This window comes from Azospirillum sp. FG154 (assembly GCF_057809575.1).
Genome location: NZ_JBMDKF010000013.1, coordinates 115,344 through 166,174 on the forward strand (window position 1 = coordinate 115,344; position 50,831 = coordinate 166,174).

The following is a 50,831-nucleotide window of genomic DNA, read 5'->3' on the forward strand; positions in this document are numbered from 1 at the left end:
AAATGTTGGGCCATCAGCCGGTGCTGACGGACATAGTCATGCGCGTTGGCCGCGATTCCCGCCCGCCATTCGGTGTCATCGACCAACCGGGTCAAGCGTTCGGCAAACTCACCGGGAGAGTGGAACAAGACGCCGGTTTCCCCATCGCGCACCGACTCGTCATAAATCACCGGGCTGGACAGGGCCACAACGCCATGGGCGGCGCATTCGACGAATTTCAGGTCGGATTTGCTGCGGTTGAACAGGGTGTCGTTCAGAGGCAGCAAACCAATGTCGCAGCGGCGCAACGCCCTGATGTAGGTTTCATAGTCGCAGGTTGGCAGAAACGCCTTGTTGTCCGTGTCCAAAGCGTCAAAAAAAGCGCGATCATGGATCACCTGGACGCCAATCCGTTGCCGGTTGGCCGACAGAATGTGGTTGAGCGGCCCGATCAGAGGCCGCCAGTCCTTGCCCCGGTTGAAGGCCCCGAAAAACAGCACGACCCGGCCATCCGTGCGGGGTTGACGCGGTGGAGGCAGAAGGGCGATCTGGTTCGGGAACACCGCGATTTCGGGGTTGTGGCCGCGCAACTCGTCTGCAAGAAACTGGGTCGAAGTTTGAACCGCATGCACCCCACGAAAGGTCAGATAACGGTTCTGCACCATGTTCGGCCAATGATTCGGATGGTCATCAAACTCCGACACCAATAGATACCCTTCCCGCAGCAGGGCCTTCAGATCCGGCAGATCCGCCGGTCCCGTGATGCGGCGCTGCAAAAGGGCAATCCGCTGTTCACCGGGCAAGCGGATCGGGCTGGAGACATACTCCACCGCCGCGTGACACCGCACGCCGGGAATTGTTTCCAGGAACGCGTTGGGCAGATCAATGCGTGTGTCGTTGCACGCCCCCGCTGGTCGCAGCGTCATCGCACCGATGTAGAGACGTCGAATCCGCCCGTCTTGCCGACGAACCGCGCGCATGACCAGTTGTGCGCTTCCATTGGTTTCATCCACCAACCGGGCGGCGCAATCGACCAACAGACCGCCGTCTTGAACAGGGAGGGGGGCGAAAGTGGCTTCAAAGGCCGCAATGACGGATGTCATCCCCAGCGCGGCGCGGCGCTCCTCGCACCATGCCAGTGGAACCGCCGCCAGCAGCGTTCCGCCGGGCTGCATGTGGGGAAGCAGCGTCGCCACCAGCGCCACCGGATCGGCAGACAGCGTCCAAACATCCGCGTGGAGCAAAACGGCATCGAAACGAAGGCCGAGACTGTCAAGCTGTTGCCGCAAGCCTTCCGGTTCAGACAGGTCAACCATCGGCAGCGTGGTGAAGACAGTGGCTGGATTGCGCAACCCGAACCAAGCCGCCACCGTTTCGCCTGGACGGCACAATTCCAAGACAGCACGGGCGTCCCCCGGTATCTGGCGTGCAAGCTTGGCGGCGACCGGGGACATCACCGGCGTCCCCGAACCATGGAGTGGATGAGCGCCATCTGCTGTTTCAAGCAATGGGCCAGATCGTATTTGCGCAAAACAGTTCGGCGACCGGCGCGGGCGATCTCGGCGTAATCTTCCCGATTCTTCAGCACCGACACGACTTGATCGGCCACGCTCTCCGGCGAAAAGAAATCGACCAGCAGCCCATTCTCACCATGGGTGATGACCTCCTCAACCGGCTTGCTGCGTGAGCCAATCACCAACGCGCCGAGCGCCATGGCTTCCAGCATCGACCAGGACAGCACAAAGGGATAGGTCAGATAGACGTGGGCCGTTGTCACCCGGAACATCTGGTTGAATTGGTCATAGGGCAGATAGCCCAGGAAATGGACCCGAGCCGGGTCCACCGGAACCTCCGCCAGCATCTTTTCCCGCCAGTTCGCCGCATCGGTCGGCGCCCCGCCATAGCTGGTTCCATCCCCCCCGACGATCAGGATTTTGGCGTTGGGCCGTTGTTCGCAAATGCGCGGGATGGCCCGCATGAAAGTCGGAAAACCACGGTAGGGTTCAAGATTCCGGGCCGCGTACGTCACCACCTCGTCCTGGCGGGTCAGGACCGTGCCGTCTGGCAGGGCAAAGGTGGCGTTCGGATCAGGTTGCAGGGCGGCGGTGTCCACGCCCTCATGGATGACCGAAATCTTGGAATGGTATGGTTTGGGGTGAACGCTGCGTTGCCATTGGGTTGGCGACAGCCCACGGTCGCAGGATTCCAACGACAACAGCAAATGGGTGCTGCGGATCCGTGATCGCAGAACACTGTCCAGTTCCGGAGGTTTTGTTGGGTCGAAATCCAGATCCTGCCCACGGGACTGATAATAAAACTCGCAATGGTTCAACAGCGGCGATTCCGGATAAATATCCTTTACAAACAAGGCCTCTCCCCATCCCGGGTGGGTGATGACGATGTCGGGAATGAAGCCTTCCTTGCGCATTTGGATCATCACACGGGCCACCGCCTGTCCGTGCAGAACCGCGTCTTCGGTCCGGTACAGATATTGATGGATCGTCTTGCTCGGTTCGCGCGCCACGTCATACGCAACACGTTTGACGTTCGGCAGGCTGCGATCCTTGCGTTTGGTGATGAACACCACCTGATTTTCAGGATTCTGCGCAAGCCGTGCGGCCAGATGCTTGTATTGCCCTGGCATGTTCTGATGGATGAAGAGGATTTTCATTGCGCGCCGACAGGAGGTGTCATCAACGAAAGGCGATCATGGGTGATCGCCATGGTGGAGCGAAGCGTGACGAGATGATTGGCCACGGCGTGGAGCACGCCGCTCCAGTCCCCCGGAGCGGATTGGCGGAACAGCCGAGCGGAAGGATACCACGGACTGTCCGGTCGGTCCAAAAGCCATCGCCAATCCGGGGAGTAGGGCAGCATGACGCAGACCGGGCAGCCCAGCGCCCCGGCCAGATGGGCCACCGACGTATCAACCGTCACCACGACATCCAGACAGCGCAGAGCCGCCGCCGTGTCGGTGAAATCGGCGATGGTCGGGCCAAGGTCAATCACACGGCCATTCGGATCCGCCGCCGCCAATTCATGAGCACGGGCGCCCTTTTGCAGGCTGTACAGGGTCAGGTCGGGCAAAGCCAGCAACGCGGCCAGAGTGTGGGGATCGAGCGAACGCCGCTGGTCGTTGGCGTGGGCGGGGTCCCCACCCCAAACCACCCCCACGGCCAAGGCGCCTGGATGGCGCGACGGCAGGGTGGCGCCGTCCGGCGCGCGCAGATAAGGGACGGTCGCTGGAATCGTGTTCAGGTCAGTCCCGAAAATCCGGGGAAGACTGAGCAAAGGCAAATGTCGGTCGAATCTGGGCAGTGGCTCACCCGATGGCGCCACCGTGACCGACGGGAAACTGGCTGCGATCAGACGGCGAAGCGGCGGCTGGCATTCCAAAATCACGCGTTCCACCCGCGCCGCCACCAGCGGCAGATACCGCGCCAGGTGCAGGGTGTCTCCCAACCCTTGTTCCGCGTGCAGCAACAGCGTTTCCGTGGTCAGCGTTTCGCCCGTCCACAGCGGTTGAGCGAACGGACGGGGGGTGGATTCCGCCAGACGCCACCGCCATTCATACTCGTCCCAGCCTTCGGCCAACCGCCCTGTCACCAACAGAGCCAAGGCGCGGTTCCAGTGTGCCGCCACATTGTCGGGGTTGAGGGCCAGGGCGCGCTCATAGCGTTGCAGCGCCTCATCCAACCGATTCAGGCGCTGCAACGCCATTCCCTGATTGACGGCGCTGTCGTCCACCGGGTTGCCCGTCACCGCTTCAACATGGGCGTAAGCGCGCAGCGCGTCTGTTTCCCGCCTTTGGCGCACCCGCAGGTCGCCGAGGTTGCTCCAATATTTGCCCCGGCTGGGTTGAAGGGCGATGGCCAGCCGATACAGGCGATCCGCCTCGCCCGTCCGCCCACCCAACGCCAGCAGCTTGGCAAGGTTGAACGCTGTTTCCGCCTGATCCGGGGCCAAACGCAAGGCCCGGCGATAGCTGCGTTCCGCAGGAACGATCTGACCGCAGCCTTGCTGGGCGGTGCCCAGATTGGTGTTGAAATGGGCGACGCCAGGCGCCAAGGCCACCGCACGACACAGCCATGGCTCCGCATCATCCGCCCGCTTTTCGGTCAGGGCGATCAATCCAAGCAGATGATGCGCGTCCGGCTCTTCGGGGTGTCGCGCCACCAATGGGCGGCACAAGGCCTCTCCCTCCGTCACGCGTCCCGTGCGGATCAGGGCAAGCGCCTGTTCCAGCCGTGCCCGCACCGTTGCTGGTGCGGGGACTGGCGGGATCACTGGGTTTGGGTTTTGCACCAATGGGTCCACATGTCGCGATAGGCGGCTTCCATGGCGCGGGCGAAATCAGCGCCATCGCACAGCGGCGATTGGGCCATCCGCTGCCGCAACCCTCCCCGCAACGCGGCCAGCGCCTCCAAATCTCCGGCCAGCCGCGCGGCGATCTCGCCAAACTGGTCGGGCGTGGTGGCGACAAGGTCGCCCAAGCCAACGGCGTTCAGCACGCTGTTGCCGTAACGGGCGCTGGTCCGGTCGCCTGCCATGGTCACGACCGGGACCCCCATCCACAGCGCTTCGCAGGTGGTGGTCATGCCGCCATAAGGGAAGCTGTCCAGGCCGATGTCGATCTTGTGGTATTCGGCCAAATGGGCATCCTGCTTTTCCGTCCCGCTCATCAGATCGATCCGCGACAGATCGGCGTCAGCGCGGCGGAAGCGGTCGAGCAGGGATTCGCGGGTTTCGTCGCTTTGGATGTAGCGAGATTTCAAGAGCAATCTTGCGGATGGGACCCGATTTAGGGCTGCCGTCCACAGCCGGGCGGCGCTGTCCGACACTTTGGCAAAGCTGTTGAACGAGCCAAAGGTGATGTGGCCGTTGGTCAGGGCGGGCAGCGTGTTGGCGTCCGGCGCTTCGGGCGGTCTGAAGCAATGGGACACGCGCGGCAGGTTGTAGACCTGTTCGGAAAAAATCTCCGGCGTCCCATCCGGCGTCAGCCAAGGATCCGACAAGCGGTAGTCGATGGCCTGCAAGCCCGTGGTGCCAGGATAGCCCAGCCACGTCACTTGAACCGGAGCGGGTTTGCAGGCGAAGGTGAGCAGGTTGTTGCGAGCGGTGTGACCGGCCAGATCGACCAGGATGTCGATCTGGTCCTGGTGAATTTTTCGCGCGAGATCCGCGTCGCTCATACCCTCGACATCATGCCAATGCTCGATGCGCTCTTTCAACAGGTCCGTCACCCTGTCGGCGCGATCAAGGTTGGCGTAAGCGTGAATCTCGAAGGCCTCGCGGTCGTGATGCGCGAGCAAATCCATCAAGAACCAAGCGCAGGAATGATGCTTCAGATCAGGTGAGACATAGCCAATGCGCAAACGCCGCTCTGGCGATGGGTCATTGCGATGCTTGGGCCAAGAACGACGCTGTGATTCAGCGTGGCGAATGTCCCACTCGTGATGAAGCTCGTACAGCTTGCGGGGCGTCGTTGTGTCCAAATACTGGCTGTAGAAGACAAAATTGCTGCGGGTTCGGTGATTGCCCGGTTGGGCGGCGCAAACACGCGCAAACGCCTCTACTGCCTCTTGACTTTTTCCAAGCGACGCCAAAGCCAATCCATAATTATTATAAGCTGGAATGTAATTTTTGTTTATTTTCAGAAGTTCACGCGAAACATTTGCCGCCAATTGCGCGTTGGCATGCTTATGCGCCACCGCCGCCAAATTCATATAGGCGACGTATTTTTTAGGATTATAGCGAATGGCTTTGCGATAGGCCGCAATGGCGTCCTTTGCGCCACGGAATGAATAAAGGCTCATGCCAAGGGTGAACCATGCTTCGCTATTCTCCGGTTCCATCCGAAGAAATTCTTCAATGAGGCTCACAGCCTCAGCGTCACGTTTGAGATGATGCAGGCTCAGCGCGTGCGGAAGCCAATCCTTCGGGGCCTTTTTGTTCTGCGCGTGGATCTGTCGGAAGACCGCCTCCGCTTTTGTCCAATCCTGCCGTCCAGCCTGGGCATGAGCCAGATTTCTCAGAACCTCGATGCGACCGGGTGCAACCGCCAAAGCGGTTTCGAATTGCTTGCAAGCCGCGTCATACTCATGAAGCGCGTGATGCGCCAACCCCAAAGCGTTCAAGGCCGAGAGATTGTTGCGGTCCAACGACAGGGCAAGCTGCAACAGCGGAATCACCGATTTCGCGGATTTCGTCAGGGTTCCAATCGATCCCAGCAGGATCAACGCATCGACAACAGCCTGACCATTGCGCAAAGCGTCACGACAGCAGGCCACCGCCTCCTCGTAACGGCCAGCGGCAAAAAACGCTTTGGCGCTCGCAATTGCGGACGCCGGGGCCATGCTCTGGGAAGAGGAGGAAGATGCGTGCATTGTTGGCAAAACCCAGAAAGAAACGCGCCGCACACCTTATGGGCAGCCGGACGGGGAGGCAACCGAAAGGAACAAGGAGGTTTAGGGGAGACGCCCCCGAAAACATCACGCGTCACAGAATGTAGGTCGCATGGTACGGGCAAAAAAAAGGGGCAGGCGAAAGCCTGCCCCTCTTCTCAAACGACAGCCGCGAACTTAGGCGACGATGATGAAATCAGACGAGCTGATCTGCGTCACGCCGTCCAGAGTGGCGATCCCAACACGCCCGGAGGTGTCCGTCGGGGTGGTGTCGTAGTACAGGATGCTGCTGGTGGTGTCGAACAGCAGATACATGCCAGCCAAAGCGGCATTGCTGCCCTGACCCGCCGACGAATAGATTTGGCTGGACAGGCTGGCCGAGTCAAGAGCCGCAAAGTTGCCCGCAGCGGTCGACAAAGCAATCTTGTCGGTGCCACGTTCAAAGCTAGCGACAAAGTCAACGCCGGTGCCGGCCCCAACAGTGCCCGTAGCGCTAACGGTAAAGGCCGACAGGTTGTCAAACACCAGAACGTCAGCGCCAGCGCCACCCTCCAGACGATCAGTGCCCCAACCACCATTCAGGGTGTCAGCGCCTGCGCCACCATACAGCGTGTCGGCACCCGAACCGCCATAAATGATGTCGTTGCCGTTGTCACCATACAGCAGATCGGCGCCGCCGGTGCCGTTCGTGCCGGCGGGGGTGCCAACGAAGTCACCGAAGATGGTGTCGTTGTCAGCGCCGCCATAGATGGTGTCGTTGCCGTTGATCGAACCGAACACAGTGTCGGCGCCAGCGTTGCCAAACAGCAGCGCGCCAGCCGAATTGCTGCTCACCAGAGCGCTGTCGGTGAAGCCATAGATGAGGTCGTTGCCAGCGCCACCGAGCAGGGTGTCAGCAGCGGCGCCCGAAGTCGCGCCAGCGGCCGAGCCCACGCCATAGAGGGTGTCGGCGCCGACGTCACCGGACAGGAGATCCGCGCCGCTGCCGCCAGAAATGACGTCGTTGTCAGCGCCGCCATAAACGGTGTCGGCGCCCAGACCGCCGAGGACGACGTCGTTGCCGGCATTGCCGAACAGCAGGCTGCCGGTGGTGTCGGCCGAATAGGAGATCGAATCGTTGCCAGCGCCGCCATAGACGGTGTCGGCGCCGCCGCCAGCGCCACCAACGACGGTGTCGTTGCCAGCGTCGCCGAAGATCAGATCGCTGCCGCCGCCGCCATCGACCGAATCGTTGCCCTGGCCACCGTAAATGGTGTCCGCAACCGAACCGCCAATGACGGTGTCGTTGCCGGCGTTGCCGAACAGCAGGTTGCCCGAGGTGTCGGCCGTATCGGTGGCGGTGAGGCCGCCGAGGATCGAATCGTTGCCCTCGCCACCGTAAATGGTGTCGGCGCCATTGCCGCCGATCAGGGTGTCGCTGCCAGCGTCGCCGGAGATGCGATCCGCACCGCCGCTGCCGCTGATGACGTCGGAGTCAGCGCCACCGAACAGGGTGTCAGCGCCTTCACCACTCAACAGGCTGTCGGTGCCGGTGTTGCCGAAGAACAACTGGCCAACCGTCGAGGACGGGGTGTTGACCGAAATGGTGTCTTCGCCCGTGCCGCCGTAAATGGTGTCGGCGCCCAGAGCGGTCAGGCTGTCCGCCCCGCCCAGACCGAACACGACATCGGAATCAGACGACGACGTCAGGGTATCAGAAGAATCCGTGAGAGTAAGCGTTGCCATTTTAGCCCCTCTAACCAATAAACCGGTTCGTTTGGATCCAAGGGGGGCAGTGCCATAGACACAGCCCTGGCGAGCCAGGCCGATAATCCCTTGAACTGTGGATACGCATAAGGGCTGTTGCACAAAAAGGCAAGCGCATCGGATGCAGTGATCCGGATTTGGCGGTCGCCTCCACATCGGATCGCATGACTGTGGCGCGCAAGCCACATTTCTGGTTGCCGCTCCCGGCTCATCCAGCGTCTCGATTCAGGATGGTGACGTCGAGGTTCGCCTCCGTCAGTCCAGGCGCCCGTGTTCGGCAAGGCTCTGGATGTGACGGTCGCGCTGGATGGGGGCCGTCTCGGCAGCGTCGCTCAGAACCGCCACGGCTGCGTGTCCGCTGTGCAGTCGGCCATCGCGTCGAGCGCAGGCGGGGAACCCGGCGCCCGGCTTGTCCACCCGGCTCCCATGCCGGTCAGCGGCGACACGCTGTTGCGTCTGATCCGGGCGGAACCAGTGACGCCGATCATCGCGCTGCCGCGCCTTTGAGGAACGCCGCCATTTCGTGCCGCATGACGCGGCGTGGCTGAAGGGCCGGGATGATCGGCCACAGTTGGCGCGGTGGCGCTGGTCGAAGCCAACGTCGAGAGTGCGGGCACGCTCAACCAGTCGCGTCGCCGCTCTCTCCGTTCGCGACCGCTCGCCGCCGCCTTCGGCGCTGTGGTCCGTGGTCGCTGGGGCATCGAGAACGCCCTGCGCTGGGTGCTCGACGTGGTGGTCGGCGACGATCACGCCCGCGTGCGCAACCGCTTGGGCCCTAGGAATACGGCCCTGGTCAAGCGGATGGCCATCAACCTCCTCAAGGTCCCCCAGGATCGCCATTCCCTCAAGGCGCGTTGGAAAATGGCTTCTTGCTCAAGCGATTCCCGTGACGCCGCCAGCGGCGTCGTCAACGCCGGAAAGACAGCCCGCCCTTGGAGGATGATGCAGGAACAAGCCCTGCGCGATCAGCACGATCCAGCAGCGCCTTCACCGACGACGCTGACCACGTGGCGCCGCCACGTGGCGTGCGGATGCGTAAATCCTCTAGGCTGGAGGCAATTGCGCGCAAGCTGAGATTTGGATCAGCACTCTTGATTCCGGCGATGACCAGCAGGATGTCATCCTTGGGCGGCTTGCGTGGGGCTGGCTTAATCAGCTCAGGCTCGGCCAATCCCTCCGCGACGAGGCGACGCACCGCCCGCGACAACCGGTCGGCCGTCCATGGCTGTTCGGGCGAGCCTAACCGTCCGAGGGACTTAGCCACGCTACCCCAGGATTTTGCCGGGCGCAGCGCCCGCACCTTGGGCAACCACGCCTCCATGCTCGCCAACAGGTTCGCCATGTACTGCCGATCCCGGATGGCCGAGAGCTGGGCGATTGCCTCTGGATCCCGCCGCTTGAGCGCCGGGTTGCCGCCCACCCGACCACGGGCCTTGGCCGCTTGCAGCCCAGATATTGTCCTTTCGCGGATCAAGGCGCGCTCCAGTTCGGCGGCGGCTCCGAGCACCTGGAGGGCGAATCTCCCCTGTGGCGTCGAGGTGTCGATCGGGTCGCGCAACGATTTGAAGTGCGCGCCGATGGCTTCCAATCGTTCGATCACATCCAGCAAGTGGGAGAGGGAGCGGGCCAAACGATCGATGCGGGTCACCACCAGAATGTCGCCACGCCGCACGCGGGCGATGGCCTTGGCCAGTTCCGGCCGCGCCCGGCTGGCCCCCGACGCCTTCTCCTCGAAGATCACCCCGCAACGGGCGGCCTTCAACTCGTCGAGCTGGCTGATGGTCTCCTGCTCCTCGGTGGACACGCGGGCGTAGCCGATCAAAGCCATGTGGCGACTCCCGGACGGAGAGGAAAGCGCCTCTTTGTACAATTTAATCAGTGTTGAGAAAATGATCGTTTGGACGCCTGTACAGACTGTTTGAACAGGTTGGAGCCCGCGCCCGCATCGCCTTACGGTGGGGTGAGGGCGGCTGCGATGAGCAGCGAAAAGCGTTGGTCGGCGTGATCGCGCGCCTTCCAACCAGGGGGCGACAAGACGCCAAGCCGCTTGGAGCGCAAGGAGGCGGCGAGGCGCCTGCGTCGTGGGAGCGCCGCCCGGCCAGGGATTGGGCGCCAGCAAAGGTTATTTCGCCAACCGACACCGGCTTCCAAACCGATCCACCAGACAACGACACGTGCGCCTTGGTGAATCGACCTTGCCGAACCCACTATTGGGCCGAGACCAGCCCCGCCACGGACGTCGATCTGTGTGCAGTTAATTTGTTTTCACTGCAACGATGATCTAAAATCGTAGAACTCCACCCCTTCGACCGGTCGTGCGCATGTTCAGCCACCCTGTCGCCCTGCCTGATCTCTTGGCCGCCGAGCGCAACGTTGCCCGGTTCGACGAGCGCCTGCTGGCCGATCCAGAGCGCCGCCACCGGTGGCGTCATGACCACGCTCGCCGCGCCGCGCTCGCCGCCGCCACGCTGGGTGGTCAGATCGCCGATCCTGACGCGTTTCTTCTGATGCTGGCCGACCCGTCACGGTGGGACCCTGACGCCGCCTGGGTGTATGCCGCCTGGACGCTGGCCACCACGTTGCAGGGGCCGGTCTACCGGCTCGACCACTCCATCAAACGCCAGGAGCCGCCGAAGTTTGATCCACGGATTGGGCGCGAGCGTCGCCGCCGGTTGCTCGCCGGTCTCGACCAGGGGGCGACGGACGCTGTTCCGCCCGTCACGCCACGATCATCGCTCGAACCGAGAGGGCTGGCCCACTCGGCGGCGGCCCTGATGGAGCAAACACGCGCGCTTCTGGCCAACGCTGAGGATCTTCTTGGCCAGAAAGATGAGACCAGCGCCCCTGACGGTGAGGACCAGCACGCGCCGGAAACGCCACTCTCAGCATGGACGGTTGACTGGTGCGACGAACTCCAGCAGCGGTGGGTCGAAGGGTTGGGGGGCCGGGCGCATCCGCTCACCCACCCCCAACGCGAAGCCGTCGAGGCGACGCTTCACGAGGTCGAAGCGGCGTTGATGGACGCGCCGGGCTTGCTTGGCGTGGCGCGGGCTGTGCGTGCGCTGCTCACCGCGCCAGAAGTCGCCCGCCCAAGGCGACGCGCGGCTCCGACCGATGACAAAAGCGCGGTGGCGCGGGCGTTGGTGGAGCGTGACCGAGGAGAACCTGGGCTGTGGACGCTTCTGGCGTGGCTTGGGAGCGGTGCCCTTGTGGAGCGCGCCTGCGGTCTACAAGCGGGCGTCGCGCCCAGCCTGGCTCCGGCTTTGGCGCGGGATCGGACCGGCTTTCGCTTGGCGCTTGAAAGAGAGGTTCAGGGATGGGAACGCTGGCTGCTGCCCGTGATCGGCAGTCTAGTCTCGGCAGAGATGGAGCGTTGCATGATTCTGGACCGTGCGCACAGAGGTTGGGAACAACAGCTTGGCCTTGCCGGACGGCGTGGCACGTCGCGTTTGCCCGCTGTTCTCCACTGGCTGCACCAGCAACCCGCCTACACGACCGCTGTGATGGAGCGCACCTTGGGCAGGACGGCAAACTTGAGCCGCCGAGGCGTCTACCTGCTCGCCGCCGAGCTGCGCGATGCTGCTGTGGTGCGCGAAGCTCCAACAAGTGGGCGCAACGGAAGCGCTCGGGATGTGGAAAAGCTGTGGATCGCTTCAGCGCTGACGCCACAACGTCGGTGATCGGGCGCGGTCATGAACGATCCCCATCATGCTAAATCGATGTGGAAATAGCCGATTGGGTGGGGCTTGAATTTCTTCTTCGGTTCCTTGTCTCCCGCCACTTCGGACAGTCGGCATGACGCCATGCCGTTGCAGACAGCGACGCAAGGAGGAGCGGGTCAGATGCGAGACCGCCGCCTGAAGGGCGTAGAGGCAATCATCCAACGGCAATAGGGTATGTTTGCGGAAAGCGGCGATGATTGCCTTGACCTCTCTGCGTTTTTTCCATTTCGCGACGGTCTTTTGGTTGATGCCGTAACGCTTGGCCAGAGCCCGCAAATTCCCTTCACTGTGTTGTATCGCTCGACGCGTCGCCTCTGTCGTGCGGGCGCTCCCGTGTCATATCTGTCCCATAGCGCATCCCTCCGGGCCTGCGCCAAAATGCACCATCAAATGCCGGGACCAAACATCGACGCGCGAACCGACCACGACCGGATGGTCGGTTGGACTGAAGCGTTGAATCGATCCGATGTTTCGGCATCTGATCTTGTTGCTCTTGCCAACCACTCGTGAAAAAGGGCGGCCTCCGCGCGTCATCTACGCTCAATGAAGCTTCGCTCCTCCAACAGCGCCAGAACCCGTTCGGCCAAACGCTGCGGTGGCTCCTCGCCAGCCAGAAGGTGCAGTTCTGGGGCATCCGGCGCTTCGTAAGGGCTGTCGATGCCGGTGAAGTGTGGCAGTTGCCCCGCACGCGCCTTGCGGTAAAGCCCTTTGGGATCGCGTCGCTCGCAGAGCGCCAAAGGGGCATCCACAAAAATTTCCAGAAATTCCCCTGCGTCCAACAAGTCACGAGCCATCCGTCGCTCGCTGCGGAAAGGTGAGATGAAACTGACCAACACGATCAGGCCAGCCTGAACCATCAACCGGGACATCTCCGCAACCCGCCGGATGTTTTCCACCCGATCTTCGTCGGTGAAGCCCAAATCCCGATTCAAGCCCAAGCGAACATTGTCGCCGTCCAAATTCATGGTGTGATGACCCCGATGGTGCAGGGCCTGTTCAACCAGATCGGCGACAGTGGATTTGCCTGCCCCGGACAGGCCGGTGAACCACAGCGCACAGGGCTTTTGTCCCAAAGCAGCGGCTCGGGCCGTCTTGTCCACCTTCATACGGCGGTGATGGATGTTCGACGCGCGCCGCAATGGAAAGTCGATCATACCGCAACCGACCGTAGCGTTCGACATGCGGTCGATCAACACAAAGCCGCCCATCGTCCGATTGTTGGCATAGGCATCGAAGGGCACGGGGCGATCCAGGGCCAAATTGCACACGGCCACCCCATTCAGCTCCAAATGCTTGGCGGCGAGATGCTCCAGAGTGTTGACGTCGATGGCGTGCTTCAGTTCCGTCACCTGGGCGCTGACCGTGCTGGCGCCCAGGCGCAGGATGTAGGAACGACCAGGCAAAAGCGGCTGTTCGCTCATCCACACCAGATGAGCCGAAAATTGGTCAGAGACTGTTGGAGCGTGATCTGGATCGACCAGAACGTCTCCACGCGACACATCGATCTCATCGGCCAGCACCAGGGTGACAGCCTGATTGGCCGTGGCCTGATCCAGATCGCCATTCATCGTGACGATCCGCGTCACTGTGGAACTTCGTCCGCCGGGCAAGGTCATCACCCGGTCGCCCGGTCGCACATTGCCGCTGGCGATGGTTCCGGAGAATCCCCGGAAATCCTGGTTGGGCCGATTCACCCACTGAACGGGAAAGCGGAACGGTGTCTCCGAAACCCCGGTGTTGGCCGGAGTCGTTTCCAGATGGCCGAGCAGAGTTGGCCCGGTGAACCAGGGCATCGCCGATGATGGAGTCGTTACATTGTCACCGGTCAACGCCGAAACCGGAATGCAGACGATGTCCGCAAGGCCTACGCGGGCGGCAAAGGCACGGTAGTCGGCGGCGATCCGCTCGAACACCGTCTGATCCCAGCCGACCGCATCCATCTTGTTGACCGCCAACACGACATGCCGGATGCCCAGCAACGCCACGATGGCGCTGTGTCGCCGGGTTTGCGTCAGAACGCCTTTGCGTGCGTCCACCAACAGGATCGCAACGTCAGCGGTCGAAGCTCCCGTCGCCATGTTGCGGGTGTACTGCTCGTGCCCTGGCGTGTCGGCGACGATAAATTTTCTCTTGTCAGTGGTGAAAAAACGATAGGCGACATCAATGGTGATGCCCTGCTCGCGCTCCGCTGCCAGCCCATCGACCAGCAGCGCCAAATCCAATTGGCCACTGCCGGTGGTGCCAAAGCGGCTCGAGTCCTTCTCCAGACTGGCCAGTTGATCTTCAAAAAGCAGCTTGCAATCGTAAAGAAGCCGTCCAATCAGGGTGGATTTCCCATCATCCACTGAACCACAGGTGATGAAGCGGAGCAGATCCTTACGCTCCTGAGTGCGCAGATAGTCGTCCACCTCGGAGGCCGCCTGAAGGGCGTTCGCATCTTGAGAAGACGGATCCGGTGTGATTGGGTTCGGGAGAACGGCCATTAGAAATAGCCTTCCTGCTTCTTGATCTCCATCGAAGCGGCGGCGTCCTGGTCGATGACCCGCCCCTGACGTTCCGAGGTCGTTGCCAGCAGCATTTCGCGTATCACCTCGGGCAGAGTGGCTGCACGGCTTTCAACCGCGCCGGTCAACGGATAACAGCCCAACGTGCGGAAACGGACCCATCGGGTGTCTGGGGCTTCATCAGAACGCAACGGCAGACGCTCGTCGTCCACCATGATGAGAGCGCCATCCCGCTCGACCACCGGACGGGGCTTCGCGAAATAGAGCGGAACCACCGGTATGTTTTCCTGATGGATGTACTGCCAGATATCCAGTTCGGTCCAGTTGGACAGCGGGAAGGCCCGAATGCTCTCCCCCTTGCCAATCCGACCGTTGTAGAGATTCCACAGCTCTGGCCGTTGATTCTTCGGATCCCAGCGATGCGCAGCGGTTCGGAACGAAAACACGCGCTCCTTGGCGCGGGATTTCTCCTCATCCCGGCGCGCGCCACCAAAGGCCGCGTCGAAGCCATAACGATCCAACGCCTGTTTGAGCGCCTGGGTCTTCATCACGTCGGTGTGGACCGCAGACCCGTGGCTGAACGGTCCGATGCCTTGCCGAACCCCGTCCTCGTTGATGTGGACGATCAGGTCCAAACCCAAATCGGCAACGCGGCTGTCGCGGAAAGCGATCATCTCGCGGAATTTCCAGGTCGTGTCCACATGCAACAGCGGAAAAGGCGGTTTGGAAGGGTAAAACGCCTTCATGGCCAGATGCAGCATCACCGAGCTGTCCTTGCCGATCGAATACAGCATCACAGGATTGCGGAATTGGGCCGCAACCTCGCGCATGATGTGAATGCTTTCAGCTTCGAGACGCTGGAGATGCGTAAGGCGAGGAAACGATGTGGACACGGGTGAAAAGACCTTGAGCAGGCAGCGGAACGGCAGAAAGCCGAGCTAAGGCACGCCAGGGAGCAAACTCTTGATATACATCCATGCTGTAGCGTTCGGCAACGGCTTCGCTCACGGGGTGCAGACCGAACGCCGGTGCAACGCGATAGTGCGTGACAGCCATCGCCGTCTAGAGTAGGACAGCGGCGTATGGCTTCACGCCTGTCACCGATGAGGAAGGGGGCTTTGTTGGATTGCCCTCCCATGCCTTGCCTTCGCGTCGCGTCCACCCCCATATGATCCGCCGATGACCCTTCTGTTCGATTCCGCCGACCGCAGCCAAACCGCGCGCGCTTGCGAAGACCTGCGGCTCGGGGTCACGAGCTGGTCGCTGTGGGGCATGCTTGGTTGGCATGACATCCGCAAACGCTACCGCCGATCGGTGCTGGGACCGTTCTGGTTGACGATCAGCATGGCGGTTCTGGTGGCCAGTTTGGGATTCATATACGGCTCCCTGTTCAACTTCCATTTGTCAGACTATTTGCCGTTCCTGGCGCTGGGGTTGGCTATTTGGAACTTCATGGCAGCCGTGCTGAATGAGGGGTGTCACAGCTTTCTTGAGTTTGAGAGCCTCATAAAGCACGTCCGAATGCCGTTATCCGTCCATGCGCTGCGCATCGTGTGGCGAAATCTGATCATCCTGGGGCACAATGCCGTCATCTTTCTAATTATGGCCCTGTGGCTTGGCCTATGGCCGGGTTTTGGCTTGTTGCAGGCTTTGTTCGGCCTGTTTCTACTGGCGGTGAACGCTGTGTGGATCGCGCTGCTGCTTGGCATCGCCTGCGCGCGCTTCCGCGACATCCAGCCAATCACCGGCAGCGTGGTCCAGTTGCTGTTTTTCATCACCCCGGTGATGTGGAAACCCGAACTGATGGCCGAACGCCAGCTTCTGATCCTGCTGAACCCGATCTATTATCTTATGGAGGTGGTGCGCGGCCCTCTGTTGGGCGATGCGCTGCCGTTGTACATCTGGGCGGGCGCGCTGCTCATCACCGCGCTGGGGTGGGGGGTGACCTTCGCCATTTATGTCCGGTTCCGCAAACGCATCGCATATTGGCTGTAAGCCCGTGGCTCAAATCCATCTTGATCAGGTATCCGTGGATTTCGTCATCTACCAGGGCAGCGGCCGCTCCCTGAAGAAGACGCTTCTGCATTCCTCCACCAGCGGAATCATCCGGCACGACGCGCAGCACCGTATTCAGGTCCAGGCGCTTGACAAGGTGTCGATCCAGTTGGAGCATGGCGACCGGTTGGGGTTGATTGGCGGGAACGGAGCGGGCAAGACCACATTGCTGCGCACGATCGCCGGGGTGTATGAACCGACCGCCGGGCGCATCCGGGTCGCTGGTAAAATCACCCCGCTGTTTGATCTGTCCATTGGTTTCGACGGCGACGCTTCTGGCTATGACAACATCCGCATGCGCGCAGCCTATCTGGGCGTGTCGCGTGAGGAAATCGAACGCAAGATGGATGACATCGCCGCTTTCACTGAGTTGGGAGGGCATCTGGATCTGCCGGTGCGGACCTATTCAGCAGGGATGATGCTGCGGCTGGCGTTCGGCGCCGCCACCGCTGTGGACGCAGAAATCCTGCTGATGGACGAGTGGATTGCGGTCAGCGACGCCCAGTTCCTGGAAAAGGCGGAGCGCCGGGCTGCAGAGTTTGCAAACCGCGCCAGCATTCTGGTTGTTGCCTCGCATGTCGAAAGCGTGCTGCGCCGCCTGTGCAACAAGGTGCTGTGGCTGGAGAATGGGCGCGTCGTGAAGCTTGGACCGGTGGAGGAGGTCTTGGCCGAATACCGGCACGAGCCGACAGAGGAACCCGCCGCGCCGGCCAACCGGGACGAACCCACCACACCCGGCGCCCTGACCATGTAACTGACCCCTGCGGTCGCATGGGGCGTGTCCGCACGCTCTGTTTTCTTCAACACAGAACGTCAAGAAAGCCCATGCCGAACAGCGCAGTGGTTCTTGCGTCGGAGCCGGATCGGATGGAGCGGCGACCGCCGCTGTCCGACTTTCGCCTTGACGCCCCACCGCCCGCGCGTGTGGACGCTGGGCGGGATTTGACTTGGGTGTTTTCCGGTTGGGCACGCCGCCCAGACGCACGCGTGCGTGCGGCCACCTTGTGGCTGGGCGGGCGGAGCTTTGCCGCCCGAACCCCTGCGGTGCGATTGGACGCGGAGGACACGCCGGGCCGTACCGGGGCCAATGTCGTGTGTGGCTTCGTCGGGGTCGCTGAATTGTCTGGGGACCTGCCCGTTGGAGAATTGGACGCGGTGTTGCGGCTGGATTGGGACGACGGGGCAACGGAAAGCCGCTCGCTCGGCACACTTGCCGTTGTCGCTGACGCCGCTGAAGCGGAATCCCGCCCGGCCGCCCAGCCAGGGCGGCGGTTGGTGGCGGTCTGCATGGCCACCTACAACCCCGACCCCGTGCTGTTCCGGGCGCAGATCGCCTCTCTGATCGCCCAGACCCATCAGGATTGGATCTGCCTGATTCAGGATGATGGATCGAGTGAGATTCGTTGGCGTGAGATCGTCGAGGCCACAGCCGGAGACGTCCGTTTCCAGCTTGATCGCAACCCGGCCAATCTTGGTTTCTATCGGAACTTCGAGCGCAGCCTGACCCGTGTTCCACCGGAAGCCGCCTTTGTCGCTTTCGCTGACCAAGATGATTCCTGGCACCCGGACAAGCTGAGCGCCCTGATCGAACCGCTGGAGGCGGGGGCGGTTCTGGCCTTTTGCGACATGCGGGTGGTGGATCGCCGGGGGAACGTATTGTCCGATGTGTTCTGGCCCGGTCGTCAAGGCCGCCACGATGAGCCGGGAGCTGTGCTGATGGCCAACGTCGTGACTGGTTGCGCCTGCCTGTTCCGGGCGGAACTGTTGAAACGGGCCTTGCCCTTTCCACAGGTTGGCCGTCACGCCTACCATGATCATTGGATTGCCTGTTGTGCCGCCGGATCGGGGCGGGTGGCCTATGTTGCCCAACCGCTCAGTGACTATGTCCAGCATGGCGGCAACACGCTGGGTTATCGGCGCGCCGGGTTTCGGTTGATCGCCAAGGCGGCAACCGCCCTGGCCCTGGCCCCTCTCGTTGCTCTTGCCTTGTGCGCGCGAGGGGTGCGCCAACGCTGGTCGGGGGTCTTCAACCTGCTGATCGGTTCGGCCTTGCAAGAGTATCTGGTGCGGGCGGCCTTTGCCGAAACCCTGCGGCGGCGCGGCCTGATGTCGGATGGGGCAAACGCTGTTCCCGCCGACTTCCCGTTGGACCATGGCGCACAGCGTTTCCTGATCCGGGCCGGGTTGGCTCCGGGCCGTCGAGGGATTGCTTACCGCGCCACCGCCCTACGGCTGCTGGCGGGCCTGAAGATCGAACGGCTTCTGGTCGCGCTTGCCGATTGGCGCTTTCCCGGTTCGAACTGACCGTTTCCCACAGCCCTGTCCGGCGGTCGCCCATGCGCGTTCTTCTGCTGTCCCGTTACGGCTCCCTTGGCTCCAGCAGCCGCTTGCGTCATTACCAGTTTCTGCCCTTTCTGAAGGCGCAGGGCATCACGGTGGACGTCGCGCCCCTGTTGTCTGACGCGTATCTCGCCACCCTCTACAGCCAGAGACGGCGATCGCCGGGTGCGATCCTGTCCGCTTACGCCACCCGAATCCCACGGCTGCTCACCGCGCATCGCTATGATCTGCTGTGGGTGGAAAAGGAGGTCCTGCCCTGGCTTCCTCCAGCGTTGGAGCGGCTGTTGCTGGCCACGGCGCCGCCCTATGTCGTCGATTATGACGACGCTTGGTTTCATCAATATGACCGGCACCGGCTGGGTCTGGTCCGCCGTCTGCTGGGCGACAAACTGGATCGGTTGATGCGTGGGGCTGCGGTGGTGACGGTCGGGAACCCCTATCTGGAAGAACGCGCCTACGCCGCTGGCGCGGCGGATGTCCGCATCCTGCCCACCGTGGTCGATCTCTCCCGCTATCCGGCCACCCTGCCCACGGAGGGCAAGGGCCGGACAACGATCGGCTGGATCGGTTCGCCCAGCACATCACCGTATCTGGAACGGCTGCGCGGCCCCTTGGAGACGCTCGACGACCGTGGTTTGGCGGATGTGGCGCTGATCGGAGCGGCTCCAGAGGCGCTTGACGGGTTGCCGGTGCGGCGTTTGGCCTGGACCGAAGACAGCGAAGCGGCGAACATCCTGGAGTTTGACATCGGCGTCATGCCGCTGGCCGATACGCCGTGGGAACGGGGAAAATGCGGGTACAAGCTGATTCAATACATGGCCTGCGCCCGCCCGGTGGTGGCCAGCCCGGTTGGTGTGAACCAAACCATCGTTGAGCATGGTGTAAACGGCTTTCTGGCCGACACAGCGGAGGAGTGGCGCAACGCCTTCGAGCGGCTGTGCGCCGATGCCGATCTGCGCCGCCGGATGGGCGCCGCCGGGCGCGCCAAGGTTGAGCGTCTCTACTCCGTCGAGCGGGTCGGGCCAGCCCTGGCCGAGGCCCTCCGCCACGCCGCTGCATAGAAACACGCGCGCAAGAGCGCGAAAAGCTGACCGTCAGCAGCTTGGGCGTGGGCGAAGCCCACGGCGGACGTGGCGGCCAAGCTCCTGGCCACCGTTCTGGGCTGGCCGAAGGTCAAGGCGCTGCTGTCGGACGAGCCTTTCTCGGTGGACGGCACGCTGATCGGTGAGCCATCAAGGCGCCGCCGGTTCAAGCCCGATGGCGAACGGGGCCAGCGTGAAGAGCTTCCGGCCCAAAGACGGCGGTGGCGAACCGCCGGAGTGAAGATTTCGAGCCTCAGCGGAGAAAAGGGGACAGCCAGCCCCGTTTTCCCGCGTTCTATTAGGTCAAGGGCGCGGGTGATGAAGGTGAAGATACTGTTCCATTTCCTCTTGTCCAAGAAACGCCAACGCTTCTTGAATCAGAGCCGCATGCCCCTGTCCACTGAGATTGGACACGAAATCGGGAGCAACCACCCAGGTCAATCGGATCTGACGGGTTAACAAGGGCATGGCTTCCGCGTCGATATGGGACAACAAGGAAAAGGCCAACTCCAGACGTGGCGCCATCAGTTCAGGAACCATTGCCCCCGCGAGAAACGACAAACGCAAGGCGGCAACAGCCCCATCATCATTTCCGGTCAACCGTCGCAATTGGGCCAACCTGTACCAGGCGCTGGGATCGCCAGGGGCTCGGGTCAGACCGGCTTCTGTTGCTCGGCTTGCTTCTTGGTAGAGTTGATCCCGCTCCGAACCAGGCGGGTAGCGGTTGGCTTTGAGCGTCAGCAGAAGCCCCCGCTGGATGTCCATCGTGCCGTCGTCGCTCCAGCGTCGCGCCGAGACCAAGCCATCAATCGCCGCAGTCAATGTCTTGTCGGCAATGGCGACGTTGTCGTAGGCGTTCCACAGAGTTCCACGGGCTTCCAGCGACAAGCCGGCGCCGATCAGACGGGGCAAGCCAAGAGACAGCAGAGAGACGGCGACCGCTGCTCCCAGAAAGGCAGTCCTCCGGTTCTGGGGGGGCTTAATCGTGGTGGTTGAGTCATTCACCATAATATTCACGATATCGGCCATAATAATGCCCGTAGTCGCCATACCCATAGCGGCCATGCTTGCGTTGGTTCACCTGCGACAGCACGAGACCACAGACATTGACGCCAACCCCACGCAGCAGCTTGATGCCATTGTGCACGGCGTCGCGCGGCGTCGCGTTCCACTTCACCAGATAAATCACTCGGTCAGCGAGACGCGCCAACACCCGCGCATCGGCAACGGCCAAAACCGGCGGGGAGTCGATGACAATGCGGTCGTAACTTTTGGACAATTCGGCGATCAGCGTTTCAATGCGTGGTCCTTTGATGAGTTCGGCCACGTCGGAAGTTCGCCCTGCTGGCAGAAAATCAAGAGCAGTCCCGGAGACCGACCGCAAAACCAGTTCGTCGAACGTGGCTTCGCCGGAAATCAATTGAGCAAAACCACGTTCACCCTCCACCCCAATGGCAGAATGCAGCCGGGGGCGATGAACGTCACCATCGATCAGCAGCACCCGCTCATCCTGTTTGGAGAACATCAGCGCCAAACACAGGGATACGAAGGTTTTGCCCTCCTTGGGAACGGAGGAGGTGGTCAACACCACGCGTGGTCGCTGTTCCCCGCCCAGATCCAACGCGGTCCGCAAGCTGCGCACACCATCGGCCAAGGGTGAACGCGGGCGTTGCAGCATCTCTTCGATCGGTCGGGCCGCACCACGCCGTTGCAGGGGAACCATTGCCAGCGTTGGCAGGCCGGTCAACTCTTCCGCCTCATCAACGGAACGAATCGCGTTGTCGAGTCGGTCAAGAACGAACACGGCGCCGATGCCGAACAGAGCCGCCATCAGCATGGATGTCGCCAGGATCGAGCGCGTTGCCGGATAGGATGGGGAAACAGGGATATCGGCGGTCGCGACGATGCGGGCGTTGGTGCGCTGCATGCGCTCCTGTTCGGCCTCACGCTTGAAGCGGGTGAGAAACGCCTCATACAACCCCCGGCTGGCGGCAGCCTGCCGCTCCAACTCCTGAAGCCGGACATCGGCTTCGCCGGCGACGTCAACCTGACGGCGCAAGGCCGCCACTTGTCGTTCCAGCGATTGCAAACCCGCCGCCGCGACCTCCACGTCGTTGGCTATCGAGACCGCGACCTTCTCGATTTCGGCGGCGATTTTGCCGCGCAGATCGTTGAGGTCGGCTCGAAATCCCAACATACGGGGATGGCGCTCGCCATACACCTTCAGCGCGTCGGACATTTCGCGCGATTTCAGCGCTTCCTGCTCACGCAGGCGCTGAATCAGGGGGGATTGCAAAACGTCGGTGGCGGTTTCCAAATTGCCCCGTGAGCGCAGCAAGGTGCGGATTTGGTCGCTGCGCGCCTGTTTTTGCGCCAGTTCCGTCCGAGCGATGACCAGGCGGGAGTTCAACTCGGACAATTGCTGATCGCTGATGGTCGCTTGCCGTTCATTCTTCCGACGCAGGCCATTTTGAGCGCGGAACTCTTCGGCGGCGGTCTCGGCGGCGACGACGTCATGCTGGAGCGATTCCAACCGTTCGCCCAGCCAGCCGGTGATGCGCCGCGCCTCCTCGAAGCTCGCCTCCAGTCGGTCCACCATATAAATCTCGGCGACCGTGTTGACGATGCGCGCCGCCTTTTCCCGGCTTTCCGATGTGAACTGGACCGCAATGATGTAGGAGCGCCGTTGTGGGCGAGCGGTCAGACGGTTGGAAAAAGCGCGCACGATTCGTGCCTTGGCGATTTCAGCCCGTGCGCTGGGTTGCAACGGCGCGCTTTCGTCTACTTTCGTTGTCCAGGAATGGGGGATCCAGGACAGCGGATTCAACGAGGCCAAAAACATCGCAATTGGCTTCGGGGTTTGCAAGGTTCCATTGAATTCCGGGTCTTCATCGAGATGAAGCTTGTCGATCACCCGCCGGGCCAACATGTTCGACGTGATCAAATCCGCTTCCGTTTGGACCGTCACTTCGCTCAAACGCTGCCGATTGGCCGTGCGATCCGACAACACGTCGTTGGTGTCAGGGGCCTCGATCAGCAGGCGGGCTTCCGCCGTGTAGCGTGGGGTTTCCTGTTGCAGGAACAGAATGGCCGGCACCATGACCAGCACCATGCAGGCAAGCACCATGTACTTGCCGCGCCAGAACACCCGCCATGCCCAGCGGGCGCGTTGGCGGAACTCGTTCGTGGTGGCCAGAAAGGACGGAGAAAACGGTGGGCGTTCGGTCATAGGTTGGTCAAGCACCTTGGCGCCGGATTTATCGGAAGAAATGGATGGAAAGCTCCGCTGGGCATTGCCCTGCGGAGCTTTCCGTGTTTTCCGACTGCTTGGCAAGCGGTCCGATCCAATGGTCGGCCACCGGCCGCCGTTGCGATTTTACAGCTGCGTTCCCAGACGGAACATCACAAGCGTTTGACTGTAGCTGGAATCCGTCGCCTCCGAGCGCTTGATCTTTTGACCGACTTCGCCACCAACGAACAGTTCGGGAGTGAAGGCGTAAGTGCCGCGCGCACGCACTTCATATGTCCAGGCGTCGTTGTTGGACACCCCACGCGTGTCGTCATAACCGGCGCTGGTGTAGCCAGTCAGGATGATGTTGCGCTCCAACTCATGACGGACGGTCAGTGACGCTGTGGTGCGCACAATCGACGAAGCGCCCGACAGCGTGGTTTCCGCCACGGTGCGTTCCAGCGAAGGAACGATGATGGTCAGCTTGTCGGGCGTCCAGTTGAAGGTTGCCCGGACGGACAACCCCTTGGGATCCGAAAGGCGTGGATCGCGGTAATTCTGTCCGAAATAGCCAACCAGGAAATCGCCTCGCACGAGTTGGCTGATGTCCACACCAATACCAGCCTCAGCGCGATAGCCATGGCTGTCGCGGTCGTAGCCGTTGCGGTCGCGCGCGTCGTCATAGCGCCGGACATTGGTCGACAGCTCGGTAACGGCGGCGTAGCCGGGGAAAATCTCATAGCCCAACCGGCCACGCGCCGTGGTTTCCCAACGATCACGATCCTGGTTGGGAATCCGGCTGTTGGTCGAACTGCTCACCGGATCGAACGTGCGACGATCCACCCCGATTTCACCGAGAATGGTGTAGGGACCGGCTTGATGCTTCACGCTGGTCCGGTTGCTCAGACCTTGCGTCGGCGTCGGTTTGACGCCGCGCGCGTCATCCGGGCTGCCCCGGTCTTCATGCCGCGCGTAAAATTGTTGGAAGACATTGGCCTGGGTGTCGCTGGAGAAATCATACCGACCATCGATGTTGATTTCGCCATCAAGCCGGTTGTCCTGCTTGTATTGGCTGTTGAGCGCCTTCTCCATCATGAAGCCGACGTTCAGCGCATGCTCTTTGAAGCGCGAGCGCAGCTTGAATTCAGGGCGGACGATCGTGGTGAACTCGCTCTTCGCGTTCCGTTGGGTCGCGAAGAAATTGGAGTTGTAGCTTTCGTCGACTTCCAGTTTTGGCAGCAGCAGAAACAGCCCCAGATCAACCCCCTTGGGTTGGTAGCTGTCGTGCAGCCGTTCTTCGTCGGGTTTTCCGCTCGTCTCTTCCGGAGTGGTGTCCGCAGTCAGTTTCGCGCCTGAGTTGACGCGACGCTGATCTTCGCTGGGCGCGGTGTTGCCACGAACCTGCGCCATGGCCGGGTCGCTCCAAAGCGCGCTGGCTCCGCCTAAAGCGACAATCGAGCAGACGCAGCCCAAAAGGGCATGAAACGAGTGCTGGGAGAGTTTCGTGCCCGTCATCGCAGCCTTGAGAGTGTAGGTGAACATCGCCGTCATCTTACTACCATCCAGATGGACAAATATCCACCCCGAGCAACATGTTGTTACTTTTTGCTTCAATCCGGGGCTCCCTCCCCGCTTTGCAGGATGCGTTGCGATGTCCCATGCAGGGCGACCGCCGTGAGCACGCCAGTGGCGTAAGCCCCGGTGTCAATTCCCAACCGGTTCGACAAAAGTTCCGGCGCATCGACCACTGTGTGGCCGTGCACCACGATCTTTTCATGGGGGCGGGGCCAGGACAGGAAAGGCTCCCGAATCCACAGCAAATCCTCAAGCTTCTGATTGGCCAAGGCACGACCAGGGCGAATCCCGGCATGGACAAACACATAGTCGCCTTGGACGATCATTGGTTCCAAACCATCGAGAAACTGCCGATGCTCGTCAGGCAGAGCCTGTTCCAGGGCGTCGCGCATCGCCCGGCGCCGACCCGGATCCGTTGTGCCAACGACCGCGCGCACGCCATAGCTGTGCAACGTCTCTGCGCCGCCATAAGCCAACCATTCGACGCCCGTTGCGGGGTTTTCCAGAAAGTCCATCATGGCCCGCTCATGATTTCCCAAGAGAAACCGACAAGCCATGCCTTGACCGCGCTCGCCCCTGGTTTGGAGGTGGCGCAGACGATTAAGCACACCCCGGCTGTCCGGGCCACGATCAATATAGTCTCCCAGAAAAACGAGCTCGCTGGTCAGGCCATCTTGTTCGCGCAACCGGACCGCGTCTGATTCGATCCGGCTAATCAACCGGTCAAGCGCGCCGCATTGCCCATGAATGTCGCCAATGGCGTAAACGCACAATCCGGATGGCATGCGGGCAATGGATGGCGGGTTGTCTGCCGTCCTGGTCAGGCCGAACAGGCGCTGTAGGGCAATGCTCCAGGCGTTGGACTTGGGCGTCGTCGTCAGGGGGGACATGGCTGCGTTGCGGATGGAGCGTTGGCGTGTTTTTTAGCACGCTTTCTCAGGATCACCACGGATTTGACGGTTTTGACAACGATCAACCGCCGGCGGGCGATTGTATTTTGCTGAAAACACAAGGCTGGGAGTTGGAAAGTTTCCAGTCACACCCTGTCGCAAAACATGCGGCAGAACTCGCTCGCGCAAGATCGACTGGCCAGCAAACACCCAATCATGCTAACGAATGTTCCCGCTGGGGATGAAATATGTTAAACATGTTAGCGCCTCCAGAAGTGATGGAAATTCATGGATCGCCTTGGGAATCGGCCATGCCTGCCCAGGCGGCGGTCTGAGCGCAAGGGGCGGTTGTTGGATTGGTCGGACGAAGTGGAAGTTGCGACGCTTCCACTTAAACCGAAAGCAACCCCAATGACCGTATGGCAAGGGCCAAATGGTTCCAGCAGACCAGAATCGGTGGCGTCCTGCGCAACGTTGCGGAAACGGTGTCGCGGATTCTTGATGGGACTCAACAAGCCAACCGCGATCACGTCCCCAAGGGCGCCGGAAAGAATATCCACCATCATGCGCATCCCGATTTCCAACATCTTGACAGACGCCGCCAACAGCCATGCGGTTTTTTCCGTCGGTTTGAGGCTTCGGCGTCGTCACCTTTGCGTTGTCACTGAAATTCCGGTGAAACCGACATGAGCTTTGCCGCCGCCAACCCAGCGACAGCGGCCCCCGCACGACGCTTTCGCCAACAACTGTTGCGTCTGACGGTGTTGCGCGCGCTGTTGTTGCTGGGGGCTGACACCCTGGCTTTGGTGGGAGCGACTCTGCTGGCCGCCTTGGTTCCGGCAACGGTCAACGCTGAGTTGGCTGGAAGCTATGGGACGCTGTTGGCCAACAGCGGGCAGACACGCGTCTCTCTGGTGCTTGGCTTTGGCGCGCTTTTGATGATTTGGTTCTACAGTCGGGGGCATTACAGCCTGAGATTGCCGTTCTGGATCGAAAATTGGCATCTGGTGGCGGGATGCACCTTCGCTTTGCTGGGAGACGGCTTTCTGCAATTCGCGCTCAAACAGGACTTCTCTCGCCTGTGGCTGGTGAACAGTTGGGGTTTCGCCGTTCCTGCGCTGATCGGTGGCCGTTTCCTTGCCCGAAAAATGCTCCGCCGCCTGGGCGTGTGGGAGGTCCCCACGCTGATCGTCGGCAACCCTGAATGGTTGGATGAAGCGATGGCGCTGATGGCCGAGCCAACTCTCGGCTATTCGGTGGCGGCGGTGCGCTCGCTCGGCGTTATGGCTGACCAGCAATCCCGCTCCTGGACTGAGGAATGCCTGGCCTGCGGGGCGCAGATGGTCATCCTTGCCGCCAACGAGGAGGAGTTGCAAAGCCATCGCGCCTTGGTGTCACGTCTGGGGTTGGAGCGGATCCCCTTTATCTGCGTCCGCAGCCTGGGGGGATTGCCGGTCATCTCCGTAGACGCCCATCACATCGTTGGCCGGGAAACTCTGCTTCTGGTCGGGCAAAGCCAGCTTCTCCACCCGCTTGGACGCGCGGTGAAAAACGTTTCCGACTACGCCGCCGCTCTGCTGATCCTTGTTCTGGCATTGCCTTTGCTGACGATCATGGCCGCTCTGGTCGCGCTGGACGGCGGCCCAATTCTCTACAGACACACCCGCGTCGGCGCCCGAGGGCGAGTGTTCCAGTGCCTGAAATTCCGCACAATGGTGCCACACGCCGACCGCGTGCTGGAGGGAATCCTGGCTGCCGATCCTGACCGAAGCCTCGAATGGGCGGAAAATCAAAAACTCCAGAATGACCCCCGGATCACGTGGATCGGTCGCTTCGCCCGCGCGTTCAGCCTCGATGAATTGCCGCAACTCTTCAACGTTCTGCTCGGCGATATGAGTCTGGTCGGCCCTCGACCAATTCACCCCAACGAAACAGAACGGTTCGGGTCGGATATTGATTTCTATTACCAGGTCAAACCCGGCATCACCGGCTTGTGGCAGGTCAGCGGACGCAACGACTTGCCATACGCCAGACGTGTGGAACTGAACAACTGGTATGTGAAAAACTGGTCACTGTGGCTGGACGCCGTCATCCTGCTGAAGACAATTCCCACAGTTCTCGGACGGCGCGGCGCCTATTGAGGGGAGAGGGAGCCTTGTTTCCCAAACGGTCACTAAGCTTGGTTCGCTCAGCAAGAAGGTCAGGCCGGATGATGGGGAGCCACGCCAGGGATGGCCAGCATGCGTTCCAGACCGCAAAGGCGAAGCAGCTTTGAACGGACGTCGCTCGTTGTGTGTCAATCTGTCACTTTAGTTGCCGAAATGGGTGAGTTCCATCCGTTCCCTGTCCACCGAAAAACTTGCAACAAAACCAGAAATATCGATTATCAATACACTCGGCGCCTCGCCCGTCCGATGTCGCGCGTCCGTTGCGCACAGTTTTTGTTTTATGCGATTGAGGCGGCGGCCCGTAGTCTTGTTGGGAGTGTCAGGTTCATGTTGTCTCGAATCCGAGAAGGAAAAATCCGGGGGGTCTTGTGCGCCATCGCTCTGGCCGGCGCGCTGGTTTCGGCTTGTTCGTCCAGCCGGAGCCTTCCGGGGGAAGACGCCCCGGCCAAGATCGGCAATCCGGCGGATGCGTATCTGCTTGAGCCCGGCAATCGCGTCCGTCTGATCGTTTATGGGGAAAACGCGCTGTCGGGAGATTTCACGGTTGATCCGGTCGGCAACGTTGCGCTCCCCTTGGTTGGCAATGTTTCGGCCAGCGGCATCACCGCCAAGAGCTTGGCCAAACGGATTGAAGACCTCCTGCGCAAGGACGGCTATCTTCAGGATCCCCGCGTCGCGGTCGAAGTGCAGACATTCCGCCCCTTCTACGTGTTGGGCGAAGTGCGCGGACCTGGCGAGTTCCCCTACACCAACGGCATGACCGTGTTGAGCGCCATCGCCAAGGCGGGCGGCTATGATTACCGGGCGCGTGAAGGCGAGGTGATGCTGGTTCGTGTGATCGATGGCGAACAGAAGGAATACCGCGCCACGGAGCGCACGCCGATCCTGCCGGGCGACATCGTGAAGATTCTCCAACGCAGTTTCTAATGCCCGGTGTGGATCGCTTGGCCGTCGCCGCAAGGCGTGTTAAATCTTAAGTGGGTTGCAAAACCTAGTTTTGCCGGTTTTAGACTATGGAGAGGGTGACGGAATGGATATGAATCGGACGCAAGGTCGGGCGTTGCGGCGTCGCGCCATTTCCGCCATCGTCGCCGTTCTGGCCAGTGGCGGCGGAATGACCGTCCTTTTGCCGACGGTTCCCGCCATGGCCCAGCAAAACCAGCAAAACGGGGGCGTTACCCTTGCCACATTGCCCCCGGCGTTGCGCGCGGCCGTGCAGTCCGGCAACGCTCAAGCGGTTCAGCGGGCAATCAGCACATTGAGCGGCAACAACACAACGACTGCGGCCACTCTCGCCTCTCAGGTCGTCATCGTCGCCGAGCAGATGCTGACCTCCAACCCGCAAGGCGCCGTGCAGATCGCCGCCGCCGCTGTGGAGACGGTGAAAGCAACCCCCGTCCAAACATCGTCGCCGCAGCAGACCGAGAATGTTCTGACCAGAGCCGCCCGGATTTTTGTGGCCCCGGATGCGATTCGGGTTGCGCCCGATCAAGCCGCGCAGTTGGCGACCGCAACGATGAGCGCGGCGAGCACCACCGCCAACAGCGCGTTGATCGCCAACGTCGCCAACCAAGCGGTCAGCACCGCTGAAAAGCTGTTGTCGACCAACCCTGCGGCGGCGGTCGCCATGGCGTCGAACGCCGTGCAGACGATCAACAACGCGACCGTGCTGCAAAGCGCTCCCCAACAGTCCATGGCGGTCGTGACCACGGCGGCGCGCATCATCGTCAACCCGGACGCCCAGCGGATCAACCCGCAGGCCGTGGCGACTCTGGCCAACAGCACCGTGCAGATCGCTTCGACGCCCGTGGTGTATCAGGCGTCGCCCACGTCGGCGCTCTCCACCATGACGAACGCCTACGCAGCGGCCAACAGCCAAGTCGTTCAAGCGGCGGTGCCGTCGGTGACGACGACCGTTCGTGAATCCATCCAGGTGGCGGGACAGTCGCAAAGCCTATCTGTCGCCAACCCGACCAACAGTTCGGCTGTCAACACCATCCTGGCGAATCCAAACCCAACGGTCGTTGTGACCAGCACGCCAAGCCAGACAACCTCCCAGACCCAGGCCCAGACGACGACGCAGACCACCACTCAGCAGACGCAGACCACCACGCAGACCACCGCACAAACACAGGTCACGACCACCACCGACAACCCTTTCCGCTCGGGCAGCCCCAGCTGATCGGAGAGGTTTTCGCTTTTCTCGCCGGGCGCGTTTTGCGCGTCCGGTAGGAGGTTTTGGTGTCGTCCTCAAGCAACAGTTTGATTTTCCGGCTTCTTATGGCCGTTGTTGTGCTTGCCCCGCTTCCGTTGGGCGGCAATCGGCCTTGGGCCTGGAGTTTGCTTGCGGTTCTTGTTGGTGGACTTTTGGCCATGTGGGCCATCGCGGTGTTGCGCGGACGGGCGCGGGTGACGCTTCCTGTCTCCCGCATGGCTTTGGTGATTTTGCCTTTTGCGTTGGCGATGGGTTGGGCCGCTGTTCAAACTCTCGGGCTTGCTCCATCCTCCTTGTGGCACCCGCTGTGGGATGAGGCGGCTTTGGCCCTTGGACAACCTGCCGATGGGGCGATTTCGGCGGATCCCGAGATGACCCGAATCGCGATCATGCGACTTTTGACCTATGGCGGTGTGTTCTGGCTGGCCGCGCAGCTTGGGCGTGAACGATCGCGCGCGCGCGAAGGCTTGGTCATAGTGGCCGTGGTCGGCGTCTTGTACGCCATCTATGGATTGACCGTTCATTTCGCAGGCTGGGAACGGATCCTGTGGTTGGAGAAATGGGCTTATCCAGGCGATTTGACCGCGACCTTCGTCAACCGAAACGCCTATGGCGCCTATGCCGGACTGGGTGTGGTGTGTTGCGTCGCTCTGTTTGCTCACGCTTTGCGCCCCCCCCACCGCAATGAAGAGCGACGGGTCTATGATCTGGCCGAAACCGTTCTGGTGCGCGCCCTGCCTTTTTTGGCGGGCGCCGTGATCGTTGGTTCAGCCCTGCTGTTGTCCCATTCGCGCGGCGCCTTTCTGTGCACGGGCGCAGCCTTGGTTGGGCTGATGTTGAGCATGGTGGTGGGGCGGATCATCCGACCGCGCGTCGCCTTGCTTCTTGGTGGCGCGGTTCTGGGAGTCGGGTTGGCGGTGTTCGCCCTCAGCGGTGATGAAACCGTGCGGCGGTTGGCCGAGACCACCAGCAACGTCGAGGAAGCGCGTCTCGACCTTTACCGATTGACCATTGCCGCCATTGCCGACGCGCCATGGACCGGCCATGGCTTCGGTGCTTTTCTGCCCGCGTTCCGCATGTACCGTGATGTTTCGCTGAGCCGTCCTGTGACCTGGGATTTCGCCCACGATGTTCATCTGGAAATCGTGATGGATCTAGGAGTCCCCGCCGCGATCCTGCTGTACACAGCGCTTGTCGTTGTCTTGGGACGCTGCCTGTTGGGGTTGGCGCGGCGACGCCGGGATCAAGTTTACCCGGCCGTCGCGCTTGCCGCCGCCCTTCTGTTCGGCGCTCATGGAGTGCTGGATTTCAGCGTTCAGATGCCGGCGATCGCTGCCACCTTTGCCTTTCTGCTGGGCATTGGTTACGCCCAATCCTGGCGCAGCGCCGACATCCAGACCATGCCCGTGGAATCGTCGGCGACATTGGTCCGCGATCCAGCGGCATGATGTCCAAACCGGACCGCATCACATACGGTTCGCTCATCGACACAACGCGCGCTCTGCTGCGCGGAACGCTCCAGCGCTGCCTTGGCGACGGTGGATTGATGACCGCCCACCGTTTCTATCACGCGATTTTGCGCCGTTTCGGTCGCTTTGACCCGCCGGAAAGCGCCGAAACGCTCTGGCTTCTGGCCGGGCTAACCGCCAAAGCCAACACCATCTTGGACATCGGAGCCAACGCCGGGCGCTACAGTTGGTTTTGCATACGATATCGGAGGACGGGAACGCCGCTGTACGCTTTTGAGCCGAATCCGGCGGCGGTGGCCCTGTTGAGGCGTCTGTTGCGTGATCAACCTGCGACGCATCTGTTGCCCGTCGCCTTGGGCGATGCCGATGGTTCCGTTGGGTTGATGGTGCCAACGGATCGTTTTGGCAACGCAATCAGCGGGTTGGGCTGGGTTTATCCGGTGAATGGCAACGGTGGACCGATTTCGGTTCATCGTCTCGACGGCTTGGTGGAGGCGGGGATTGTGAGACTTGCCAGTCCACTCCTCATGAAAATTGATGTCGAAGGGTATGAACCGGCGGTTTTGGCTGGATCCGCACAAATTCTGGAGCGCCACCGCCCTGTGATCTATTTCGAATGCGATCCGGCGACGTTGACCCGCGCCGCCTTGGCGCGCGACGCTGCTTTCGTAAGGCTTGCGGCGTTGGGATACAGTATTTTGACAGAGCAGAATGGACGCTTCGTCCTGTGCGCGGCTCCCGGCCCAACCTCCCGCAATTACATCGCCATCCCATTCCCCCCCGGTAAAATCGAACCGATGTTGACGGTCGCGGATGTCATGGCCGTAGTGGAGACGGCTTTTGCCTCCAGTTCCGTTGAACACGGTGGGTCGCTTCCATGACGAATGCCCCGCTGCGCCGCTGGGGTTTTTCACCCGAAATGCGCTTTGTTCTTGAGTGCCTTGCGGCGCGTTATGGCGGTCAAACACCATCATACGCTGCGGATCTTGATTGGACACAGGTCCTGCGACTCGTCCGGCATCACCGGATCGCTCCCTTGATGGACTCTGTGTTGATGTTGGATGAGCGCGTCCCAGGCACATTTTGTGATGGGTTGAGCAGGCAAAAACGTCGGGCGGCTGAACGCGCGCTTGCCCATTCCGGTGAGGTCATCCGCCTGACCAAAGCCTTTCACGCCGCCGGGATTACGGTGTTGACCCTCAAAGGAGTGCCTTTGTCGGTGCAACTTTACAACGAACCTGGACGTCGGGCTGGAAACGACATTGATCTGTTGGTCCGTTCGGCTCAAATGCCCGAAGCGACCCGGCTGTTGCGCGACCAAGGGTACAGCGAGGATGCATCCGGCCCGGTCATGTCCCACAAGGACATAGCGCTGCGTCATCCTGGGCTGGGAATCATGGTGGAACTTCATGATGCGCTTGATGAATGCGCCGGTGCATTTCCCATTGAGGTGTTTCGTCCGTTCGAGACCGCCGTCACCGTGCCGGTTGGTGATGAAGAAATCCTGACCCTTGCCCCGCCCCAGGCGATCGTCTTTGCCGCCTTCCATGGCGCGCATCACTTCTGGCGGCGGTTGCTGTGGCTGACCGACATCGCGACAGCTTGCCACAGCCAAAAGGTGAATTGGCCGGACGCCTTTGCCTTGGCCGGACGCATGGGGGTTGAGTCGCACCTGGTTCTGGCTGTGACGTTGGCGCATGATGTGTTGGGGGCGCCGTTGCCCCCCTCCCTGCTGCGTTCACCCCGAAAACTGGCCGCAGCGCGACGCGCCGGTCAGGGCTTGCGCCCCTTGTTGATCGGACCACCGCTGGACAGCGAAGCCGCCGGAATTTTGGCGATGGGACGTTTCCGATGGTTAATTTGGGAGTTACGGCTTTTCAACGCCTTCCGCAATCGATGGGCGCTTTTGCGATACCGTTTGCAGCCGTCAGAGATTGATCGCAGGCAGATCGTCTTGCCGCGCTTTCTTGGATTCCTTTACTATTTGATCCGTTTGCAACGCATTCTGTCCGAGGCGTTTCGCGGTTCGAGCCGGTTTCGTTGAATCGGAATCGAACATCATCTCCGTCGTAAGCCCGTCGCGCCAATAGGAGTGAGTCTCCCCCCGAAGTTTACCCTTGCGGGTGTAGGAGAAAGTTCACGTGGTCATGCCCATCAAAGTTGATCTGTCGCCAGCGGCGGCGTCGCCGCCCTGTTGCGGAGCTATGCGGGAATCTGGGTGATGACGGTGTGAAGAGGGCGGCGGATCGAGGTGGGTGACGAAACCTGGCGAACCTCCACGAGGGAGCGATGCGCCATGGATGAGAATGGCAAGCTTGTCCGGCGCGTCAGCCGGAGGAGATCGACGCCCCGCTGACGACGATCTTACGCGCCGGGATCATACCCCTGAGCGTGGCGCAGGATCTGGGTCGCTCATCCGGTTTTCCGGCTGGTCTGGCCGGGATTGTCAGGCGACCACAGCGGGCAGGCTGACGAGGGGATCATCGCCGAAGCGATGGTTTCCTGCGTCATACAGCGTGCCCGCTGAATGGTCCATTCATCGTTTTGCTCCAGCAAAATCGCACCGATGAGCCGTGTGATCGCTTGCTCGTTCGGGAATATGCCCATCACCTCGGCGCGCCGCTTGATCTCGCCGTTGAGACGCTCAATCGGGTTCGTCGAGTGGAGCTTGGCCCGATGCTCCTTGGGAAAGGTCATGTAGGCCAGGACGCCTTCTTCCGCTTCGTCCATCAGGGGGACACGCCCCACCGTCAGTCTCGCCGGAAGATGCCGCGTCGTCGGATGGCGGGTCGCCGCATGCCGACCGTGGCGTTCCAATGAAGGACAAAATCACGGCGCTGATGCTGGGGCTGCGAAAGCTCGCAGCCGCCCGCGTCGCCACAGCGGGAAGGAGGCGTAAAAGCGGGCATCCCGATACAGCACCCGGTGTTCCATCCGGTCATTCCCGACCTGATCCGTCACCCTGGACCCTCTCCGCGACGTCATGCCCCAGCCAGCATAGCCAGCGATCGACCACACCGCGCCTTGAAAAACCGGACCGGATCGGAAAGAGTTTCGTCACCGTTTCATCGCCTTTTGCGGGTGTTGCCACCATGGCGTCTCTTACCACCCTATCCCTCTTCGGTCCCGTGGAGGCGTTCCGGATCAAGGCGCGCACCCGAATCGCATCGCCTGGCCAGTATCTGCGCAAGATCCGCCATGATGGGCGTTACGCCATTTATGATCTGTTGCCGATCCTGACCGATCCCGATCTGCGCGACCGGTTGGCCACCGTGATCGCCTGGAACCGCCCGCGCACGCCGCACTTCCACCCATCCCTGATCGCGCGCGACTGGTGCCGGACCTTGATGCGCGACGGCATCTCCCCGCTTCTGCCACCCATCGACCCCAGCATCATGGCCGATTTGCGTGGCTATTTTGAGAACACCATGTGCCACGACCCGTTCCGCCCGCATCTGGGCTGGTTCCGACCGGACGCGCCGCCAAGCCCGGATTCGAACATGGGCTATCACAGCGTCGAGCAGATCCTGCAAGCGCCTCATGTGATGAATCTGTTCAACGACCCACGGGTGCTGGAAACGGCGGAACTCTATCTTGGCTGCAAACCAATCCTCGACAACATCGGCTGCTGGTGGTCCTACGGCGGTGAGACCTTTGGCGCGCGTGAGGCCGCCAAGGGAACCCAACGTCACCACCGCGATCTCGACAGCCTGCGCGGTTTCAAGATCTTCTTCTATCTGACCGATGTCGGAGAGGATGGCGGCCCGCATGTCTTCGTCAAGGGCAGCCACCGCAGCCGCCTCCTGTCCACCGGGCGTGCCCTGACCGACTCCGAGGTGGAGGCCGCCTTTGGCCGCGATGACACGGTGGCGATGACCGGCCCGGCAGGAAGCTGGTTCCTGGGCGACACCTATGGCGTTCACAAGGGGGCCTTGCCACGACGGGGCCGCCGCCTGTTGTTGTCGGCGCAATACAACATCAACCGCACGCCGCACGGCCCCCGGCGCCCCCTTCTCAGCCAGACCGCCTGCGGTCATGATCCCTTTGTAAACCAGATTTACGCGGCCATCTGATCCGCATCCGCGCAGGCATTCCGTTCGACACCGCTTGGCGCCACCCCAGAACAACTCCCGGATCCCCGTCATCGTCCCTGGACCGTTCTGGACAGCCGGGTTCTGAAGTTGCGCGTCGAAACGGTGGAGTTGCCGGACGGGTGGCGGATCACCGATTACGACCAGCTCGACGCGCCCCCCTTCGCTTGCGTCCTGGCCGAAACGGTGAACAGGCGGATCGTGACCTATCGGCAATACCGGCATGGCTTGCGCCGCGTTGGCTTGACCTTTCCCGGGTGGCCACCTGTCACCTGGAGAAGACGCCCTGACGGCGGCCAAGCGGGAATTGCTGGAGGAAACCGGGATGGTGGCGGATCCTGTGGCCGATGATCTGGAGGACACGGATATCTTGTTCCTGACCCGCGCCGAACTGCTCGACGCGGGTCTGGCGCGGCGAGATGCATCTGCTGACGCAGATCGCGCTGGTCAGCATGGTGTGGCAGAACGACATCGCGCGGACCCTGGGCGCAGCCCCCCTGACACGGCGGCATGCCGGATCAGAACGCCTTCAGCTTTTTCCAGGCAAAGACCACCATGCGGGCCAGCAGCCAACCATGGGTGAAGCGTGAGATCTGGGTTTCGCCATAGCTGCGGTCAGCGTAACGCACCGGCACCTCGACGATCTTCAGGTTCAGCTTCGCCGCGCCGAAAATCAGGTCGAAATCGCCGAACGGATCGAAGTCGCCAAAGTAATGGCGGTTGGCGACAATTTCCTCATAATCCTTACGCCACAGAACCTTGGTGCCGCACAGCGTGTCGGTGAAACGTTGGTTCAGCAGATAGGAGAAGATGCGGGCAAAGGCGCGGTTGGCCAGGAAATTCAGAAAGCGCATCGCCTCCGCCGCCATCGGGTAGACCAGACGTGTGCCGTTCACAAATTCGCCCCGACCCGCCACCATGGCCTGATAGAATTTTCCCATGGTTTCCGGCGGCACCGTCAGATCAGCGTCCAGAATGATGAGGATGTCGCCGCGCGCCGCCTTGAACCCGGCGCGCACGGCGTCGCCCTTGCCCTTGCCGGGTTGACGCATGACCTTGATGTCCCAATCGGGGTAGGCGTCGCGCACGCGCACGCACTCCTCATAGGTTCCATCCTTGCTGTGCCCCTCGCAATAGATCACCTCGATGTCGGGGGCAAAGCGAGACAGGCGGCGGATGGCGTTTTCGATGTTGCCGCGTTCGTTCCGGCAGGGAATCAGCACCGTGACCGATGGCGGCTTGCCATCCACCGTCACAGCCCCCGCCGCCTGTGGACGGGCCACAACATAGCTGCGCAGGCACAGCCGCCGGATGCCAGGCAAGGGCGCGATGACCCGGTTGATTAGGGTTCCCAAACCAAACAGCCGCTTGGGCAGCAATTGCCGCCATTCACGGCGCACCGGCTCCCAGCCCGCCAGATCGAGCAGGTTGACGATGTCGGTGGTGGACAACCAGTTCTGTTGGCCCTGCGGCATCCGCATGCCCAGCTTTTCCGCCACCCATAGGATCGGTTCCCAGGCACGGGAATGGTAGCTGACGATGATCCTCGTTTTCGACGTGGCAAAACGATGCAGCAGTCGCAGCGTCTCTTCGATGTCGTCGAGAAACCCGATGGTCCCGGACAGCAGGATGTGGGTGAACGGGCCGGTGATGGCGTCGAGCGCGGCGGGATCCTCGGCGTTGCCGGCATGGAACTCCAGTTGCGGATGACGTGCCCGCGCCTGCGCCACCGTTTCCGGGCTGAGGTCGATGCCAACCCCGCGCGCCGGGTTCAGGGCGGCCAACGTGTCGCCGACACCGCATCCGATCTCCAAAACCGTCGCCCCGTCCGGGATCAGGAAACGCAGATAGGCGCGGTCAGCCTCATGAAAGGCCCGGTTGCGTTCGGCCCATCGGGTGGGGGTCGCCGCCGCCACGTCGAACAGGGCGCGGATCCGGTCCTGCCGGAAGGACAAGGGTTTGAGGTGGGGGGCGGTTGGCATGGTCGGTTCGGTCATCGGGTGGAATCCGGGAGGGAAGAGGTTTCATGCCGCAACAGCAGCCAAAAGACGCCGCCGGGCAGGGACAGGACGGCGATGGACGCACCGACCAGAAGGGAAACAAGCAGGGCCGCGTCACGATCAAAGCCCAGCAGAGTGAAACCGGCGATCATCGCCCCTTCGCGCACGCCCCAGCCCCCCAGCGAAACGGGCAGGGCTGCGGCAACGATGGCCGCTGGAACGATGGCCAGACCGTCCAACCAACCCAACGGCAACCCCAGGGACCGGGCGAACAGAATGACCGCCGCGATGGTGGCGAGATGGACCGCGATCCCATGCCCCAACGAGGCCCAGGCGGGCGGTCGTCCAGCCATCGCACGGAACTCGCCAACCGCCCCCCAAAGAGTTCGACCGAGCGCCCCGTCGCGCACAGAACGGGGAAGGGGCAACCGGTCGCGCGGAATCCGCGCCAGCAGCAGCAGCATTCCCACCGCCAACCCCAGCACCCCGGCTCCGGCCAGAACAGTCCAGGCAATGGCTGGCGGGGCGACGGTCGCCAGACGGGGCAGACCAACCAACCCGATCAGAACAACCCCCAACAAGGCCATCAGACGGTCCACCAGCAAGGCCAGCATCACAGCGCCGGGCGGATGGCCAAGCCGCCAGGTGAACCAACCGCGCAAAAGATCGGCTCCAACCGAGCCAGGCAGAACCTGACCGAGAAAGCTGCTCGTCATTTGAAGACGAAAGGCCAACCAGCGGGTGATGGTGAAACCGGCCGCTCGCCCCACCGCCCGCCACCGCAGGGCGGCCAATGGCAGGGTCGCCGCTTTGACGACAACGCCCGCAGCGAGCAGAAGCGGATCGGCGGCGGTCAAACGAGCTGCTACAGCCGCCCAATCCGCCCCTGCGCCAAGCAACGCCAACACCACAAGCGTCACCACCGCTTTGGCCAGGGTCGGCCACAGTCGCGCACGACCAACAGACGTCGCAACTCCAGACGGGCCGAAAGGTGGTTCTGAAAGAGCCTGGGGCATCATCCCTGCGCGCAAGCGTGAAGGTCGCGCGGAAGGTCGCAACCGAACGGGCCGTTGTAGCGGTTCGGCTCCCACCTGTCATCTCCTCTGCCATCCATTTTCAGGGCAATCGGGTGAAGGCTTGATATTCCTTCATTGAGACATTCGTCATCCCCGCGAAGGCGGGGATCCAGAGTTCACAGACCGGATCTCATGGGAAAGCCTGGAACCCCGCCTGCGCGGGGATGACGGAAAACCCTATTTTCAGTCCAATGATCCTTCAAGCGATTGCCCTGCATCCATTTTCGCCGTCTTGCGTCCAAACGTCTGCGCGCATCATCCGATCAAGACGGTTATCAGGAACAGGCTCATGATGGCGGTGGAGACGGTTGGCGTCACCAGAGCGAAGCTTGCGCCGCTGGCTGGGCAGACGGCGGCGTAGAGGCAGGCCGCCTCATCCTGGAAGCAGAGCTGGAGACGGCGCTCAGGATGCGCAGCGGCTGAGGCTTTCAGGGCTTCGCGCAGCCCTTTTTTGGAAAGCGGCCTGCGCTTTGGCGTCGGACTGCGGGTGACGGGGCCGTGTCTTCTGCTTTGGCAGGTTCAGCCGCCGCAGGATGCGCGACAGACTGGCCCCACGCAGCCGCGCCGCTTCCGCTTGGCCCACACCGTCAAGCGCATGAGTGATGGCGAACATCCGGGTCGCCTGCTCTCCCGCCGTGCAAGTCGCTGGCGCTCAACTCTTCCCGGATTGGCAACGCCGCTCAATCCTCGACATCGTAAACAGGGGATCGAATCACGGATCCGCGCCCTTGGGAATCCTCTTCTGTGAGTCAGCGGTTCCGTCCGCCAGTATAAGTCCACATCGTCTTGTCATTTGTCATTCTTCGCAACATTGATCGAACCACAATGGGCTGAAATCACTCAACTCTTTTCGGGTCAGACTCTAATTTCCATATTCGGCCCGTCTCATAATCGTTGACACGTTTCGAGGTTGACGCGGGGCGCGCAGCCGGAATTGATGGACGCTCTTCCGCCGGGCCGCTAAGAGTAACCTATTGTACTGCCTGTGCCCGTTGGGAGCCGACAACGATGGATGTTGACCGCATCAAAACCTTTCAGGCAAGATTCGGCCTCAGTTATCACGTCTCCTACGCCTTGACTGCCGAGGCGCTTGTCGGTCTGAAGGGCAAGGATGTGTTGGAGGTGGGGGGCAGCTTGCCAGCGAGCTTCGTGCTGGACGGTCTGGAGGCGCGTCGCTGGATCTCAATTGAGGAGATGGAGTACTGGCAGGAATCCACTGCCACCGGGCATCAGCAGGGCACGCCGCCGACGCAGATCTTCGCCAGTCGGCTGGTGGAAGTCGAGGGGGGTGGCGCGCTTGGTCGTCACGCCGTGTTGGACGGTCGGATTGAACAGTTGCCGGACAGCCTGCACGGCGCCTTTGATACGATCTTCTCGATCGCGGCCTTCGAGCACATCGACCGCATGCCGCTGGCGCTGGAGGCAATGTTCAAGGCGCTGCGTCCGGGTGGCGCTGTCTTCACCATGCATTCACCGATCTGGTCGGCTCACGATGGCCATCACCTGCCGACGGTCGTTGATCGCCAGGGGCGGCGTTTCGATTTCAGTTCCCCGATCATTCCTCCCTGGGGCCATCTGACGATGCGGCCTCCAGAGCTGTACAGCCATCTGCTGAACCACACCGATCCAACTACGGCTGGCGAGATCGTTTACTACGTCTACCAATCCCCCCACATCAACCGGCTGTTTACAGAGGATTACGCCGCCTTCTTCAAGCAAAGCCCGTTCACTGTGGAGAAATTGCAACTGACCTTCCCCTTCCAGGGGAATCCCGATTTTCTTAGCAAGGCGCAGAAGACGCTGGAATCCCTGCATCCTGGACGAAAGCACTTCATGAATAATGGTATTCTTGCCGTTTTAAGAAAACCGGATCTCTGATCAAACGCCATGACGGAACGCCTGAGAAGGAATGAAGGGTTGATGATGATATCGACAGCATCAATGCATGTCAGATGCATGGTAGACTTAGCAAAACCGCTTTGGGATGACTTTCCAAATCATGTCCTCCAGTATCGATAAACAAATATCTCAATATTTTTGGTTTGACTGAAAATGCCGAAGGCAATGAAGATGTCATCTGTCGAACAAACGGAACTTGAATCCCGTATCATAGATGGTCGTGCAAAGATCGGCATTGTCGGCATGGGGTATGTCGGCCTTCCGCTCGCTAAGGCGGCAGCGGGCAAGGGATACGCCGTAACCGGATTTGACATCGATTCGGTCAAAGTGGACCTCCTGATGAGCGGGCATTCCTACATCCGACACATTCCAAGCGATGATGTCGACGCATTGGTCAAGCGAGGGGTGTTCGACGCCACCACCGATTTCTCGCGCATCCGCGAGATGGACGCCATTCTCATCTGTGTTCCCACGCCCCTGACCAAGCACCGTGAACCGGATGTGTCCTACATCATCTCCACCGGCGAGGCGATTGCCCCCCATCTGCGTCCCGGTCAACTTGTTGTGCTGGAGTCCACGACCTATCCCGGCACCACGACGGAGATCTTGACGCCGATCCTGGAGCGCGGTGGTTTGCGGTGCGGCTCCGATCTGTTTGTCGCCTATTCTCCCGAAAGGGAGGATCCGGGCAATCCCGATTTCGACACGCAACACATTCCCAAGATCGTCGGAGCGGACGATGCCCTGTCGCTGGGCCTCGCCCGTCAACTCTACAGCCGTCTGGTGGTCGATGTGATGCCCGTCAGCAGCGCAGCCACAGCCGAGGCTGTGAAGCTGACGGAGAACATCTTCCGCTCGGTTAACATCGCTCTCGTCAACGAGTTGAAGATCATTTTCCAGCGGATGGGGATCGACATCTGGAGCGTGATTGATGCCGCCAAGACGAAGCCTTTCGGTTACATGCCTTTCTATCCCGGCCCCGGCCTGGGGGGGCATTGCATTCCGATCGACCCCTTCTATCTGACCTGGAAAGCGCGTGAATACGACATCGCCACCAAATTCATTGAGTTGGCGGGCGAGATCAACACCTCGATGCCCCATTACGTGATGCAGCGCTTGGCCCAAGCCGTCGACAAGACGCTCAGCAAGGGGCTCAACGGCGCCCAAATCGTGATCGTCGGCATTGCCTACAAAAAGAACATTGACGATGTCCGTGAAAGCCCGGCGTTCAAGCTGATGCATCTGCTTGAAGAGCGTGGCGCGGTCGTCTCCTACCATGACCCCTATGTTGCGGAGATCCCCGCTCTTCGGGAGCATGCCGATTACATCGGTCGCCGGTCGGTGCCGCTGACGGCGGAAACATTGCGCCAAATGGACGCCGCATTGATCGTCACCGACCATGATTGCGTCGATTTCCGTCTGATTGTCGAATCAACGGCCGTCGTTGTGGATACCCGCAACGCGACCCGGTCCGTCCGGCAGGGGCGCAACAATGTTTTCGACGCTTGAGCGCCAGGATTCTCGAAATTTCATGGTCGATGGCTGGTCGTGGTGAATCGGACAGCCGGATGGGCGTTTCCACCCAATCAGCGCAAGGATCGCTTCTATGTTTGACAAGCGTTGGGAAGAAGATGTGTACGGGAAGGGCCGACACCTGAATCGTTACCCGTTTGATGATGTCGTGTCCTTCATTTTCAACAATGTCCCCTCTCCAGCCAACCGACGGGCAATGTCTGTTCTTGAAGTCGGCTCCGGCGCTGGGAATAATCTCTGGTTCTTGTCACGGGAAGGATTCAGAACCTCTGGAATCGAGGGATCCGAGACGGCCGTCAAGGTGGCGAGGGAGCGGCTGGACGCTGAGAAGCTGGAAGCCGACATCCGTGTCGGGGACTTCACTGTCTTGCCCTGGGATGACGAGACCTTCGACATCGTGATTGATCGTGAGTCAATCACGCACAACACGCGTCGCGACATCGAGCGCGCCTTCGCCGAGGTTTATCGCACTCTCAAGCCAGGCGGTCTGTTTCTCTCCGTGCTTTTCAGCACCGAGCACGCTTCGGCGTCCCTTGGCGTGGACGAGGGGGATGGGTCCATCGCTGATTTCCGAGCTGGCTATTTTGCCGACATCGCCCGGACATTTTTTGCGTCTGGCAGCGACATCGACGCCTTCTTTACGAAGTTCCATATCGAGAAGAAGCTGGCAAGCCGCATGATCGACCAGGACGGCAACGCCGTATCGGCGACCTGGAAAGTTTGGGCCCGCAAGCCTTGATGCCGATGTTTTCGACGAACGACCGCATGGACCATGCGGGCGTTCGTCGACGGAGAGGTCAGGCATTCTCCCAATGAAGCCGGTATCCGGTTTCGAGGCTCTTCTTGATAAGCTGATGGGAACGTTTGATGTCGCGGCGATAACGTCGGGCTTCCAGGCCGTTCCACAGCTTCATCAGTTCGCCAATCCCAGTGAGTTGGAAAGCTTCGCCAAACAGACGATAAACGCACATGGCGGCAATGATGCGCCGCAGGCCAATGGCGTCCCCTGCCTTGGCGGTGACCATTGGGTCGCGGATGAAGACCGCGTCGACTTCGTGAAGGCGGGGAACAAAGGCGCGGTCGATGGTCGTCTGGGGCGACGCGAACAGCGATTCGCCGTAGCTGGTGGGGCCGGCGTTGGCGCCACGAAACACCATCTCGCTGCGGGCAAGTTGCAGGTCAAGCAAGCGGAAACCGTGTCGCTTCATGGCGGTGATCGTCTCACCCAGTCCCGGCTGGTCGACATAATGGCCGTGATCGCCGGTTTCCATCTGGACAAGCACGGTTTCGGACAGCCGCTCACTCAACCCTTCAACTATTTCCAGCTCGGTCCCTTGGGTATCGAGCTTAATCATGTGGGCGCCAGGGAAACGGGCCTGTTCGAGCGCGTTTTTCAGTGTGATGGTCTCGATGACGCTTTCATGGACAGGGAAAACATAGGAAGGGTTATCTATTTTCGGATAGGAAAAGAAGACAGCCGGGTCATTCTCGTCGATTGCCGGTTTGAGCAGCGAGGAGCCTGTCGGGCAGTTCAGCCGAAAAAAGGCGCGCGGACCGCCGGTTCCCGACAGCGCAGCCTTGAGAACGCGGAAACGCTGCGGATTCTGAGTCCGGCGCGATGCCTGGATGGCCAGATCCTTCGCCGCATCGGCGTCAGGTTCGACCAACAAATAGTCGAACTCGTCCGTATAAGGGATCCAGTGCGGCGGCAACCAGTGCGCCGCTCCGATGTCGACCGCGCCGAAAGCGACGTCCTTCAGAATGGAGGAAAAAATATTGTTCGGTCCCATATTTATTTTCTCCTGTAGATGGCTTGGAACGCCCAACGGGAACCTTCGTGCACGATGCCGCCGCGATGGGCGACGCGCGTTCCGTCGAAGACGGCGAAAGTTCCAGGATCTCCAGTCATAACCTTTTGGTTTTTCAGAATGAAGGCTTCCTCATTGGAGTTTTTGAGGATGTCATTGCCAAAATGTCCGATGCAGCGCATTTCTCTTGGCAGGCGAGAGAAGCAGATTCTTCCCAATTCAGTTCCGGTGATGAGGGACGTCATGTCGATCGTGCCGCCACGCTTTGGATCTTCCCGGACCTTGTCCAGAGCCCGGCCAGCGATCCAACTCAGCGTGCTGTCGTCGAGCGATGCGTCGAGAAGGGATGTCGCGCCGTTCTTCTCTGTTACGGTGCTCAGATAACAGAGCATCTTCGGGTATGGTGAATTCATGTCGAGGTGATAATAGGCGCTCGGCTCGGATTCATCGTCTCGCTGGTAGCGATTCTTCCACCAATCCAGATTGGGCATCGACAGCTCGAAAGCGCATCCTGAATATACATAGTTGGATCCCATGTAATTTGAGAGTCCATCACAAATATCTTTGGCGCCGAAAACGCTATTGAGAAGCAAATCTTGAGAAGGCTTCCAAAGATTTACCGACAGGTCTTCGCGATTTCGTTTCCCAGATTTGTAATTTTCAGAAAGCATAATTTTTTCAGAAACAACAGCGCTTTCAAGTATTTCAACGCTTTCTGATCCATATCTTCCAATAAAGAACCCTTTATTGAAGAGAGATTCTGAAATAGAATCAGCCTTCTGCGTGCACTCTGCATAAGAATATGTGCCGCGACGCGCAAATATATCATAATCTTCAGCGATGAGTTTTATCATCTCAGACTTCAATCTATCCGCGAAATCCGAGAAAATGTCAATATCGGCGTTTTTATCCTTAAGCTTTCCAAAAAGATCTTGAAGAGCTGGCCCGACACGTTCTTCAAGAAGATACTTCACATTGGTGCTCGGAAGAGCGGAACGGCGGCGAATTTCTTCCAACGCATGACTGAGGCGATCCGTCGCCTCTTTGATGGCAGGGTCCTCATCGAAACGGATTCCAGAAAAAGCCGGATGAGTCTCATAAGGAACTTTGGACAGCCCGAAGCTTTCGATCATTGCACGCCTCCATTTCCTGGATGCTGTATATTGAAGGAATGCATTTCCGCCAAACAGCATCTTGCAAGTGACTTTACATTACCCTTACGGATACCAGAGATGCCAATCTCTTGATAAAATTGACGCGCCTATGCACAGATTAAGAGATCAACGGAAATTTTTTCAATGTTCTCCAGTCGCACTTTTGGTCCGGCATGAGGATAGGCCTTTAGAGGATCAATTGGTTAAGGCCGGGTTCGCTGAACGGAAAAACGCTCCATCACATTGAAAAGACATCCTAGCCTGCCCCATCATACCATCCAAGGCTGTGAAACGGATGGGATAGTCGGTCAGTGTCTGCGGAGTTGGTCGATGGAGATGGCCGACTGGATGCCTCATCCAATCGGCCGCTTGGGCTTTCAGGTTGGATTTCAGACCAAGGGAACGGTGTTTCCGGCCCGTTTCCACTCGCTGACGTACCATTCGCAGTATTGGCGGTATCCGACCTCCAGCGTCCAGCGCGCCTTGAACCCTAGATCGCTCCAGGCTCGCTCGGTGGACAAGGTGCCGCGAATGGGCTTGTCCTCCGCGCGCGGTCGCTCCTCCAAGATCGCGGAAGGAATAACGTCGCGGACGATGCCTGCCAAGTCGGCGATGGTCCGCGCGTTGCCAAATGTCAGGTTGAAAGTGTTGTTGACGCCCTTAGGCAAGGCCAAGGCGCGGATCATGCCCTCAACCAGATCATGGATGTAGGTGAAATCCAGACGCCCGTCGCCGCCGCCTTCCAACAGCAACGGCTTGCCGGTCAGAGCGTTTTCAATGAAGGCCTGCGAGACGCGACCGCTGATGCAGCGCTCGCCATACAGCGCGCTTGGCCGCACGATCGTGATCTGGAGACCATAGGATTGACGGTAGGTGCGCAGCAGACGCTCACCCATGTACTTGGCGTTGGCGTAGATGCCCTTGGGCTGTGGCCGGACACTCTCGTCGACGCTGGGCGTCTCGAAATCCCCGTACACCGTGCTGGAACTGAGGAACATGATCTGGCAGTTCTTTTGTCCAGACAACCGGATCCATTCCAGCGTGTTGCGCAGCGTCAGGAGTTGCGTGTCGAAGCATAGGCCAGGGTCCTTGGCCGCCTCCACCGCGCTGGCGATTGCCGACAGGTGCACGATCTTTTCGGGGGCAAACTCGGTTAGGATCCGGTTCAGCTCCATGTAGATCCGGGCGTCGCAATTGGTCAGCGTGACGTTGTGCTCGCGCAGAAGACGGAAGCGATCAAGCAGGAAATTTTGATAAAGATGGAATTTGCCCGGGGAAATCTTGGCGTTGAAGACGTTGTCAGTGAGATTGTTGATCATCAGATTATCAATAATTATCACATTCGCCCCAGCCTTGCTCAGATCGAGAGCAAGATTATGGCCGATGAAACCGGCGCCGCCGATCAGGGCAACCCGTTTGCCCTTGATATGACTGATGACCGATTCGTAGCTGAAATCGACAACATCCTCTGACATACCAATCTCCATCCAATCTTTCGCAGATCCGTCTGCGTCGTGCGACCATCGTTTGTCGTAAGACAAGGCTTTGCGCCCCGCTCGACCACCCGGTCAAGTGTGTGGCGGTCTTTTTTCGTGGCTTCCGGCGGAGGCCGGGGGAGCCGTTGTCGTTCTTCCCGCGCCGGGGGTCCAATGAAAGGTGAACTGCTTGGCCACTGGCCGGAACCCGCTGCCGAGATACATGGCTGCGGAACTCCCGTTGGTGTCCTGCGTGCCCGCTCGGAGAACCTGGGCCGACGTGTCGGCCAGGGTCGCCAACGCACCCAGCAAGAGCGCCTTGCCCAATCCCTGGCCACGGCATTCCGGCGTGACTGCGACCAGATCCACGATGCCGACGGATTGCTGGCGCAGCAGAAGCAGAAAGCCGCCAACCCTTCCGGTGGCGGTTCGGATGACAAGGATATGGTCGGCCCGCCCAGCGAAGGCGTTGCGGACCCATTGCTCCTTGATCCGATCCCCGACCGATCGCGGGATATCCGCATCCTGATGGTAACGGTCCCAGGTGAAGGAACCGCGTGCGATCATCGCGCAGTCCTCAAGGTCACTGGCTCGCGCCAGTTCGACTGACCGGGGAAAGGCCGCTGGTGTTGGCGGAACAACCGCCTCGTAGGTGATGAGAGTCTCGACCTGCCGGAAGCCGACCATCCGCAGCGGCTCTACAACCAAGCTGCCCTCTGGCAGGCGGCAGAACATGAGGCGCACTCCCGCCTGCTCCGCCCGCCCTACAAGGCTGTGCAGCGCGTCCTGGGTGACGTCCGATGGAACATTAAGACGCCACACCGTGCCATTCAGGAACGCGGAATCGAAATCCTCAACCCGGGCAGTCAGCCCAATGTCAGTTGCGGACACGACGAATGGCATCCTTCATGGCCCGTCCAATTCGCTGGGCGTCGTCGATGGTTACATGAGGGCCGACCGGCAGGGCGATGGACTGCGCGGCGATCCATTCTGCTACAGGGAACTGACCAGTCTTGTAACCGTATTTTTCCCGGTAATAGGTGAACAGGGGAACCGCGTTCGGATAGTGGATGCTGGTTCCAATGCCTTGCGTCTTGAGATCGGCCGCCACCGCGTCCCGGTCGATGCTGCCGTCGCGCGGGAGAACCGCCGTCAGGCAGTAATGCGACGACACCGCCTTGCCCTTGCGGTCTGGGAACACGGACAACTCGGCGATGCTGCTCAACTCGTTGGCCAGCGTCTGGAAGTTCTCTGTCCGCCGCGCCTGGAAACCGTCCAGCTTGTCCATTTGGCAAAGACCGACAGCGGCTTCCGCTTCGTTCATCCGGTAATTAAAGCCGAGCGCCGTCACATCGTAGAAACCGGGTTTGGCCCGTTCTCCGAGCGGTTTGTCGTAGCCGAAAGCACGGCATTGGCGCAGGCGGGCGGCCAGTTCTGGATCCCGGGTCGTCACCATGCCGCCTTCGATGCTGGTCATGTGCTTGACCGGGTAGAAGGAGAAGCTGCCGCCTTCCGACAGGGCGCCCGCCTTGACGCCGCCATAATGGCCATCGAGCGCGAGGGCGCAGTCCTCGAACAGACGGAAATCATGCCGGGCGGCCAACCCCGAAATGCGGTCCATCTCGCAAGGCAGGCCGAGATAATGGACGACGAACGCCGCGTCGAGGGTCGGAGCGACCGTTTCGAGAAGATCCGGGTCTATGTTGCCAGTGTCGGCCTCGACATCAACGAACACCGGCTCCGCCCCCATCAACTCGACAACATGGGCGGTGGCGACATGGGTCATCGCTGGAACGGCGACCCGACGGCCTTTGCCGATGCCGTTGACGAAAAGCAGAAGGTGCAGGCCTGCGGTGCAGGAGGAAACCGAGACGGCATGCGGCACGCCAGCGCGCTCGGCGAATCGCTCCTCGAACTGGTGGGTCGCTGGGCCATGGACGAGCGTGCCGCTGGCCAGAACCTTGGCGACGGCCCTTGCCTCGGCATCGTCGAGTTGCGGCCGCCCGAATGGAATCGTCTGAGTCATGAAGGATGGCCTCCCGGTGCGGATGCTAAAGTAGGCGGGGGACGGAAACGGTTCGGCCAAATTGGATGGACTCCCACAAGGCGAGGCAGGCGCTCATCACCTGGAACACGTCCTGGGCGCCGACAATCGGCTCGCGTCCCTCACGGATGGCGGCGACGAAGTCCGGGAGAAGGTCGCCCTTCAGCATCCCGGGATAGGGCGTGGTCACGGCCACCTCGTCGGCGGGGTCGTCGCTGGAAAACAACTTGCCGTCTGGGGCGTCGTTGATGAAGGTGAGACGCGTGCCGTAGAGGTTCAGCGCGTGGAATTTCGGCCGCTGGGGGCCGAAGGTGGTCAGGGTCTTAGCCAGAGCGCCTTCGGAAAAGCGCAGCAATCCCACGATTGTGTCGTCAAAACGATATGCGCTGTTCCGGGTCAGGATTTTGTTCGACATGCCGGAGACCTCGGTGATCTCCTGCCCCATGATCCAGCGCATCAGATCGATCAGATGGATGCCGCCACCGTAAGCGACGCAATAGAACCCCATCTTGCCGCGCCAGCCCTCGGTGATCTTCCACAGGATGTTGTGGATGTAATCGCCTTCCAAATAGAAGATCTCGCCAAACTCGCCAGCCTTGACCATGTCGCGGATCTGGATGAAGCGCGGGCTGCGGCGCAGGATCAGGTTCGAGGTGATCAGCTTGCCGCTGTCCTGCTGGGCTCGCAAGACGGCATCCATTTCGGCCCGACCCAAGGCGACCGGTTTTTCCACCATGACGTGTTTGCCATTGCGGAAGGCGCGGATCGCCTGCTCGGCATGGCCATCGTCATAGGAGCAGATCGACACGACGTCGATGTCGGGGTCATCCACCACCGACTGCCAGTCAGTGTGTCGTCGGGCGATACCGTGGCGATCAGAAACCTCGGCCAACTTAACCGGGTCGATGTCGCACGCCGAAACGACCTCGCATCCCGGAATGGCTTGATAGGATAGCACATGCTGCTCTCCCACACCGAGACCGATGACGCCTGCGCGGACGCGGGCGGGCGGATGGGACGTGTCGTTCGACGTATCGTTCATGGCCCAAGGATCATGGGGTGGCTGAAACCGTCACGTCGGCAGGGGAAGACGCGGTGTTCGAGAGTGTCGTCATACTCCAAAAACACGGCGCAGATCCACTGTTTCTCCATCTGTGGAAACGTTCGGGTTTTGCCGCTATCGTCCAGCTTCTCCGTCATGTTCGGAACATTCCATGCAGATCGACGCCAAGTCCCCGCCCCGCCGATTCATCGTCAAGGGGCGGCTCTTGTCCCATATGGCGGACATTGCCCTTGAACCAGACGAACTGGTGACGTTCGTGGCTGGCGATACCCAGTATGACGTGGCGCGTAAAGAATGGGGCTATTACGCCACGCCATCTCTCAACCAAAGGCTGCCAAATCATGGGTTGCGCCCGGTTCTGGTCCGCTCTCCAGAAGGAACCGCCTACGTCCTGCTCGTCACTCGCGGGTGCGAGGCGTCTTTCCGGGCTTATCTGGCGGAGGAAGGGCATCGGATACTCGGCTGGCTGGACGAAGAGGCGACCCTGACGGGGCTGGACGGTCGGACGGAGACTGACGCCTCTGGACGGGAGGGAAACTGCCTGCTGTGCGGCCATGCGAATCATGACCATGTGGCCAGCTTCACCGATCGACCGACCGGGGAAACTGATTTTGGCCTTTTCCCCTACCGGCGTTCATTGTGGCGCTGCCGTGGATGTGGGCATGTGGTGAATCGGCACGCCATGGACCTGTCGGCGCTTTACCGTGGGGATTATTGGGAACGGACCTATGGAACGGGCGTGCGGGCGACGTTCGACCGGATCATGGCTCTGCCGCCCGAACGCTCCGACAACCGGGGGCGGGTCGCCCGGATTCTTGAGTATTGGAACAATTCGGGCGCCACGGCCCCCAGAACGCTGCTGGATGTGGGATCGGGGCTGGCCGTGTTCCCAGCGGCGATGCGGGAGGCTGGATGGGAGTGCGCCGCCCTTGATCCCGATCCAGTCGCTGGTCGCCATGCCCAGAGCGTCGCCAGAGTCGAGCCGATCACCGAGGATTTTCTAGCGCTGCCGCCAAAGCGGCGCTTTGGGCTAATCACCCTCAACAAGGTGCTCGAACATGTGCCGGGTTCGATGATGATCGAGATGCTGGTCCAGGCCGGTCGGCTTCTGGAACCGGGAGGCGTGATCTATGTTGAGCTTCCCGACGGCGAGGCCGCGTTGCGTGACAGCCCCGAGCGGGAGGAGTTCTTTATAGAGCATTTGTGCGCGTTCAGCGCGGCGTCCTTCAGCTTGCTGATCGCCCGTGCCGGGTTGGCGCTCGACCGGCTGGAACGGGTGCGGGAGCCGAGCGGGAAGTACACCCTGCGGG

40 protein-coding genes and 3 pseudogenes (1 of these 43 only partly in view) are annotated in these 50,831 nt (G+C 60.9%); 19 read left to right on the forward strand and 24 right to left on the reverse strand.

What is annotated here, in order from left to right; translation table 11 throughout:
* The 5 genes from ACODS4_RS16330 to ACODS4_RS16350 all read right to left on the reverse strand — a co-directional run.
* Positions 1-1,433: the 5' portion of a glycosyltransferase family protein gene (locus ACODS4_RS16330; protein WP_488865448.1), read on the reverse strand. Its footprint begins 94 nt before the window's first position; only the first 1,433 of its 1,527 coding nucleotides appear in the window; it begins with the start codon at positions 1,431-1,433; its stop codon lies beyond the left edge, outside the window.
* Complete coding sequence (locus ACODS4_RS16335) at positions 1,433-2,650, reverse strand: glycosyltransferase family 4 protein (protein WP_488865450.1); 1,218 nt, start codon at positions 2,648-2,650, stop codon at positions 1,433-1,435. The genes ACODS4_RS16330 and ACODS4_RS16335 overlap by 1 nt, the downstream gene beginning before the upstream one ends.
* Positions 2,647-4,296 (reverse strand): tetratricopeptide repeat protein, encoded by a 1,650-nt coding sequence (locus tag ACODS4_RS16340; protein WP_488865452.1) that lies wholly within the window; start codon positions 4,294-4,296, stop codon positions 2,647-2,649. Before ACODS4_RS16340 ends, ACODS4_RS16335 begins: the two co-directional genes overlap by 4 nt.
* Entirely contained in the window at positions 4,263-6,365 is a 2,103-nt protein-coding gene (locus tag ACODS4_RS16345) for a tetratricopeptide repeat protein (protein ID WP_488865454.1), read from the reverse strand. The genes ACODS4_RS16340 and ACODS4_RS16345 overlap by 34 nt, the downstream gene beginning before the upstream one ends.
* 195 nt (positions 6,366-6,560) lie before the next feature.
* On the reverse strand, positions 6,561-8,108 hold the full coding sequence (locus tag ACODS4_RS16350) for a calcium-binding protein (RefSeq protein WP_488865456.1): 1,548 nt from the start codon (positions 8,106-8,108) through the stop codon (positions 6,561-6,563).
* 291 nt (positions 8,109-8,399) lie between these two features.
* Between ACODS4_RS16350 and ACODS4_RS16355 the strand changes: the two genes are divergently transcribed.
* A complete protein-coding gene (locus ACODS4_RS16355; RefSeq protein ID WP_488865531.1) occupies positions 8,400-8,636 on the forward strand; it encodes a hypothetical protein in 237 nt (78 codons plus the stop codon).
* 400 nt (positions 8,637-9,036) lie between these two features.
* On the opposite strand, the gene ACODS4_RS16360 is transcribed toward ACODS4_RS16355, so the two are convergent.
* The gene (locus ACODS4_RS16360) at positions 9,037-9,957 is read right to left on the reverse strand and encodes a recombinase family protein (RefSeq protein WP_488865458.1); all 921 of its coding nucleotides are present in this window, start codon (positions 9,955-9,957) and stop codon (positions 9,037-9,039) included.
* Between the two features lie 493 nt (positions 9,958-10,450).
* Here ACODS4_RS16360 and ACODS4_RS16365 point away from each other — a divergent pair, with 493 nt between their 5' ends.
* On the forward strand, positions 10,451-11,809 hold the full coding sequence (locus ACODS4_RS16365) for a hypothetical protein (protein WP_488865460.1): 1,359 nt from the start codon (positions 10,451-10,453) through the stop codon (positions 11,807-11,809).
* Between the two features lie 29 nt (positions 11,810-11,838).
* Here ACODS4_RS16365 and ACODS4_RS16370 read toward each other — a convergent pair.
* The 3 genes and pseudogenes from ACODS4_RS16370 to cysD all read right to left on the reverse strand — a co-directional run.
* A pseudogene (locus ACODS4_RS16370) lies at positions 11,839-12,148 on the reverse strand (IS481 family transposase); the annotation flags it as partial.
* 233 nt (positions 12,149-12,381) lie between these two features.
* Complete coding sequence (cysN, locus tag ACODS4_RS16375) at positions 12,382-14,334, reverse strand: sulfate adenylyltransferase subunit CysN (RefSeq protein WP_488865462.1); 1,953 nt, start codon at positions 14,332-14,334, stop codon at positions 12,382-12,384.
* Entirely contained in the window at positions 14,334-15,248 is a 915-nt protein-coding gene (cysD, locus tag ACODS4_RS16380) for a sulfate adenylyltransferase subunit CysD (protein ID WP_488865464.1), read from the reverse strand. Before cysD ends, cysN begins: the two co-directional genes overlap by 1 nt.
* Positions 15,249-15,534: 286 nt before the next feature.
* Between cysD and ACODS4_RS16385 the strand changes: the two genes are divergently transcribed.
* The 5 genes and pseudogenes from ACODS4_RS16385 to ACODS4_RS16405 form a co-directional block, all read left to right on the forward strand.
* Entirely contained in the window at positions 15,535-16,350 is an 816-nt protein-coding gene (locus ACODS4_RS16385) for an ABC transporter permease (protein ID WP_488865466.1), read from the forward strand.
* Positions 16,351-16,354: 4 nt separating this feature from the next.
* Positions 16,355-17,164, forward strand: a complete 810-nt coding sequence (locus ACODS4_RS16390; RefSeq protein WP_488865468.1) for an ABC transporter ATP-binding protein — start codon at positions 16,355-16,357, stop codon at positions 17,162-17,164.
* Between the two features lie 233 nt (positions 17,165-17,397).
* Positions 17,398-18,714, forward strand: coding sequence for a glycosyltransferase (locus ACODS4_RS16395; protein WP_488865470.1), 1,317 nt, complete (start codon positions 17,398-17,400; stop codon positions 18,712-18,714).
* Between the two features lie 32 nt (positions 18,715-18,746).
* Positions 18,747-19,811: a glycosyltransferase family 4 protein gene (locus ACODS4_RS16400; protein WP_488865472.1), complete on the forward strand. Its 1,065-nt coding sequence runs from the start codon at positions 18,747-18,749 to the stop codon at positions 19,809-19,811.
* Between the two features lie 66 nt (positions 19,812-19,877).
* Positions 19,878-20,067: pseudogene (locus ACODS4_RS16405) on the forward strand (hypothetical protein); the annotation flags it as partial.
* Between the two features lie 68 nt (positions 20,068-20,135).
* Here ACODS4_RS16405 and ACODS4_RS16410 read toward each other — a convergent pair.
* The 4 genes from ACODS4_RS16410 to ACODS4_RS16425 form a co-directional block, all read right to left on the reverse strand.
* On the reverse strand, positions 20,136-20,861 hold the full coding sequence (locus ACODS4_RS16410; RefSeq protein ID WP_488865474.1) for a hypothetical protein: 726 nt from the start codon (positions 20,859-20,861) through the stop codon (positions 20,136-20,138).
* The gene (locus ACODS4_RS16415) at positions 20,830-23,061 is read right to left on the reverse strand and encodes a GumC family protein (protein WP_488865476.1); all 2,232 of its coding nucleotides are present in this window, start codon (positions 23,059-23,061) and stop codon (positions 20,830-20,832) included. Before ACODS4_RS16415 ends, ACODS4_RS16410 begins: the two co-directional genes overlap by 32 nt.
* Before the next feature lie 147 nt (positions 23,062-23,208).
* Positions 23,209-24,612 carry an outer membrane beta-barrel protein gene (locus tag ACODS4_RS16420; protein WP_488865478.1) on the reverse strand — a complete coding sequence of 468 codons (1,404 nt, stop codon included), beginning with the start codon at positions 24,610-24,612 and terminating at the stop codon, positions 23,209-23,211.
* A gap of 59 nt (positions 24,613-24,671) precedes the next feature.
* Positions 24,672-25,526: a metallophosphoesterase family protein gene (locus ACODS4_RS16425; protein WP_488865480.1), complete on the reverse strand. Its 855-nt coding sequence runs from the start codon at positions 25,524-25,526 to the stop codon at positions 24,672-24,674.
* A 764-nt stretch (positions 25,527-26,290) separates the two neighbouring features.
* Here ACODS4_RS16425 and ACODS4_RS16430 point away from each other — a divergent pair.
* The 6 genes from ACODS4_RS16430 (at position 26,291) to ACODS4_RS16455 (ending at position 33,422) form a co-directional block, all read left to right on the forward strand.
* Positions 26,291-27,667, forward strand: a complete 1,377-nt coding sequence (locus ACODS4_RS16430; protein WP_488865482.1) for an exopolysaccharide biosynthesis polyprenyl glycosylphosphotransferase — start codon at positions 26,291-26,293, stop codon at positions 27,665-27,667.
* A 90-nt stretch (positions 27,668-27,757) separates the two neighbouring features.
* Positions 27,758-28,621, forward strand: a complete 864-nt coding sequence (locus tag ACODS4_RS16435) for a polysaccharide biosynthesis/export family protein (RefSeq protein WP_488865484.1) — start codon at positions 27,758-27,760, stop codon at positions 28,619-28,621.
* 103 nt (positions 28,622-28,724) lie between these two features.
* Complete coding sequence (locus ACODS4_RS16440; RefSeq protein ID WP_488865486.1) at positions 28,725-29,876, forward strand: hypothetical protein; 1,152 nt, start codon at positions 28,725-28,727, stop codon at positions 29,874-29,876.
* A 404-nt stretch (positions 29,877-30,280) separates the two neighbouring features.
* On the forward strand, positions 30,281-31,357 hold the full coding sequence (locus tag ACODS4_RS16445; protein WP_488865488.1) for an O-antigen ligase family protein: 1,077 nt from the start codon (positions 30,281-30,283) through the stop codon (positions 31,355-31,357).
* Positions 31,354-32,259 (forward strand): FkbM family methyltransferase, encoded by a 906-nt coding sequence (locus tag ACODS4_RS16450; protein WP_488865490.1) that lies wholly within the window; start codon positions 31,354-31,356, stop codon positions 32,257-32,259. The genes ACODS4_RS16445 and ACODS4_RS16450 overlap by 4 nt, the downstream gene beginning before the upstream one ends.
* Entirely contained in the window at positions 32,256-33,422 is a 1,167-nt protein-coding gene (locus ACODS4_RS16455; RefSeq protein WP_488865492.1) for a nucleotidyltransferase domain-containing protein, read from the forward strand. The genes ACODS4_RS16450 and ACODS4_RS16455 overlap by 4 nt, the downstream gene beginning before the upstream one ends.
* A 402-nt stretch (positions 33,423-33,824) precedes the next feature.
* Here ACODS4_RS16455 and ACODS4_RS16460 read toward each other — a convergent pair.
* A pseudogene (locus ACODS4_RS16460) lies at positions 33,825-34,111 on the reverse strand (transposase); the annotation flags it as partial.
* Between the two features lie 359 nt (positions 34,112-34,470).
* Here ACODS4_RS16460 and ACODS4_RS16465 point away from each other — a divergent pair.
* Together ACODS4_RS16465 and ACODS4_RS16470 are read left to right on the forward strand one after the other, a co-directional pair.
* On the forward strand, positions 34,471-35,451 hold the full coding sequence (locus ACODS4_RS16465) for a phytanoyl-CoA dioxygenase family protein (protein WP_488865494.1): 981 nt from the start codon (positions 34,471-34,473) through the stop codon (positions 35,449-35,451).
* A gap of 304 nt (positions 35,452-35,755) precedes the next feature.
* The gene (locus ACODS4_RS16470; protein ID WP_488865529.1) at positions 35,756-36,052 is read left to right on the forward strand and encodes a hypothetical protein; all 297 of its coding nucleotides are present in this window, start codon (positions 35,756-35,758) and stop codon (positions 36,050-36,052) included.
* Here ACODS4_RS16470 and ACODS4_RS16475 read toward each other — a convergent pair.
* The 3 genes from ACODS4_RS16475 to ACODS4_RS16485 all read right to left on the reverse strand — a co-directional run bounded on the left by ACODS4_RS16475 (position 35,988) and on the right by ACODS4_RS16485 (position 39,158).
* Positions 35,988-37,466: a glycosyltransferase gene (locus tag ACODS4_RS16475; RefSeq protein WP_488865496.1), complete on the reverse strand. Its 1,479-nt coding sequence runs from the start codon at positions 37,464-37,466 to the stop codon at positions 35,988-35,990. The two genes, ACODS4_RS16470 and ACODS4_RS16475, sit on opposite strands and share 65 nt — an antisense overlap.
* Entirely contained in the window at positions 37,463-38,392 is a 930-nt protein-coding gene (locus ACODS4_RS16480; protein ID WP_488865498.1) for a lysylphosphatidylglycerol synthase transmembrane domain-containing protein, read from the reverse strand. Before ACODS4_RS16480 ends, ACODS4_RS16475 begins: the two co-directional genes overlap by 4 nt.
* A gap of 556 nt (positions 38,393-38,948) precedes the next feature.
* Positions 38,949-39,158: a winged helix-turn-helix domain-containing protein gene (locus tag ACODS4_RS16485; RefSeq protein ID WP_488865500.1), complete on the reverse strand. Its 210-nt coding sequence runs from the start codon at positions 39,156-39,158 to the stop codon at positions 38,949-38,951.
* Positions 39,159-39,553: 395 nt separating this feature from the next.
* On the opposite strand from ACODS4_RS16485, the gene ACODS4_RS16490 reads away from it, so the two are divergent.
* The 3 genes from ACODS4_RS16490 to ACODS4_RS16500 all read left to right on the forward strand — a co-directional run bounded on the left by ACODS4_RS16490 (position 39,554) and on the right by ACODS4_RS16500 (position 42,716).
* The gene (locus tag ACODS4_RS16490; protein WP_488865502.1) at positions 39,554-40,423 is read left to right on the forward strand and encodes a methyltransferase domain-containing protein; all 870 of its coding nucleotides are present in this window, start codon (positions 39,554-39,556) and stop codon (positions 40,421-40,423) included.
* Between the two features lie 174 nt (positions 40,424-40,597).
* On the forward strand, positions 40,598-41,953 hold the full coding sequence (locus ACODS4_RS16495; protein ID WP_488865504.1) for a nucleotide sugar dehydrogenase: 1,356 nt from the start codon (positions 40,598-40,600) through the stop codon (positions 41,951-41,953).
* 97 nt (positions 41,954-42,050) lie between these two features.
* A complete protein-coding gene (locus tag ACODS4_RS16500) occupies positions 42,051-42,716 on the forward strand; it encodes a class I SAM-dependent methyltransferase (RefSeq protein ID WP_488865506.1) in 666 nt (221 codons plus the stop codon).
* 58 nt (positions 42,717-42,774) lie between these two features.
* Here ACODS4_RS16500 and ACODS4_RS16505 read toward each other — a convergent pair whose 3' ends face one another.
* The 7 genes from ACODS4_RS16505 to ACODS4_RS16535 all read right to left on the reverse strand — a co-directional run bounded on the left by ACODS4_RS16505 (position 42,775) and on the right by ACODS4_RS16535 (position 49,658).
* Complete coding sequence (locus ACODS4_RS16505) at positions 42,775-43,767, reverse strand: FkbM family methyltransferase (protein WP_488865508.1); 993 nt, start codon at positions 43,765-43,767, stop codon at positions 42,775-42,777.
* Positions 43,768-43,769: 2 nt separating this feature from the next.
* Positions 43,770-44,918, reverse strand: a complete 1,149-nt coding sequence (locus ACODS4_RS16510; protein WP_488865510.1) for a hypothetical protein — start codon at positions 44,916-44,918, stop codon at positions 43,770-43,772.
* A gap of 410 nt (positions 44,919-45,328) precedes the next feature.
* Positions 45,329-46,414, reverse strand: a complete 1,086-nt coding sequence (locus ACODS4_RS16515; protein ID WP_488865512.1) for an NAD-dependent epimerase/dehydratase family protein — start codon at positions 46,412-46,414, stop codon at positions 45,329-45,331.
* A 93-nt stretch (positions 46,415-46,507) separates the two neighbouring features.
* Positions 46,508-47,305: a GNAT family N-acetyltransferase gene (locus ACODS4_RS16520; RefSeq protein ID WP_488865514.1), complete on the reverse strand. Its 798-nt coding sequence runs from the start codon at positions 47,303-47,305 to the stop codon at positions 46,508-46,510.
* Positions 47,292-48,440, reverse strand: coding sequence for a DegT/DnrJ/EryC1/StrS family aminotransferase (locus tag ACODS4_RS16525; RefSeq protein ID WP_488865516.1), 1,149 nt, complete (start codon positions 48,438-48,440; stop codon positions 47,292-47,294). Before ACODS4_RS16525 ends, ACODS4_RS16520 begins: the two co-directional genes overlap by 14 nt.
* Before the next feature lie 25 nt (positions 48,441-48,465).
* Positions 48,466-49,500 carry a Gfo/Idh/MocA family protein gene (locus tag ACODS4_RS16530; protein WP_488865518.1) on the reverse strand — a complete coding sequence of 345 codons (1,035 nt, stop codon included), beginning with the start codon at positions 49,498-49,500 and terminating at the stop codon, positions 48,466-48,468.
* Positions 49,497-49,658, reverse strand: coding sequence for a hypothetical protein (locus ACODS4_RS16535; RefSeq protein ID WP_488865520.1), 162 nt, complete (start codon positions 49,656-49,658; stop codon positions 49,497-49,499). Before ACODS4_RS16535 ends, ACODS4_RS16530 begins: the two co-directional genes overlap by 4 nt.
* A 14-nt stretch (positions 49,659-49,672) precedes the next feature.
* Between ACODS4_RS16535 and ACODS4_RS16540 the strand changes: the two genes are divergently transcribed.
* Positions 49,673-50,831 (forward strand): class I SAM-dependent methyltransferase (locus ACODS4_RS16540; protein ID WP_488865522.1); only part of this gene is annotated, 1,159 nt, incomplete at its 3' end.

Bases quoted from the DNA above. Each gene is read 5' to 3' on its own strand.
- ACODS4_RS16335 (WP_488865450.1), bottom strand. From the start codon at position 2,650: ATGAAAATCCTCTTCATCCATCAGAACATGCCAGGGCAATACAAGCAT.
- ACODS4_RS16345 (WP_488865454.1), bottom strand. From the start codon at position 6,365: ATGCACGCATCTTCCTCCTCTTCCCAGAGCATGGCCCCGGCGTCCGCA.
- ACODS4_RS16350 (WP_488865456.1), bottom strand. From the start codon at position 8,108: ATGGCAACGCTTACTCTCACGGATTCTTCTGATACCCTGACGTCGTCG.
- ACODS4_RS16360 (WP_488865458.1), bottom strand. From the start codon at position 9,957: ATGGCTTTGATCGGCTACGCCCGCGTGTCCACCGAGGAGCAGGAGACC.
- ACODS4_RS16365 (WP_488865460.1), top strand. From the start codon at position 10,451: ATGTTCAGCCACCCTGTCGCCCTGCCTGATCTCTTGGCCGCCGAGCGC.
- cysN (WP_488865462.1), bottom strand. From the start codon at position 14,334: ATGGCCGTTCTCCCGAACCCAATCACACCGGATCCGTCTTCTCAAGAT.
- ACODS4_RS16385 (WP_488865466.1), top strand. From the start codon at position 15,535: ATGACCCTTCTGTTCGATTCCGCCGACCGCAGCCAAACCGCGCGCGCT.
- ACODS4_RS16400 (WP_488865472.1), top strand. From the start codon at position 18,747: ATGCGCGTTCTTCTGCTGTCCCGTTACGGCTCCCTTGGCTCCAGCAGC.
- ACODS4_RS16410 (WP_488865474.1), bottom strand. From the start codon at position 20,861: ATGGCCGATATCGTGAATATTATGGTGAATGACTCAACCACCACGATT.
- ACODS4_RS16415 (WP_488865476.1), bottom strand. From the start codon at position 23,061: ATGACCGAACGCCCACCGTTTTCTCCGTCCTTTCTGGCCACCACGAAC.
- ACODS4_RS16420 (WP_488865478.1), bottom strand. From the start codon at position 24,612: ATGACGGCGATGTTCACCTACACTCTCAAGGCTGCGATGACGGGCACG.
- ACODS4_RS16425 (WP_488865480.1), bottom strand. From the start codon at position 25,526: ATGTCCCCCCTGACGACGACGCCCAAGTCCAACGCCTGGAGCATTGCC.
- ACODS4_RS16435 (WP_488865484.1), top strand. From the start codon at position 27,758: ATGGCCAGCATGCGTTCCAGACCGCAAAGGCGAAGCAGCTTTGAACGG.
- ACODS4_RS16440 (WP_488865486.1), top strand. From the start codon at position 28,725: ATGGATATGAATCGGACGCAAGGTCGGGCGTTGCGGCGTCGCGCCATT.
- ACODS4_RS16445 (WP_488865488.1), top strand. From the start codon at position 30,281: ATGACCCGAATCGCGATCATGCGACTTTTGACCTATGGCGGTGTGTTC.
- ACODS4_RS16450 (WP_488865490.1), top strand. From the start codon at position 31,354: ATGATGTCCAAACCGGACCGCATCACATACGGTTCGCTCATCGACACA.
- ACODS4_RS16455 (WP_488865492.1), top strand. From the start codon at position 32,256: ATGACGAATGCCCCGCTGCGCCGCTGGGGTTTTTCACCCGAAATGCGC.
- ACODS4_RS16465 (WP_488865494.1), top strand. From the start codon at position 34,471: ATGGCGTCTCTTACCACCCTATCCCTCTTCGGTCCCGTGGAGGCGTTC.
- ACODS4_RS16475 (WP_488865496.1), bottom strand. From the start codon at position 37,466: ATGACCGAACCGACCATGCCAACCGCCCCCCACCTCAAACCCTTGTCC.
- ACODS4_RS16485 (WP_488865500.1), bottom strand. From the start codon at position 39,158: ATGTTCGCCATCACTCATGCGCTTGACGGTGTGGGCCAAGCGGAAGCG.
- ACODS4_RS16490 (WP_488865502.1), top strand. From the start codon at position 39,554: ATGGATGTTGACCGCATCAAAACCTTTCAGGCAAGATTCGGCCTCAGT.
- ACODS4_RS16495 (WP_488865504.1), top strand. From the start codon at position 40,598: ATGCCGAAGGCAATGAAGATGTCATCTGTCGAACAAACGGAACTTGAA.
- ACODS4_RS16500 (WP_488865506.1), top strand. From the start codon at position 42,051: ATGTTTGACAAGCGTTGGGAAGAAGATGTGTACGGGAAGGGCCGACAC.
- ACODS4_RS16505 (WP_488865508.1), bottom strand. From the start codon at position 43,767: ATGGGACCGAACAATATTTTTTCCTCCATTCTGAAGGACGTCGCTTTC.
- ACODS4_RS16510 (WP_488865510.1), bottom strand. From the start codon at position 44,918: ATGATCGAAAGCTTCGGGCTGTCCAAAGTTCCTTATGAGACTCATCCG.
- ACODS4_RS16515 (WP_488865512.1), bottom strand. From the start codon at position 46,414: ATGTCAGAGGATGTTGTCGATTTCAGCTACGAATCGGTCATCAGTCAT.
- ACODS4_RS16525 (WP_488865516.1), bottom strand. From the start codon at position 48,440: ATGACTCAGACGATTCCATTCGGGCGGCCGCAACTCGACGATGCCGAG.
- ACODS4_RS16530 (WP_488865518.1), bottom strand. From the start codon at position 49,500: ATGAACGATACGTCGAACGACACGTCCCATCCGCCCGCCCGCGTCCGC.
- ACODS4_RS16535 (WP_488865520.1), bottom strand. From the start codon at position 49,658: ATGACGGAGAAGCTGGACGATAGCGGCAAAACCCGAACGTTTCCACAG.